This window comes from Limosilactobacillus gastricus DSM 16045 (assembly GCF_001434365.1).
In the GTDB taxonomy this organism is placed as follows: Bacteria; Bacillota; Bacilli; order Lactobacillales; family Lactobacillaceae; genus Limosilactobacillus; species Limosilactobacillus gastricus.
Genome location: NZ_AZFN01000009.1, coordinates 1 through 57423, shown reverse-complemented (window position 1 = coordinate 57423; position 57423 = coordinate 1). Strand labels below are relative to the sequence as shown.

Genomic DNA, 57423 nt, shown 5'->3' with positions numbered 1-57423 from the left:
AGCCAACCCAGCGGCCCATGAAGCAACGACTGGGAAGGAAATTATTGCTGCATTTGGTGAAGATGATTTACCAGACGCCTTTGTTGCCGGGGTTGGGACTGGTGGAACTTTGACAGGAATTGGTCACGACTTAAAGGCGGTTAATGATCACGTCAAGGTTTATGCTTTAGAACCTGCTGAATCACCATTACTAAAGGATGGTCAAGCTGGTAAACACAAGATCCAAGGAATTAGTGCTGGTTTTATTCCAGCTACTTTGGATCAAGATGTTTATGATGGTATCGTTGAAATTTCCAGCGATGAGGCGATTGCGACCGCCCAAGCGGTTTCCCGACAAGAAGGATTTTTACCAGGGATTTCGGCAGGGGCCAATATTGCCGGAGCAATCCAATTAGCTCAAGAGTTAGGAGCAGGTAGGAAGGTCGTTACGGTGGCACCGGATGGTGGTGAACGATACCTCTCAACGGATTTATTCAACTTTGAATAAGTAGACAATAAGCCGGAAAAAACATGAAGGAACTCTATCGAGATAGCTTGAGACTCATGGAGCACTGTTACCAGTATGATTAAAGAAAATGAGGATTGGAGGAACCATCATTAGGTTCTTCCAATCCTCTTCTTTTATGATTGATGATATTTTTCTAAAATATGATTGATCCGGTCCAAATGAGCTTGATTACGGAAATTAAACAATTCCAGATCGTGATTAATTTCTGCAATCACTTGAATTAAATTAGCCAGTTCATTCGTTAAAGTTTGGGCATGGTTACCTAAATCTTGACCGGCCTTTGTGATTGCTGTTAGATGATTCTGATAATCTTTAACTTCCGCTTTTACTTTGGTAAACATGATTAATCCTTGAACTGAGCTGCGATGGATTGGCGAACGGCTTCGTAATCTTCGCTAGCATAATCGTTAGAGTGGTCAGTAAAGTTAATCTTGAAATCATCATCACTGGAATAGCGTGGTAAGAGATGCCAGTGACTGTGGAAGACGCTTTGATAAGCCACTTCACCATTATTATTCATAACGTTCATGCCCTTGATATCAGGATTTGACGCCTTGATGGCCCGGGCAATCTTAGGAATCCGTTTAAAAACTTCGGCCGCTAAATCTTCATCGTATTCAAAAATATCTTTTACATGCTTCTTAGGAATCACTAGCGTGTGACCAGGTGTATTTTGAGAAATGTCCAAGAAAGCCTTGACGACATCATCTTCATACACGGTATAGCTAGGGATCTCGCCAGCAATAATTTTGCAAAAAATACAATCTTCCATCTTCATAACCTCGCTTTCATTTCCATTAGTATACCGCAACTGGGGTGATAATTGCATTTTGATCTTTGGATTACTATGATATAATCAGTGAACTAATAAAAGGAGCGACAAATGTTAACAATTGACCAACTGGTCGGTGGATATTCCCAAGTGCCAGTTTTAAAAAATATTAGCTTTCAAGTTCAACCCGGCGAATTAGTGGGGTTGATTGGCTTAAATGGGGCTGGTAAGTCAACCACGATTAATCATATTATTGGTCTGTTACAACCATTCTCGGGTTCGATTCAAGTTAATGGGGCCACCTTAGCCAATGATCCGCTTACCTACAAAAAAGCCATCGCTTATGTTCCAGAAACACCGGTTTTATATGAAGAACTGACCTTACGGGAACATCTCCAATTGACCATCAATGCCTATCAATTAGATCCAAGTTCAGCTTGGCAACGGGCCAAGGAGCTATTAAAGACTTTTCGGTTAGAAAATAAATTGGACTGGTTTCCAGTTGATTTTTCAAAGGGGATGAAGCAAAAGGTCATGATTTGTATGGCCTTTATGACCGAGGCGAAGTTATTAGTAATTGATGAACCTTTTTATGGCCTGGATCCCTTAGCCGTCCACGATTTGTTGACAATTATTGATCAAAAGAAAGCTCAAGGAGTGGCTATTCTTATGTCAACGCACGTTCTCGATACGGCCCAAAGATATTGTGATCGATTCGTCTTGTTAGCTGACGGGCAGGTGCAAGCTCTAGGTAGTCTACAAGATTTGCAGGCTTTGAGTGGTCATCAGGGAGAATCCTTGGATGAAATCTATTTGCAATTAGCGCAAGGAGATCACCATGCTAACTAAATTATTTTGGCAACGTCAGCAAAGTCGTTGGGTCCATTATCTGCATTACTGGCGACTGGTTTTTAATGATCATTTTATTATTGCTCTTTTCTTTATGGCAGGAGCGATGGCTTACAGTTATGATCAGTTGTTACCGCAGGTTAATACGCAACCATGGTGGCGAATGGTACTAATTGGATGGGTTACGTTAGCTATGCAAGTCGGACGCTGGGCCCTGTTTGTTGAACAACCTGATCCAGTTGTTTTATTGCCCTTAACTAGTCAAATCAAGCAGTATTTAAAACCAGCAAGCTATTATAGTGCGAGCCTAGGTTTAATTATGACTTTGGCCCTAACAGTTATCGCACTGCCCTTGGCTTTAACTATCATGAAAATTTCGCCCCTTACTATGGTTGTGATCGGTTTGACGGTGGTAATTTTAAAATTAAATTGGTTAGTTTGGGAAAAGCAACGCTTCTTGAATTTTACGAAGAACACACGATTAATTAATTTCGTACAGTGGGGCATGACCCTGGTGGTTGCGGCGACCATGTGGATGGGGTGGTCATTGATGGCCTTGGTTCTTAGTTTAATACTTTTGCTAACTGGCCAATATTTAAATTCGCGGGGTAGCTTTGATTGGCCAGCCGCCATTGCTTATGAACAAGCACGTACCGAATCGATCTATCGGTTTTTTAATCTCTTCACGGATGTTCCGCAAGTGCAAGGACGAGTGAAACGTCGGGCTTGGGCGGATGGAATTATCAAATATTTAGCCCACCAAGATGGTCAGTGGGGCTATTTATATGCCCGAGGCTTCGTACGAGGTTCCGATACCAGTGGATTGGTAGTGCGCTTAACATTAATCTTAGCAATCATTACCTTTTTCATTCCTATCAATTGGTTGCAGACGGTCGTATTAGCATTAAGTTTATATGTAATTGTCAGTCAACTAGGACCTGAGTATCATCAATTTGACAATAAGGTCTTCACTTATCTGTATCCCCTGGAAGCCAAGCAACGTCAAAATGCTTATCTAAGCTTGACTCGACGGGTGCTATGGCCGGTCGCAATTATTTTACTATTGGCGACGGTGATGAGTTCAAACCTTGTCTTAAATGTTTTCATTATTGTAATTGAAGGTGAATTATTAGTGCATTGGTATTTGCCAATGCGAGTTTTTAAGGAGAAATAAATGCGTGTAAAACACAAGAAGTGGGCCGACCCTTATTTAGAAAGTCATCCCGAAACCGTGAGTATCAATCCGACAGAATACAAAGGTAAGTGGCAAAATCGCTTTGAAAAGGATCAACCTTTGCATCTAGAAGTAGGAATGGGGAAAGGACAATTCATCATTGGGATGGCTCAAAAATACCCCCAGTTTAACTTCATTGGCTTGGAAATTGAGAGCACGGTGGCGGCGATTGCTGCTAAAAAAGCAGAACCCTTAGCTTTACCTAATTTGACCTTTGTGCGGGCCGATGGGGCAGGATTAGATACCTATTTTGCAGAAGGCGAAATCCAACAGTTATATTTGAATTTCTCCGATCCTTGGCCTAAAACGCGACATGAGAAGCGACGCTTAACTTATAAGAGTTTCTTGACCAACTATCAACGGGTGCTGGTTGACCAAGGATGTATTGAAATGAAAACCGATAACATGGGATTATTTGAATACTCACTCCAGAGTTTAAATAATTATGGGATGCTTTTTGATGGAGTTTGGCTGGATTTACATCATAGTGATGAGCAAGAAGACAATGTTGAAACCGAGTATGAACAAAAATTTGCGGCGAAGGGCCAACCGATTTACAAATTGAGGGCTCATTTTAAGTAACGAAAAGGCAGGTAAACACCTTGATTGCACAACGTGTTTTGCCTGCCTTAATATTCTTATTTGGCTTCTGTCGAGTCCGTTAATTGTAACTCTACGACGGTTCCAGTTCGCCGATCTACAAAAAATTCATAGGATAAGATTTCATATCCAACTTGTTGACGAAATCCTCCATGGTAAACTCGGAGAATCGAATCCTGATAAGGGTACTTTTCGGGGTGTTTGTGGATCCAAGTCCCGATAATTTCACCATTGGCTTCAAAAGTATTAATAACATGTCGCAAAACCTGTTCGGAAGATAAGCCACGATCAGCTAAAAGGTACCCAGCTGAGTAACCGGCAAGACCAGCTAAACCAAGGACTGAAACCACGACTAGGGGATTTAGATGTGATGATTTTTCTGACATATTGAGCCCCCACATATCAATTTAGTAGTTTTATTTTATCATAAATTCGCTTGAGGTGCTGATGAGCGTTTAATTGGCATTTGAAGATTAAATTCAGTAGACTAAACAAAAAGCTTTCTGGAGGTTGGCAATGAAAGATTTACCAAAAACTAATTTAACTGATTTAGAAGCGCAATTACAAAACGGTCGCTACATCCTCTTTTTTACGGCTGATTGGTGTCCAGATTGTCGTTTTATCAAGCCTGCGATGCCGGAAATTGAAGCGGAATTTGCTGATTTCACCTTTATTAAAGTTGATCGCGATGAAAACATTGATTTAGCCGCTGAAATGGGCATTATGGGGATTCCGAGTTTTGTTGCTTATCAAGATGGTCAAGAAATTGGACGATTTGTAAACAAGGATCGGAAAACCAAGCAAGAAGTAGAAACTTTTATTAACGGATTGAATAAGAATTAAACAAGGGATTTGGGATCGATTGATATTTGACCCAAGTCCTTTTTATAAGCAAATGACTATGGTAAACTAGACCCTGATTTGAAAAGAAATGAATGAGGTTAGGAATGTTAATTTCAAGTTACAATCAAGCTGGGATGGGGGACGTCCTAGTCACAATGGTGGCTCCAACAGTTGGTGGGCAAACCGTCCACAAAGCAGGTCAAGTAGTGCAACTAACATCGAGTGAGGATGGTAGTTTGTTAGGGTATAACTTCTTAGCAGCAAGCGAACTTTTACCAGAATTAACCAGTCAAGCTGCTGGACAACTATTCTTAACTGATGACCAGGTTGCTAAGTTGAACCAGGCAGTACAAGCGGCCGGCTTTGATCAATTATTAGTTGCGGATCATGATCCAAAATTTGTGATTGGCTATGTGGCTGAAATGGAAGATCATCCTAAGTCTGATCATTTGCATATTACGAAAGTGGACGTTGGTGATCAACAGTTACAAATTGTTTGTGGTTCACCTAACATCGCCAATCATGTAAAAGTGATCGTCGCCAAACCAGGAGCGATGATGCCAAGTGGTCAGATGATCTGGCCGGGTGAATTAGTTGGGGTACCTAGTTTTGGAATGATTTGTGCCGGGAGGGAATTGAACCTGGCCAATGCACCGCAACAACCAGGCTGTGTGATTCTACCAGATGACTTTGGCCAAGCTGGGGATGCATTTGATTTTGAAAAAGGAAATCAATTATTTGTCTAAGGGAAGTGACAAAAATGAGTACATATTACTTTGTGGGAATTAAGGGAACCGGAATGGCTTCCTTGGCACGATTATTAAAGGATCAGGGACATGAGGTGCTTGGATCTGATATTGAGAAGGAAACGTTCACTCAGGCTCCGCTTGAAGCTGCGGGAATCAAGATTCTACCATTTAATCCTGACAATTTAAAGCCAGGCATGATTGTGGTCCAAGGGAATGCCTTTAATGATGATCATCCTGAAATTGTTCAGGCGCATGCCATGGGCTTAACGGTCCAAAGTTATCCCGCAACAGTGGAAGAACAAGTCCGGAGATATACCAGTATTGGGATTGCCGGAGCCCATGGAAAAACCAGTACGACCGGATTGTTATCGCATGTCTTGGCTAAGCTTGCGCCAACTAATTATTTAATTGGTGATGGGGTCGGGCGTGGTGTTGCCGATGCGCAATTCTTTGTTTTTGAAGCCGATGAATACCGCGATCACTTCTTGGCTTACCATCCCGACTATGCCATTATGACGAATGTTGAATTTGATCACCCCGATTATTTTAAAGATTTAGTCGATGTAGTTGACTCATTTAAAGCCTACAGTCAACAAGTAAAAAAGGCTGTTTTTGCCTGGGGAGAAGACCCACAATTACGGCAAATGACGTTTGATGTGCCGGTTTATTATTATGGAACGAATGATCAAGATGATTTTCGGGCAGTAAATATCCAACGGACAGCATCGGGCTCAGCTTTTGACGCCTACCATCAGGATCAATTAATTGGTCATTTCAATATTCATCTATATGGACAACACAGTGTGTTAAATGCTTTGGCTGTGATTGCCCTAGCCTATACGGAACAATTAGATATGGCGGTCGTTGCTGAAGTTTTGCAAAGCTTTAATGGAGTCAAGCGGCGGTTTAGCGAAACCGATAAAGGTGATATTGCCATTATTGATGATTACGCTCACCACCCATCGGAAATTAAGGCAACACTGGACGCGGCCCGCCAAAAATATCCAGATCGTGAATTGGTAGCGGTTTTCCAGCCACATACCTATTCTCGGCTTAAAGCTTATTTAAATGATTTTGGGGAATCGCTAAAAAAAGCCGATCAAACTTATGTGACCCCGGTCTTTGGATCGATTCGGGAACAAGCTGGGGATATTTCAAATCAAGATCTGATTGATCTGATCCCCAATGGACATGCAATTGATCAGCATACCCTTGATCAGTTACTCCAATATCACCAAGCAGTAGTGGTCTTCATGGGAGCCGGTGATATCGAAAAATATGAAGATCAATATGAGAAATTGCTAGGTTAAATTACTTGCTTGAAATGGTAGCATTTGCTACCATTTTTTTAATCAATCAAGAATAATTTGGGAAAAATTTAGGAGGTAAAATAGTGAACAACTATACACAAGAGCCACAACGGCGTGAAGTCAATGCTTCAGTGGGCTTAAATGCCTTTTTGACACGTATGTATGGGATTATGACCTTAGCCGTTTTAGTTTCGGCGGCGACGGCTTACTTGTCCATGACAGCCTTTCGGACAACTTTAATGCTTTTCGCGGCACAACATACGGGAATGATTTGGTTAATCTTATTATTACCAATTGCATTATCTATGGGAGTGAGCTTTAGTGCTACTCGAAACCCTGCGGGGGCCTTTTTGATGCTCATGTTAACGGCAATTATTTATGGCTTTGAGTTTGCTTTAATCGCGGGGGCCTTTACGACTGCCAATATTGCGGCAGCTTTTGTTTCCTCGTCGGCGGTATTTATCACCATGGCTTTTTACGGAACGGTTACAAAGCGTGATTTAACCCGAGCTGGTAGCCATGCGATGGCAGCATTAATTGCTTTAATTATTGCCACCATTGTTAATATGTTTTTACGTAGTGCGGCAATTACTTACATCTTTTCTTACATTGCGGTGATCATTTTCGTTGTTTTAACCGCTTGGGATGCTCAAAAGATGAAAGCAATTTACGTAAATTATGGTCATGAGGTTTCCATGACAGGTTTAGCAATTCAGGGAGCTTTGCAACTTTACCTTGATTTTGTTAACCTATTTATCCAATTCCTTCAAATTTTTGGGATGAGTAATCGAGACTAATTGAATCATGAACCGGCGATCCAATGAGATCCCGGTTTTTTTATTTATCAGGTAATTAGGCATCAGATTAAAAATTCTGATAAATGTTTGGTACAATTGAACAATGAATACGAACGGTAAATGGGGAGTTAAAATGGCAAAACAATTATTATTGATCGATGGTAATAGTATTATGTTTCGGGCTTTCTTCGCCATGCATAATCAATTAGAGCGATTTACGAATCAAGATGGCTTACATACCGCAGCGATTTATGGATTTAAACTAATGCTTGACCATGTCTTAGCAGAATATCATCCGGATGCAGCGTTGGTGGCTTTTGATGCGGGAAAGGTTACTTTTCGAACTCAGTTGTTTGATGATTACAAGGGGAGTCGTGATAAAACGCCTAGTGAATTAACCGAACAGATTCCCTATGTTCGGCGGCTGGTTCAGGATAGCGGAATTCAAAGTTATGAGTTGTCTAATTATGAAGCCGATGACATTATTGGCACCTTAGCCCAAGAAGCTGATCAAGCGGGATACGAAACTACGATTATTACCGGTGATCGGGATTTAACCCAATTAGTGACTCCGCAAACCACGGTGGCGGTAACGAAAAAAGGGGTAACCCAAACGAAAGATTATACGCCCGAATATATGCAAGAAAAACTGGGCGTGACGCCGGTTCAATACATTGACGTAAAGGCGTTAATGGGGGATAGCTCGGATAATTATCCTGGCGTTACTAAGATTGGTGAAAAAACAGCAGTTAGTTTGATTCAAGAGTATGGCTCTCTCGATGGCTTATACGAGCATGTTCAAGACATGAAACCAAGTAAGCGAAAGGAAAACCTAATCAATGAGGAAAAGATTGCTCGGGAATGCCAAACTTTAGCGACGATCAAACGTGATGCCCCAGTCGAAGTGCAGCTAACAGATTTAACCTATCAAGGACCTGATCAGGAAGCCTTAGCGGAGTTATATCGGGAATTAAACTTCCAATCGTTTTTGTCTCAAATGGGCGTTGAAGCTCCCGTACCGACTGTTAAACCCGTTCAATACGTAGAATTAACGGCGGATAATCTATCCTTACTAGATCAATTTAAGACCAGCTTGGTTTTTCATCTAGAAATGTTAGAAGCAAATTATCATTTGGCTCAACCAGTTGGCTTTGTCTTAGGTAGACCCGATTGTTGGTTAGTGAGTCGGGATATTAACCTTTTGCAAAAACCAGAAATTAAGCAATTATTAGCTAATGATGGAATCAAAAAAGATGTCTTTAATGCGAAGGCACAACTGGTAGCCTTGCATCGATTAGGGGTGTCGCTTCATCACGTAGCATTTGATTTATTATTAGCCTCTTATCTGTTAGATACAAATGAAAATAGTGATGATCTAGGTTTATTAGCCCAAGTTCATGATTATCATGATGTGCAACCTGATGAAGTAGTCTACGGCAAAGGGGCGAAACAGGCTGTGCCAGAGGATAATGAAGTTTTTTACACGCACTTAGCTAATAAGGCTCGCGCCATTTATGAATTGCGGCAGCCACTGTTTGACCAGTTAAAGGCGAATGAACAACTATCCTTATACACTGATATTGAACTGCCACTGTCAGCGGTTCTGGCTCAAATGGAAATTGATGGTGTAATGGTGAAAACTAGCACTTTAACTCAGATGCAAAGCCAACTAACGGAGCGGTTAAGTGAACTAGAGCAAGCAATCTATCAAGCTGCTGGTGAAGAATTCAATATTAATTCAACTAAACAATTAGGGGTAATTCTTTTTGAAAAGTTAAAATTACCAGTAATAAAGAAGACCAAGACTGGTTATTCAACAGCGGTGAGTGTTTTAGAAAAGCTACGTGACCAGGCCCCAGTAGTTGATTTGATTTTACAATATCGGCAGATTGCCAAAATTCAGTCTACCTATGTGACCGGGTTGCTGAAGGTTATTCACCCTGATGACCATAAGATTCACACTCGCTATCTACAAACTTTGACGCAAACAGGACGGCTGTCTTCAGTCGACCCCAATTTACAAAATATTCCGGTTCGTGTCGAAGAAGGTCGACGAATCCGACAGGCCTTTGTACCGAGTGAGGCGGGTTGGGAAATCTTCTCGTCGGATTACTCACAAGTGGAACTGCGGGTGTTAGCCCATGTTAGTGGCGATCAAAATATGCAAGCAGACTTTATCAATGGTGAGGATATTCACGCAGCAACTGCCCGACGGATCTTTCACCTCTTACCTGACGAAGAAGTTACCCCTAACATGCGGCGTCAAGCGAAGGCCGTCAATTTTGGGATTGTATATGGAATTAGTGATTACGGACTAGCCCAAAATATTAATGTCAGTCCTAAACAGGCGAAAACTTTTATTGAGAGTTATTTTGCTGAATTTCCAGGAGTCCATGACTATACCAAGTCGATTGTCGAAACTGCTCGGCAGCAAGGTTATGTTGAAACCATTACCCATCGGCGTCGGTATTTGCCAGATATTCATGCTAAAAACTTTAATTTGCGTTCTTTTGCTGAGCGGACCGCTATGAATACACCTATTCAAGGGAGCGCGGCTGATATTATTAAAATTGCCATGATCAGAATGGGACCAGCGCTTGCTGCACATCATTTGCAAGCTCGGATGCTCCTGCAAATCCATGACGAATTGGTATTTGAAGCACCGAAAGAAGAGTTAGCCACCCTTCGTCAAGTTGTGACGGAGGTGATGGATTCGGCGGTTAAGTTATCCGTTCCGCTAAAAGTTGAAAGTAAAGTTGGACCAACTTGGTATGATTTAAAGAAAATTGAGGATTAACAATGCCTGAATTACCAGAAGTAGAAACAGTTCGTCGAGGATTAATGCGAATTGCTGCCGGGCGGCAAATCAATGGGATTGATGTTTTGTATGGGAAAACCATTACAAATGATGTTGAAGAATTCCGCCAAGCTTTAATCGGACAGACCATTACGGATATTGATCGTCGAGGAAAGTATTTGCTCTTTCGGTTTACGAATCAATTAACGATGGTTTCCCACCTCCGAATGGAAGGGAGTTATTTTAACCAACCTACAGGCGGTGAAGTAGATAAACATACGCACGTCATTTTCCATTTTACGGATCAAACAGATCTCTGTTACCGTGATACCAGGAAATTCGGTCGGATGACTTTGGTTAAAACAGGAACCGAAAATGAAGTGGGAGGCTTAAAAACGATTGGACCGGAACCGACGGAGCAAGATTTTAAGTTAGATTATTTTATCGATATTTTGAAGCACAGTCGCGGCAAGATTAAGCCGTTTTTATTGAACCAATCGCATGTAGCGGGCTTGGGGAATATCTATTGCGACGAAGTCTTATGGATGGCCAAGATCAATCCTGAGCAACCGGCTAACTTCTTGTCAGATACTCAAGCAAGTATATTGCGAAAAAGTATTATCAGTGAGATTAAAAGGGCAACGAAGTTACATGGAACGACCGTCCATACCTTCAAGAACGCTTTTGGTAATGCGGGAGAATTTCAAAATGAACTCCAAGCCTATGGGCATGCTGGCGAGCCTTGTCCCCGGTGTGGAACGACGATGATTAAAATTAAGGTAGCTCAACGTGGCACCACTTACTGCCCGCAGTGCCAGCCTTTACGAGGCCAAGATGACTAAGGTAATCGGCCTGACCGGCGGAATTGCCACTGGTAAATCAACCGTTAGTCAGTATTTAAAGACTAAAGGGTTAAAGATAATTGATGCTGACATAGTAGCTCGCCAGGTTGTTGAACCAGGAACCAAGGGGCTCGCTTTAATTCAAGAAGCCTTTGGTAATGAGGTCATCAATCCTGATGGTAACCTTAATCGAGCACAATTAGGTAAGGTTGTGTTTGCTGATTCACATGCTCGCCAGAAGTTAAACCAGATCCTCCATCCGTTAATTTTTCGGACCATTTTAGGGCGTTTAGAAGATCTAAAGGCCCAGCGATGTCCAGTAGTGGTCCTGGATATTCCCTTATTATTTGAAACGGGCTGGGAGCAAAGATGTGACTTGACCTGGGTGGTCGCTTGTTTTCCTCAGCAACAACTGACCCGTCTAATGGCTCGGGACCATTTGGATCAAGCAGCGGCTCAAGCCCGGATCGCAGCTCAGTATCCCTTGACCGAAAAGATGGCTAGGGCCGATGTGGTTTTGATGAATGATAATGATCAAGCTGGTTTATATCATCAAGTTGATCAAGCCCTGGCTAAATTATCGTAAATGATATTCATGTGATATAATTAATAAAACAAGTTGAGAGGGGATAGAGCAATGATTTGTCCACATTGCCGACAAGAAGGATCACGGGTAATTGATAGTCGACCAGCCGATGATGGCTCGAGCATTCGGCGGCGTCGGGAATGCCCTAACTGTGGTTTCCGATTTACGACCTTTGAACGTTATGAAGAAATTCCTTTGTTAGTGATCAAAAAAGATGGCAGTCGGGAACCCTTTAATCGGCAGAAGTTATTGAACGGCTTGATTCGTTCGGCTGAAAAACGACCAGTTGGGATGCAAACCTTAACTGAAATTGCTGATAAAGTTGAGTCCCAAGCCCGGCGGTTAGGGGAAACTGAGATATCCACGCAAGCGATCGGTGAATTTGTGATGAACGAATTAAAGCCAGTTGATGAAATTGCCTATATTCGCTTTGCTAGTGTTTATCGTGAATTTAAGGATGTTGAAGCTTTTCGTAAGGAAATTGAATCAATGGAGAAGAAGTGAGTGTCATGGGGAACAATCTGGTTCGATTACAGTCTCAAACGGGCTATGTAGTCTCTTTGAGTCCTGATTTTGGCAAATTTGACCAAACGACATTTCTTAGTTTTTATCAACCATTGATGAGTCCCACTGCTATGGGGCTTTTTTATGCTTTACAGTTAAATCCCTCTGTTCACCCAGTGCTAACGGACCGGCAACCGCACCAAAAGCTAATGGTGCAACTTGGGGCCGGGATTCAGGCGATTGATCAAGGAAGACAGCAATTGGAAGCATTAGGCTTGCTAAAAACTTTTCAGCAAATCGATGATTTAGGTGAAGTGCTCGTTTATGAGTTACATCCGACCTTATCGCCAGATGAATTTTTAGCTGATGATTTACTAAGTGTTCTATTACTACAAATGGTAGGTGAACAAGCCTTTAATCAGTTATCTCAAAGGGCAAACCAATATTATTTGAAGTCTAGTGAGCTAGCGGAAGTCACCACACCCTTTTTAGACGTTTATACGATTGGTAAACAAGCATTAAAGCAAGTTGATCCAGTGATCAAAACTGCCCGGCAAACCAATGCACTAGTTAAATCCAAGTCTTCGAAGGTGAGTGATCCAGCTTTTGACTGGGAATTATTAGGCCAACAATTACAATTGCAGGGAATTGATCATCAGGTCATGACTGATTATCATCAAGTGATTATGGCGGAGCATCTCTTATATCAATTGGATGAGTTTCAATTAGCCGAATTAATGATTAAGGCAGTTGATGTCACCAATAATCAATTTGATGTTGACCGCTTTAAGCAATTGGTCCGTCAACAAGGACAAGCGAGCCGTCAGCCTAGCGTCCAAACGTCAAATTCCAATGAAGATCTACATGATTTATCGGAAGTCGAAAAGCAATTAGTTCAACAGGTGCAAGCTTACTCGCCTTTAGATTATTTAACGGGATTAAAAAATGCGACCAATAGTGGCTACGTTAGTAGCAATGAACGATATACCTTAGAACGTTTGGTGGAAGCGCAAACCTTACCGATTAGCGCTATTAATGTTCTTTTACATTATGTTATAGTAGAGCAAGGGAAGGCTTCTCTGAATGCTAATTTAGTGGATGCCATTGCTAATGCCTGGACCCGAAAAGGGGTGCAGTCGGCTAGTGATGCCATTCGAGCTTTAAAAGACTTTCGAAAGCAACGCCAGACTAAATCGCGTCAATCAAGGCGTACTAGTAATGGGAAGCACGTTAAAGAACAGTTGCCAGAATGGGCAAAGAAGGCCGATTACCAACCACGACCAGCGAAAAAAGCGACGGATGAAGGCAATTTATCTAATATTGAAAACCTGAAATCTAAATTACGTCAACAACAAAATAATCAACCCTAGAGAGGAGGTTCAATATGCAATCATTAAGTGTGGCAATGATGAAGCGGATACAAGCCCAAGGTAATAATCAAGAATATCAAAAAACCGTTGAGCGAGTTTTTTCGGATCCACAGATTCAAGCCTTTTTAAATCAGCATCAAGCAGAATTGACCCCCGAAAGTGTGCAACGGGACTACTCCAAGTTGTATGAATTCTTCCACGAAAATCAGTTGATTTTACAAAATCAAACTTCTATTGCGCCTGGTTATCAACCCAAATTATTAATTAATGCTGGTCAAATTGACGTGGCTTATGTCCCAAGCGCCCAATTACGCGCCGAACAACGAGCTAAAGAACTACGCGATCGTGTCACGATAATTAGCATGCCAAAATGGCTACCAGCAGCTAACTTTGACGATTTCTATACGGATGATCAGCAGGGGTCACCGTCGCGGAACTTGGCCCTAGAAGAAGCACTAAAATTCTGTATGAATTATTCAGTTGATCATTTTCAGCCGGGGCTTTATTTGTCAGGAAGTTTTGGAGTTGGTAAGACTTATCTGTTGGGTGCAACAGCCAATGAATTAGCGAAGCGCAATGTTAAAACAACCATTTTGCATTTTCCTTCCTTTGTCGTGAAAATGCGTCAAGCCATCCAAAACCGAACCTTAAACGAGGAACGTGATCAGGTGAGTCAGGCACCGGTCCTAATGATTGATGATATTGGAGCCGACGTTATGACGTCATGGGCGCGGGATGATTTATTAGCGGTGATTTTAGAATACCGGATGCAAGCAGAACTGCCGACCTTCTTTTCATCTAATATGACTATGAATGAGTTGGAAAATCATTTGGCCGAAGACAATAAGGATAATGTTGAACCGTTGAAGGCTAAACGAATTATGCAACGGATCCAGTACTTATCGCGTGAGATTGATGTACAAGGAAATAATTTGCGAATGTCCTAAGGAATGATTGACAAATGGTCGAAAGTTAGTTAAAGTAATAATCGTTGATAAAAAGCAGAAGCACCCGCTTCTCGCCTAGGTTACTAGAGTGACCGGGCAAATCACTTAATTACTGGCATATTTATATGTTTTAAACTAGTAAATTAATGGTGCGGGGTGCAAGATTGCACGTCGCTTTTTTGATGCCAGATCATTAATATTGGAGGTGTATTAACATAGCTCAAGGAATGTTTGTCAACGATGGAATTCGTGCCCGTGAAGTTCGGTTAATCGATCAAAACGGGGAACAATTAGGAGTAAAGACGAAGGCGGAAGCATTGCAATTAGCGGAAGCAGCCGACTTAGATTTAGTCCTAGTTGCACCAAAGGCACGTCCAGCAGTTGCGCGGATTATGGATTATGGTAAGTACCGTTTTGAGATGCAAAAGAAGGAACGGGAAAACCGGAAGAACCAGAAGACCACGGCGGTTAAAGAAATCCGCTTGAGTCCCACAATTGATACGAACGACTTTAATGTGAAATTAAGTCGGGTGCGGAAGTTTATCGAAAAAGGTGATAAAGTCCGTGTCTCACTTCGTTTCCGTGGTCGGGCGATCACACATAAGGATATTGGTCGAGACATGATCGAACGGATGGCAGAAGAAACAAAAGATATTGCCACCGTTGAACAACGGCCAAAGATGGAAGGACGGAGCATGTTCCTAACTCTTGCTCCCTTGTCCGATAAGCAGAAAAAATAAAATTAAGAAGGTAGGATATAGTTATGCCAAAGATGAAGACAAAGAAGTCTGCTGCTAAGCGTTTTAAGCGTACTGCTAATGGTGGATTCAAGAGTGGTAACTCATTTACTAGCCACCGCTTCCACGGTAAGACGAAGAAGCAACGTCGTCAATTACGTGGCTTAAGCATGATGGACAAGAGTAACGTTAGTCGTTACAAGAAGATGGTTCCTGCTAAGTAATTTAGTAGGCGAGATTTAAATAATTAAAATTACTAGGAGGACACCACAATGCGAGTTAAAGGTGGAACTGTTACGCGCGCTCGTCGGAAGCGCATTATGAAATTAGCTAAGGGATACACTGGTTCAAAGCACCGTCTTTTTAAGACGGCCAAGGATCAAGTGATGAAGAGTGGAACTTATGCTTTCCGTGACCGGAAGGTTAATAAGCGAAACTTCCGTCAATTATGGATCACGCGGATCAACGCTGGTGCACGGATGAACGACATTAGCTACAGTAAGTTAATGCACGGTTTGAAGTTAGCTAATATTGATCTTAACCGGAAGATGTTGGCTGATTTAGCTGTTAACGATGCCGATGCGTTTAAGGCATTAGTTGACGAAGCTAAGAAGGCTTTAAACTAAATTAGATCAAGGACTGGCATGGTCAGTCCTTTTTATTTTGGCCCTACCGATAAAGATTGATCCACTTTCTAACAATCGGTATAATGGAAGGATCAAAGAAACGAGGAAACAAGATTGTTAGCACGATTTAAACCAACCTGGATGATTGAACGGTTTAGTGATATTGATCCGGACCAATTAAAACAAATGGGAATTCATGTGGTATTTAGTGATTTGGATAATACCTTAATTGCTTGGAACAATCCGGATGGGACTCCTGAATTACGGGAATGGATGCGTAAATTGGCTGACGCACAAATTCAATTAATTGTGGTTTCTAATAACAGCCATGACCGAATTGGGCGTGCCGTTGAAAAGATTGGATTACCATTTGTTTCACGCGCTTTAAAACCACTTCCGGTTGGTATCAATCGGACCTTAAAAAAGATGCAGTTAGCACCTTCAGAAGTGGTGATGGTAGGTGATCAGATTATGACAGATATTTTAGCGGCGAATAGTGCTGGAATTCGTAGTATCCTAGTTAAACCACTCTTACCTAGCGATAAATGGATTACGAAACCAAATCGTATGATGGAGAAGCAAGTGATGCGATTAATGCAAGGTCAAGATTCCCAAATGCAATGGCAAAAGGAGTTAAAGTAAATGACAACGGTTGATGAAGAATTAAGATGTATAGGGTGTGGGGCAGTAATTCAATCTGATGATCCGGACGAATTAGGCTATACTCCGGCATCAGCAGTTCAAAAAGGGTTAGAAAGTGGTGAACTGTATTGTCAACGGTGTTTTCGCTTACGTCATTATAATGAAATTGCGCCAGTGTCATTAACGGACGACGACTTCTTGCGGCTCTTAAGCCATATCCGTGATACCAAGTCTCTAATCGTTTATGTCGTGGATATTTTTGATGTTAACGGGAGCTTAATTCCAGGCTTACATCGCTTTGTCGGTGATAATCCGGTAATGTTAGTCGGGAATAAAGAAGATTTATTGCCAAGCTCATTACGTCGGAACAAATTACGTGACTGGTTACGCCAACAAGTAAATCAAGCCGGAATTCGACCGATTTCAACGGTCTTGGTTTCAGCCAAAAAGAATCATCAGATTGAAGACCTCTTGAAAGAAATTGATCGCCGGCGGAACGATCGGGATGTCTATGTGGTTGGGGTTACTAATGTCGGGAAATCAACCTTAATTAACCAAATTATTAAATTACGGACGGGAATTAAGGATTTAATTACGACTTCTCGCTTTCCAGGAACCACCCTGGATCAAATTGAAATTCCGCTGGATGATGGCCATCAATTAGTTGATACCCCAGGGATTATTCACCAAGCCCAGATGGCGCATGTTCTGCCAGCCAAAGATCTAAAAGTGGTGACACCACAAAAGGAAATTAAACCACGAACCTACCAATTACAAGATCAACAAACGATCTTTTTAGGTGGGGTAGCACGGTTTGATTACTTAAAGGGACAAAAGGTGGGAATTGTCGGCTATTTTGATAATAATCTGCCAATGCATCGGACTAAGTTAGCCCATGCAGATGATTTTTATCATAAGCATTTAGGCGGTTTATTAACACCACCAAGTACTGACGATCTGGCTGATTTTCCACCATTAGAACGGTTTGAATTTGCTATTAAACAAAAATCTGATTTAGTCTTTGAAGGTTTGGGTTGGATGACAATTCCCGCTGGGACAGTGGTAGCTGGATGGGCACCAAAGGGGGTTGCCGTACTGATTCGTCCAGCCATGATATAAGGAGAACAAAATGCATTTACGAGGGAAACAAAAGCGTTTTTTACGAGCCCAAGCTAATCACTTACAACCCCTGTTTTCGGTGGGGAAAAATGGTTTAACACCAGCTTGGCTTGCTCAACTATCGGGGGCCTTAGATAAACGCGAATTAATCAAAGTCAGCATTTTACAAAATGCGGATGAAACAACTAGTGAAGTCAAAGCATATATTGAATCGCAAAGCGATATTCAAGTGGTCCAAGAAATTGGCCGAGTATTAGTTTTATTTAAGGTTGCTAAAGATCCAGAGTTACGCCAACTCTCGGAACAGGTTGAAAAGATTTAAAGGAAGTGACGGGGATGCCGGTTAAGTCTGCAGTTCGGATGATTCCAAAGGTCGAAGTACAACTATTAACTAGTTTTCGGCATCGACGAATTGGTTTGTATGGCGGGACCTTCAACCCGGTTCACAATGCGCATCTGTTAGTGGCCGATCAAGTTGGTAAAACCTTAGGCTTAGATCGGGTCGATTTTTTGCCAGATCTTATCCCTCCCCATGTTGACCAAAAGTCTGCGGTGGCGGCTGAATATCGGGTTGATATGTTGAAATTAGCGATTGATGACAATCCATATTTAGGTATTGAAATGGCGGAGATTAACCGGGGAGGAATTTCGTATAGCTATGATACGATTAAGGAACTAAAAGAACGCCATCCTGAAAATGATTATTATTTCATCATCGGAGGCGATATGGTTGATTATTTACCAACCTGGTATCGCATTGATGATTTAATGAAGATGGTTAATTTTGTCGGGGTCCGTCGACAAGGAGCCGAGAATAATACCAATTATCCCGTTATTTGGGTCGATGTCCCGACCGTTGATTTTAGTTCGTCGGCCATTCGGGACCGGATCAGGAATCGACAATCAATTAAATATATGGTTCCAGCAGGTGTGGAAAATTATATAAAGGAGCATCAATTATACCTTGACTAATAATGACCAACAATTTAAGTATAGCGGTGAATTTGCTTACTTAAATCGGGATCAATTAGTAACCAAAATTCAAGCCGCTTTGAGTCCGGAACGTTTTAAGCATGTTTTACGCGTTGAAACTACGGCACGACAATTAGCGCGCCAGTACGGAGTTGATGAACAGTTGGCTAGCATTGCCGGGCTTTGTCATGATTATGCCAAGGAACGACCAGCTGAGGATTTTATACAAGTAATTAAGGCAAAAAAATTAGAGCCTGATTTACTATCCGCTGGCAACGCCATTTGGCATGGAGTAGTGGGAGCTGAGATGGTCGCCGATGAATTGTTAGTTCATGACCAACGGATTTTGGATGCTATTCGCCAGCATACGGTTGGGGGGACTGTCATGACTAAATTATCGCAAGTGCTCTACATGGCTGATTATATTGAACCTGGCCGTGACTTTCCAGGGGTTGATCAGGCGCGCCAAATCACACAGCAGTCCTTAGCAAAGGGAGTGGCCTTTCAAACCTGGCACACCTTAAATTACTTAGTTCAAAAGGGTGCCTCGGTATATCCAGCAACCATTGATACCTATAATGCATGGGTCCCGCAATACAGAAAGGAATTTTTACTAGATGAATAGCGAAGAAATTTTAAAAATGGTGGTAACGGAGGCGGATGGTCGCCGAGCAGAAGATATTGTAGCTTTAAAGGTTGATCAAATTAGCCCTATGGCCGATTACTTTGTAGTAATGACGGGAGGATCAAATCGGCAGGTTCAAGCCATCGCTGATGCCATTGTAAAAAAGTCGTATGAACTAAAATTACCAATTGGCAGTGTCGAAGGAAAAAATGCAGCCCAATGGATCTTAGTTGACTTAGGTGAAGTGGTGGTGCACATTTTCCGCGAAGAAACGCGCCAATTCTACAATTTGGAAAAACTTTGGTCGGAAGCACCCTTAGTTAATATTAAAGATTGGATTAATGATTAATGATCTACCAAACTTTTGCGCGTCTGTATGATGAATTATTTGATGATGAGATGTATCAAGCTTGGGCTGATTTTGTTCAAACCATTGTTCCACAACCAACGGCAATCTTAGATGTCGCTGGTGGGGCCGGTCGATTAGCAATTCTACTGGCTCAACGAGGCTACGAAATGACGGATCTTGATTTATCACCAGAGATGTTGAGTTTAGCGGTTGAACATCGGGAAGCGGCGCAAGTTGATCTAATGCTAGTTGAGGGGAATATGTTAGCGCTTGGTGATTTGCCACAGTACCCGGTGATTACTTGTTTTGCCGATTCCTTATGTTATCTCAACAATTTTGCTGAGTTCCAACAGGCATTGAGTGAAATCTATGCCCATCTTGAGGATGGGGGTTATTTCATCTTTGATATGATGTCACCTTATCAAATGGATCAGGTCTATCCAGGATATATGTTCAATTATCAAGATGAGGATCAGCAACGTGCCTTTATGTGGCAAAGTTTTGCAGACGATGATGTTGAACATGGGGTAATCCATGATTTAACTTTCTTTGTACAGTCTAATAATGGACAATATGATCGTATTTCTGAAATGCACTTTCAACGTTCGTATCCCCTCGAATGGGTACTGAAGGCTTTGGAAAAGTTAGGATATCAAAAGATTGAAGTACGAGCTGATTTTGGGAAAGCAGCGGTTGATGAACATACCACTCGCTGGTTCTTTGTTTGTCAAAAATAGGAGAATTGGATGCAAGCACTGGGTTTAGTAGCTGAATACAATCCATTTCATAATGGACATCGCTATCATCTTCAACAAGCACGACTGCTAACAGGTGCTGATGTAGTAGTGGCTGTAATGAGTGGGGATTTTACCCAGCGTGGGGAGCCAACCATTTTAGACAAGTGGCAACGCACCCAAGCCGCTTTGGCTAATGGGGTGGACCTAGTGGTCGAGTTACCAGTTTTTAATGCCGTCCAACCAGCGCATCGTTTTGCGGAGGGGGCGTTAAGACTATTAAATGATCTTCAGGTAGCGACCGTGGTCTTTGGTGCTGAACATCCAGAATGGAACTTTGACTCCTTGGTTGCGGCAGAAACTAAGTTTAAGGCCAGCAATTTTAAGGATTATCATGCAACTTATGCCACCCAATTTAATCAACAATTGAGTGCTCAAACTGGTTATTCGCTGACTGATCCTAATGATATTCTAGCTTTTGCCTATTATAAAGCGCGACAAGAGGGGCACTATACCATGAATTTGTTACCAATTCAGCGACGAGGCAATGATTATCATGATCAAACCATTACTGGCAAGCTCGCTAGCGCAAGTGCGATTCGGGCGGCTTGGTCAGATCTAAAAACTATTAAAAATACAGTTCCTGCAGCTACCATGAATGAATTAGCTCAGTTACAGCGCTTACCATCGTGGGAACTTTTATACCCAATCTTACGAAATCAATTGATTCAAACGCCTGTTGAATGGCTTCAACAGATTTACCAAATGGGTGAAGGAATTGAATATCGTATGAAGGAAGCAGCCCAACGTGCCTTAACCTATGCTGATTTTATTCGCTTAGTGAAAACCAAGCGCTATACTTATGCTTATTTAAGTCGCTTATCTCTATATGTCATTTTGAATATTAGCAAGGCTGAACACGATCGCCATCAACAAGTTCCATATCACCATGTCCTGGGTTTTAATCAAGTTGGTCAAGCTTATTTAAATCAAGTGAAAAAGCAGCTCGACTATCCCTTAATTGTAAAGGTGAATCGGGATGAACGAGATGGGCGCTTTAACCTGGATTATCGAGCGGGGAAATTATACCAAAACTTTACTAAGGTAGAACAAGATATGAAACATGCGCCAATTCGCACTGTCAAGGAAATAACATTGACAAGCGAATAGGGGATGCGTATAATAAAAAATGTTGCATTAGGAGGAAAAGCTATGAAATGGTCTCTGGAAGACTTATCACGTTACCATGATGAACCACTTCATCTGGCAACCACTTTTGATCTCAACGTAATGATGACGAAACGATTTCCAGAACAGATTTTGGCAGTCGCGCCAATTAAAGTTGATGGTTATTGGTCATTTGATAAAGGTGATGCGACGATCGGGATGCATGTTGACACTACGGTGACAACACCATCGAGTCGTTCGCTAGAACCAGTGGAATTACAACTTTCTTTTGACATTACTGAGTCTTATACCAATGAGCACAGTCATTTTGATCGATATGATGACGATGAAGTAGTCTTCTATTTGGAAGATGATGAGTTAATTGATTTAGATCGAATCTTGTCAGAAAATATTGTGGAACAAATTCCATTAAAAGTTTTAACTGCTGCTGAGAAAGCTGGCGAGGCGCTTCCTAAAGGGAAGGATTGGTCAGTGATAACTGAAGATCAGTTAGACCAGCAACAGCATCAACAGGTTGATCCACGTTTCGCTAAGTTAAAAAATTTATTTCCTGATCAGGATAATGGTAAATAGCGAACGGCTAAAAACCACTAGTGGATAAGAAATTTATAAGGAGGTGTTAAGCATGGCTGTTCCAGCACGGAAAACATCAAAAACGCGAAAGCGTAATCGTCGTGGACACATTAAGTTAACTGTACCTGGTTTAACTGCATGTCCAAATTGTGGTGAATTACGGAAGTCACACATGGTTTGCCCAAGTTGTGGATACTACAACGGTAAGCAAGTGGCTGCTAACAATTAAGATATGGTAAAAGCTTCTCTTCGGTGCCGGACCTGGAGAAGCTTTTTCTTTTATCATAAAATCAGAGAATTAATTAGGGTTTTATGATAAAATATTCAGGATTATATTATTTTATCCTTGAAGGAGTAGAAATTTATGAGTCGAGTACTAATTATTGAAGACGAAGAAAATTTAGCACATTTCGTTGAACTAGAATTGAAACATGAGGGTTATGAAACCAAAGTAGCCTTAGATGGTCGTGAGGGGTTAGAAGCGGCGTTAGCAGATGATTATGATGTCATCTTATTGGATTTAATGTTGCCGGAACTGAATGGGTTAGAAGTTGCCCGGCGGGTTCGGGAAGTTAAGAATACGCCTATCATTATCATGACGGCTCGTGATTCAGTGATTGATCGGGTTTCGGGATTAGATCATGGGGCGGATGATTACATTGTTAAGCCGTTTGCAATTGAAGAATTGTTAGCCCGGGTCCGGGCCCTCTTACGACGGATCAGTATTGAAGAAGATAACGCTTCTGACCACCAAACTAAGGTGACCTATAAAGATCTAGTAATTGAAAAAGAAAATCGGATCGTTCGACGGGACGAAGAAGTAATCAACCTAACGAAACGGGAATACGAATTATTGTTAATCCTAATGGAGAACATTAACGTAGTTATGTCTCGGAAGGACTTGCTCAGTAAGGTTTGGGGATACGATACAAATGTTGAGACGAATGTCGTTGATGTTTACATTCGATACCTACGGAACAAGATTGATCGTCCGGGAGAACCAAGTTACATTCAAACAGTCCGGGGAACTGGGTATGTAATTCGTTCCTAAAAGTGGTGAAATGAATGGAAAATCAAGCTTCAACCAAGCGCTTTCTATCATTGAAATTAAAATGGGCCCTCGGTACTGCCGTGGGCTCTTTGCTTATTTCAATCCTATTGATTGTCATTATTTTTAGTTCATTCACGCAAGATCTGCTCCGTCAAGAGCGTCAGACACTTTCGTCGACGATGACTTCGGTTAGTGAGCAGGTTAATAATCATTTGGATACTTTATCCTCACAACAGATTAAGCAAGAGATCAATTCGGAAGTAGGATCTACCTCCAGTAAAGCAGTTTTCTCACGGGATATTGTTCGAGGACTAAGTAATTCTCAAATTGAGATGGCAATTTATAATCAGCAGGGGAAAGTAATTTATCAGCTTGGTAAGATTCAAGTCAAATTTAAAACCAGTAACCAACGTTCGATTTCATTAATGCGGGGTAACGACCATCAAATTTTGGTAGGACGGATGCCAATCCGTTCGAAAGATCATCAAATAATTGGTTATTTACAGATTGAAAATAATCTGAATACTTATCACCAGCGCTACCAGCGCCAACTTTTAGTAGTCGTGATCGCATTATTATTAGTAGTAATCCTAAGTGGTTTGATGGGATATTTCTTATCGTGGTTCTTTTTGCGGCCCCTCAATGATATTGAAGATACGGTGAAGGCGATTAGTGATGATCCAACGAAAGACGTGCGGGTTCCCGAATTAAGGCAAAATGATGAATTAAGTGAACTGTCAACCATGTTTAATCAGATGTTGGATCGCACGCAACGGTATATTGACCAACAGTCACAATTTGTGGGTGATGTTTCTCATGAACTACGAACTCCTGTGGCTATTATCCAGGGACATATGCAATTACTGGATCGATGGGGAAAAGATGATCCCCAAGTTTTAGCTGACTCGATTCAAGCTTCACTAAAAGAAACGGAACGGATGAATAATTTGGTTCAAGAGATGCTGGATCTAAGTCGTGCCGAACAAGTGGAATTAAACTTCCGCGATGCTACTACGCCGGTTAAAGAAGTGGTAATGCAGGTTTATAATAACTTTAAGATGATTCATCCCGATTATACTTTTGTGATGGATGATGATTTACCAGGCGAAGTGATTTCACCAATATATCATGATCATTTGGAACAGATTATGATTATCCTTTGTGATAATGCTGTCAAATATTCTACTAATCGTCCTGAAGTTGATTTTTCCTTATCCCGAAGTGCTAATTTTGTGGAAATTGGGATTCAGGATTATGGAGAAGGAATCGCGGATGAAGATATTGATAAAGTCTTTGATCGCTTTTATCGGGTTGATAAAGCGCGGAGCCGAAAGAAGGGGGGCAATGGGCTGGGATTGGCCATTGCTAAGCGATTGATCGAGGGGTATCATGGTATGATCACCCTAGAAAGTACCTTGGGATCGGGGTCAGTATTTACGGTTAAATTACCAATCATTGAGGAAAAAGATTAGTAGCTAAAAAAGAGACCAGTGGCACCTAAAATGGAATTTTTCCATTTTGGTGACGCTGGCCTTTTTTAGTTAATGCTTCCGCCAAAGGAAATCAACTAAGATTCGATCAACTTTTAAATTGTTGTGGAGCCCGCTATGGTTAGCATGGTATCCCGTGATCTTAATCACCCGGTATGATTTGGCGCGATTATTTAAGAGATATTTTAAAGATAGGGTTGACGCGTTAGCAACGTGTCCATCGGTTCCAGAATGATCATAATCACCATAGATATTTAAAATTTTGATTTGTTTTTTAGGGAAAGTCTGACGTAGCTTTAATAATTGTTGGTAAGCGGGCAACATTTCTTGGGGCTTCATATTTGGGTGATTTTTAATGTGGATGGGCTGATGCTTCTTTCCTAAAATCCCATTATAATTGCCGGCAATATCAGCAATCTTCTGTAATTTTGGGAGCTGATGATCATTTCCATAGACCAAAATAAAGTGATAAATGGTCATATTGGCCATTGAATGCCCAACTAGGTTATAGCGGGTGAAGTGATAATGCTGGCGAACTTTGACAATTACGTTACGTAACCATTTGGCGTCGGTATGGTAGTCGCGCATATGGTTATCATCGAAATTAATCATAACGATGGGGTTTTTGGCTGCAGAATTTAGATTTTTGGAAAGGGTCACTCGTCCTGAACGATGAACCCGAGCCACAATGATATTGGTAGTAACACCTTGTTTTTTAGCATAATTAACCATTTGTTGTTCAGCATGATAGGATGATTTCCAACCATGGAGGAAAAAGGTTGGGACTGATGATTGGATAAAATCAGCGTCAGAACGAGCTGGACGATCTTGGTGAAGGCTCCCGATGAAGAGCCAGATTCCACTAATGCTCACTAGAGCAATCAGACTAGCTAAAAGATACCATTTTAAATTTTTCATGATTAATACTCCTGAATAGCTTATGAGATAGCTTACGGGAGTTTTTTACTTTTCACAAGTAAATTCATAATTTCTCTTTGGAATTCATATTTCATTCCGAAAACGACCAGAAAAAGTAGACTTTTTCATTCATAAATTGGTCGAAACCGTTCGGTAAACTAGCAATCATGATAAATCGAAAGGAGCTGAAGCCATGGCAACCACCAAAAGAAAATATTTATACGAAGTGGATTTGATGCGTTGTATTTTTATTTTTGGAGTTTTAGCTAACCATACAACTTCGACTTTTACGGCGGCAGCTGCAAGTAATAGTTGGGCCTACAATTTTTTGGTTTCTACCCACTTGATCCTTCATTTTACCCGGATGGGTTTCATGTTCGTTACCGGATTGGTTTTATTTCTGGTATATTATTACAAACCAGAAATTAACTACTGGGTCTTTTGGAAGAAACGATACAAGGGATCTGGGATTCCTTATGTTTTCTGGATGGGATTCTTTTTAATAATGACCGCTGTTTTTACGGGAAGTACGATCACTTTTTCATCATGGCTGAGTGAATTGGGCTTGGGATTGCTACATGGAAATTATTTCTATCTTTACTACATCCTGGTCACAATGCAACTTTACCTAATCTTCCCAATTATGGTATGGATTTATCGAAAGACAGAAGGGCATCATGGTTTGCTCTTAGTCATTAGTGGAATCTTACAGTTGGTATTTTTATACTTTGTCAAATATCAATTACCACATTTAGATACTAGCAACTGGCCATATTGGATCCGCAATTATGGGATCAATGTTTTTGCCTACCAGTTTTACTTCATGGCCGGGGCTTATGTAGCGATTCATTATCAAGCCTTTACTAACTGGCTTCAGACTCATCGAAAAAAGATTTATGCGATCACTGCTCTTTTGGCACTCGGAACTTTGGTTCTTTATCAATATAATGTTCAGGTTCTACATCTTAATCGCCATTATGCAAACCTGATTCATCAACCATACTTGATGTTTTATGCAAGTTTCATGATTTTGACAATCATTGCTTTAAGTCAACAATATGCGCGACGTCGTCAATTACCAAAGTGGCAACCCTTTACCAAGGCCGTGGATTTGTCTTCAAAATTATCCTTTGGGGTTTATTTGACCCAAACGGCTTCGCTATCCTTGTTAGCCGGTTTGTTAGAGTTAATCAAAAATAATGTGTCCAGTTGGGAATTAATTATCCTTTTACCATTTGGGTACTTGATTGCCCTTGGAGGAGCATGGCTAATTTCATTCTTCTGTTACAAGGTGCCACCATTCGGTGTGCTTGTCGGTCGACCACAAAAAATAAATTTTCGAAAGAAGGTAAGAAACTATGACCAAGTTAACTCATGATTTAAAAGCACAATTAACTAACAATTGGCGGCGCCCCGTTGTGAAAGACATTCGGTTAGGGCGCTGGTTTACGGGTGAAGATCTGGAAAATGATATTCAAACTTTGCAAGCCGTCTTTCAGACCATAAATTTGTCAGTTGATGATGTAGTCTTTATGGCATTGGCCAATACGGCAGCTTATTTACCAATTAATCAAGCCCTATGGCGTTATGGGATGACGGCCCACCCGGTATCTGCAACCTCCACGGCGGCAGAGTTAGTGGCTGATTATGAAGAACATCAATATCCAGCAATGATTTTTACGGCCGAGATGGCCACAGCTTTCGCGGGACGTGATGATTTGGATTCGGTGTTAGTGAACTTAGAAACCTTTCCAGAAGGATTGGTGATTCTGAGCAAAAAAACGAATCAAAACGATGGCCGTCTACTGGAGCCTAATGAAGAAAGTTTGGGCTGGATTTTAAATACTTCTGGAACCACTGGAAAGCCCAAGCAAGTTGGATTACCACATAAGTTTATGTGGCAAGCGGCCCAAGATGATGCCTATACCCACCGCATGACATCGGATGATACGGTTTTGATTGTAATGCCAATGTTTCATATCAATGCCCAAGAGTTAATCATTAATTCGATGCTCCTAGTTAGTGGCCGGATTGTGATTGCCCCCAAGTTTTCCGCTTCAAAATTCTGGCATTGGATTAATGAAGATGATTGTACTTGGTCGTCGGTTGTTCCAACGATTGTCACGATTCTTTTGAAAAATGAAGCCTCAAAAGCCGAATTTAATCCTAACCATCATTTACGGTTTATCCGTTGTGCATCAGCCATGTTACCAGTGGGGCGGCATGAACAATTTGTAAATGAATTTAAGGTGCCGATTCTAGAAGGCTACGGCATGACAGAATCATGTAGTCAATGTACCTTGAATCCATTAGATGCTATTAAATTGGGATCTGTTGGAATCCCATATGGTTCCGAAGTTAAGATTATTACTGACAATGGTTATACAAGTGATCCCCAAGTTGAAGGAGAAATTGCCATTCGAGGTCCCCATGTTATTACGGAATATTTAAATGGTGACGAACGCGCCCAAAAAGATTTTCATGATGGTTGGTTCCATACCGGTGATTTAGGTTACTTTGATGAAGATGGCTATCTATGGTTAAACGGTCGGAAGAAACATTTAATTAATCACGGGGGCGAAAAAGTTAATCCTACCCTGGTTGAAGATGTGATCGGGGAACTTGATTACGTTAAAAATGTGGCAGTCGTGCCAACCCCTGATGAAATTTATGGGGAAGCCGTGACGGCCGTGGTTATTTTACAAGATGGTCAAAAGAAATCTAATTTCTTAAAACATCAAATTATGGAATATGCTGCCGCTAAATTAGCTAAATATCGGCGGCCAACGGCAGTTTACTTTGTAGATGAATTCCCATTAAATCCAACTGGTAAAATTATGCGACCACAATTGTCACAACAGGTAACACAGTTAATGCAAGCCGAATTAGCCGTATAAGGAGCGTGAGTTAATGAAAGAAAATCGTTCAGTCCGTAAAATTGTTACCTTAGTCCTATTAGTGGCCTGGCTAGTTGTTGCATTTATCGGTTACCGCTTAACCTATGCAGATTCATCTAGTAGTTTAAAAACCATTACGATTGGTTATCAGGCTGGGGATGAGTTTGATATTTCAAAAACCCGTGGTGAGTTTGCTAAGAAGATGAAAGCCAAGGGCTACAAAGTCAAGTTTAAAGAATTCTCCAACGGATCGGCCGAAATGCAAGCACTGGCCTCGGGTAGTATCGATTATGCTCGAACGGGTGATACCCCTGGAGTAACCGCCTTAGCTTCTGGGACTAAATTAACTTATATTGCTGCCGGAGCGGATAAAGCAAATGGCTCGGGAATCTTAGTCAAAAATGATTCCGGCATTGATTCCTTATCTGATTTGAAGGGGAAGACGATTGCCTATACAAAAGGAACCAGTTCGGAATACATGTTACGGATGGCTTTGAAGAAGGCAGGATTATCAACTTCCGATGTTACCTTGAAGAATTTGGATCAATCGGCAGCTAGTGTCGCTTATAATAACGGCGAAGTGGATGCATGGGCAAACTGGGATCCAGCAACTTCACAAGCAGAAGTAACCGGTAATTCAAAATTACTAGTTAACGGTAAGACCTTAGGGGTTAATAACCGTTCATATTTGATGGCTAGCACCAGTTTTGCTGAAGATAATGAAGAAGCTTCCCGCTTGATTATTAAGTATGCTAATCAAGATATGCAATGGGCTAACAAACATAAGTCCAAGGTTATTAAGATGATGGCTAAGAAGCTGAAATTAAGCACCAAAGTAGTTACCAAGATGGTTAACCGGCGGTCCTATAGTTGGGAAGCGATGACGAAAGCTACCGTTAAGGAAGAACAAGAAATCGCAGATCTATTTTATCAAGCTAAAGTGATCACCAAAAAAGTTGACATCAGTGATCATGTGCAATATCTGAAATAAGACGAGGGGTGATGAAGATGGAAATGGTTGAAAGTAAACAAATTCAAGTACAAGAACCTATCTCGCCCAAGGTTAGTCAACGAACCTTGGAGGATCGGTTAATTAAAATTCTACCGTGGGCAATTCCCGTTCTCTTAGTAGTTGCCTGGGAAGTAGTTGTCGATACCAGAATCGTCACTTCGACGTTTTTGCCCTCACCAGTGGAAGTACTGCAACAAGGCTGGAAATTAGCACTCTCGGGTGAATTATTCACTAATATTTGTATCTCACTTTATCGGGCCACTTCTGGTTTACTAATTGGTGGTGGGATTGGTTTTATCTTAGGGTTTGCCAATGGTGTTTCCCGGCTCTCCCGGGCAGCTTTTGATTCCACCATCCAAATGGTCCGGAATATTCCGCACTTAGCTTTAATTCCCGTAGTAATCTTGGTATTAGGGATTAATGAAGGAGCTAAAATTTCATTAGTAGCTGTTGGATGTATGTTCCCGGTCTATGTAAATACCTTTCATGGGATTACTTCAGTCGACCCTAATTTAATTGAAATGGGTAAATCTTATGGGTTAAACAAGCGGCAAATGTTTACTAAGATAATCTTTCCTGGTGCCTTACCAACTATTTTAATGGGGCTTCGGTATGCGCTTGGGGTTATGTGGACTACCTTAATTGTTGCTGAAACGGTTTCTGCTGATTCAGGGATTGGTTACATGTCCACCAACGCCCAACAATTAATGAATATGAAGACAATTTTCCTATGTATTGTGATTTATGCCTTACTCGGAAAATTATCGGATATAATTGCGAAAAACCTTGAAGTGATGTTCTTGAATTGGCGCCAACAAGGCTAGGAGGGAAAATGATGTCTGAATTATTAACGATCAATGATGTGACAAAAGTATATGGACAAAAAACCGCCTTAGGCAATGCTAATTTAACGATTAATCAAAATGATTTTGTCGCCTTAGTTGGGATGAGCGGTGGCGGGAAAACGACCCTATTACGGATGATTGCTGGTTTGGAACAGCCAAGTACTGGTAAGATTGAACAATCTGGTCAAGAAATTAATGGCATTAACCGTCAGTCACGAGTGATGTTCCAAGATGATCGTCTTTTACCATGGATGACGGTGCGGGATAATTTGACCTTTGGTAATCATCAAGAAGATAAAGTTCGACAAGCGGATGAATTGTTAGCAGCGGTTGAATTAGCTGATTATGGTGATTATTACCCGAGTCGCCTTTCAGGAGGACAGAAGCAACGGATTGCTTTAGCGCGAGCATTAATGGATAATCCACCATTATTATTGTTGGATGAACCGCTCGGCGCCTTAGATGCCTTAACGCGACTAAAAATGCAAGATTTAATTATGGATCTAACGCAAAGTCGTCAGTTAACTACGGTCCTCGTTACNGCAAAGTCGTCAGTTAACTACGGTCCTCGTTACTCATGATGTCCATGAAGCAACTCGGATGGCCAATCGAATTGTGGTTGTTAAGAATTCACATATTGCCCAAGTCTTTGAGAATCCTTATCGTGGCTCAGGTGATGATAAAAAAGCTCATCAAGCGGTCTTGGCTGAACGAATTTTAGATGAGATTTATGCCGAAGAAGTAGTTTAAAAAATCCCTTGGATGAATCTGAGTAGGTTCATTCAGGGGATTTTTGCATTAAATGATAATGCCATGGCAATGATCGATCTCGTGTTGCACAATCTGTGCGGCCCAGCCATGGAGGGACAATTTTTGTTGGTGTCCAGTTTGATCTAGATAAACAAGGGTAATTTCTTGATAGCGCCTGGTTGTCCGTTGACCAATCAGGCTGAGACATCCTTCTTGAGTTTGATAAGGATACTCCTTAGCGGTAATCTGTGGATTAAGCATGGCGATATTAATTGGTCCCAGGCTAATCGCAATGATTTGTTTGTTAATCCCAATCATATTTGCGGCTAGCCCGACACATTCTTTTTGGTGAGCAACTAGCGTATCGAGAAGATCTTGGGCGATTGGCCAATCCTGAAGGTTAGCTGGTTGGCTAGGCTGACTTAGGACCTGAGGATCTTTACAAATGGGTTTAATCATAGGTTTTCCTTTCAAAAGAAAAGTCGGGCGAACCCGACCTAGTTTTATGATTGATGATGTTGTTTACCCGCATTCCGCCCTTTATGATGATGTTCGTGATCCGATTTTTGGCGATCATTCCGTAATTGATCAATGGTTGATTGAACATCCGATTGAGAATTAGCGGGCTGGATTGGATCAGGTACCTTAATAGGGTTATCTTTTAATTCTTCTTCAATTTGTTTCCGAATTCTTGGACGATAGAGATTAATTAAAACGGTTTGCAAAATGGCAAAAATTCCGCCAGCAAAGAAGTAGAGTCCTAAACCAGCTGAAGAAGTCCAAGAAATAAACAAGATCATAATCGGACTAATTAACATGGCACTGCGCATTTGAGCTCGTTGTTCTTGAGGAACTCCTTGCAAAGACAAGACCCCTTGGATTGCGTAAGTAACAAAAGCTAACAGAGCCATAATGATGCTTGGTTTACCAAGTGGAATCCCAAAGAAAGGAGAACTTGATAATTCGGGAGAATAACGAATTGCTGCATACAGGGCGGCAAAAATCGGTAGTTGAATCAATAATGGTAAACAACCAATGCCACCCGTTAAAGAGACATTATTATCACGATAAAATGACATCATTTGTTGGCCAACTAGAGCTTGTTCTTCTGGAGTCTTGGCATTTTTTTGCCGTTCCTGTAGTTCCTTTAAATGCGGTTGGAGTTTAGACATCCGCTCTTGCATCATGGTCGACTTTTTCATCTGGTTAAACATGATGGGAAACAAAATCAACCGGATAATTATGGTTAAGGCAATGATAGCTAAGCCGTAGTTCCCACCAAAGATTCCCGCTAACCATTCCATAAAATGTTGCATTGGTTTCGCCAGGTAATCATAGATGATCCCATAAGGCTTTCCGCTTTTAGTGGTCCGAACACAACCACTGAGGACCAAGCCGAGAAGGGTTAGTCCGGATAAGGTAAACAATCGTTTATGTTTCATGCTAGACTTCCTTTAAATAAAATGTACAAATGCTATCTTACCGTAAAAGCGGGTTAAATACCACTCCTAACCTACATGGTAACTTGAAAGTTATGGAAGTCGCCGATGTTCTTTTGGCTAACATAGACGTGGTCAACTTGACAGTATGGATTCGGTCCCTGTTTGAGTTGATTAACAAATGTGGTCATTTGCTCTTTGGGACCTTGAGCAATAATAAAGACTTTACCATTTGGCAGATTACGGACTAGGCCGACTAAGCCCAGTTGATCGGCAAGTTGTTTTGTAGCCCAGCGGAAGCCAACGCCTTGGACAATACCATCAACAAGAATTTCATAATTAATCATTCGATTCATCTCCAGTTTCTAACTTATGGTATGATTGAACAAATTAAACAAATAGGTGACAAATGGTGGAAATAATTACCTCAACCCAAAATCAACGGGTTAAACAATGGAAAAAATTACAAACTAAAAAAGGGCGTCAACAAAGTCAAAGCTATCTATTAGATGGGTGGCATTTAGTTCAAGAAGCCCTGCAAAGCCAAGTTCAAATCACGGCTTTAATCGGAACGAAAGCGGAATTAGCTTTACATAATGATATTGTAGCACGCGTTAATCAAGTCTATCAGGTTACTGGTGGAATTATGCAAGAAATCACGGCTACAGTAACCCCTCAAGGTATTGCAGCAGTTGTTGAGTTGCCCCTTTTACAATTGAAGACAATTCCAAAATCGGGCAAGTGGTTATTACTAGATCGGGTCCAAGATCCAGGAAATGTGGGTACCATGGTCCGAACGGCAGATGCGGCTGGTTTTGATGGAGTAGTTGCTGGAAAGGGAACGGTAGATTTTTTTAGTCCAAAAGTTATGCGTTCAATGCAGGGAAGCCAATTTCATATTAGTTTAGCAACAGCTGAGTTGAGTGATTTAATACCCGCGATGCAAGCAAATGGCATTCCGGTTTATGGGACGGAATTAAATCCCCAAGCCATTAGCTATCACGAGCTACCACAAAGTGATCAAGTGGCTTTCGTAATGGGGAATGAAGGACAAGGAATGGCCGATAACCTGTTACAGTTAACGACTAAAAACGTTTATATTCCCATGCCCGGACAAGCTGAATCACTGAATGTGGCGGTGTCGGCCGGGATTTTAATGTTTTCCGTGAATTAGTTCTTAAGTTTGTAATAATTTAGATGAAATGGCTTACTTTTCGCTAGCCAAACCGGGTAAAATATAATAAAGGACCTGGATTTAGAAAGGACACGACCCATTATGAAGACAGATCAAAGTTGGCGAAAAGATCCAGAATATGTAGCGATTGTAGAAGATCTTTTAGCAAAACCAGAAGTAAAAGCATTAGCAAATTATACTCAACACCATCATTCAAACCGGCTCCAACATTCGATTGCTGTATCATATGATAGTTATCGGGTTGCTAAAAAATTGAACTTAGATTATGAAAGTACGGCGCGGGCCGGGATCTTACATGATTTATTTTATTATGATTGGCGTACGACTAAATTTGATTTAGGAACCCACGCGTTTATTCATCCGCGAGTTGCCTTACGAAATGCAGAAAAGTTGACAGACCTGAATGATAAGGAGCAAGATATAATCCTGAAGCATATGTTTGGTTCGACTTTAGCAGTGCCTAAGTATTGGGAAAGCTTGATTGTTTCTTTGGTGGATGATTATGAAGCCGAACACGAATTTTTCCGTCCTATGCGGAAAAAATTGCGTCATCAAAAGCGAAATCTACAGCGTCGTTACCAAGCTAGTCGACGTCAAACACGTCATCAAATGAGGGGAGAGCGAGTGAATGGAACAGTTATCAACAACCACCAGTGACTTCAGTTTGTGTCCACATTTTGCGAAAACTTTTGAAATTTTAGGCAAGAAGTGGAATGGCCTAATTATTGAAGTGCTCTTAAATGAACATGAAGCGCGATTTAAGGATTTAGCCTGTCAAGTTGAAAAATGTAGTGATCGGGTCCTTTGTGAACGGTTGCGAGAATTAGAAGATGAAGAAATTATTGAACGGGTGGTCGATGGTGGTCATTCATCTCGACCAGCCTATCGATTAACCCAATCGGGGTTAGAATTAGCCCCAATTATGGATGCCGTTCATGATTGGAGTAAGAAATGGCGGTAAAATCTTAGGAGAATTCTTGAAAGATCTTGACCATTGTTAACCAGTTCGATAGAATGGCAATGTTAATAACCAAGATGGAAACTAGTAGTTGATGTCGGGAAACAGGGACAATGGCCATGGACTGAAAGCCATTGAGTACCAAGTCAATGAATTTCACTTCCGGAGTTGATACTTTGTATCCGGTTGATTATCGTTACCAATCACCAAGTGTTTGATATAGTTATATCATGAATTAGGGTGGTACCGCGAAGCCTCGTCCCTTGTGGACGGGGCTTTTTTCGTACCCTAGTAAGGAGAATGAAATGAGTTTAAAAGACCAATTAACTGAACTGCGGGCGCAAGCCTTAGAAGCAATTCAAAATAGTACTGATGATCAGGCCATCAATGAGGCACGTGTTAAGTTCTTAGGAAAAAAGGGACCAATAACCGCCGTTTTACGGGGAATGAAGGATTTATCAAAGGAAGAACGTCCAAAGGTTGGCCAATTTGCAAATGAGATCCGCGATCAAATTCAAGTGGCTTTAGATGAAAAACGTGCTGCAATTGAAGCCGCTCGGTTGAATCAGCAATTAGTTAGCGAAACTTTAGACGTAACTCTACCTGGACGGCCAGTGATTCAAGGACAACCGCACGTTATACAGCAGATTATCGATCAAATTATCGATTTGTTTGTTGGGATGGGATATGAAGTTGCTACCGGGCATGAAGTGGAAGAGGAAGTTTATAATTTTGAAAAATTAAACTTACCAAAGGACCATCCAGCCCGTGACATGCAAGATACTTTTTACATTACCCCTTCCATCTTGATGCGAACTCAGACTTCCCCGATGCAAGCTCGAATGATGGAAAAGCATGATTTTTCACGGGGGCCTTTAAAGATGATCTCGCCCGGGAAAGTTTACCGACGGGATACTGATGATGCTACCCACAGTCATCAATTCCATCAAGTCGAAGGAATCGTGATTGGTGAGCATATTACGATGGCTGACTTAAAGGGAACTTTAGAAGCGGTTGCACAAAATCTATTTGGCGACGAATTATCAGTTCGCTTACGACCAAGCTACTTCCCATTTACAGAACCTTCAGTAGAAGCAGATATCACTTGTTTCAATTGTCATGGTCAGGGTTGCAGTATTTGTAAGCAAACCGGTTGGATTGAAGCTTTAGGGGCCGGGATGGTTCACCCTAACGTTTTAAAAATGTCAGGAGTAGATCCCGAAGTCTACGGTGGGTTTGCCTTTGGATTGGGACCAGACCGTTTTGCAATGCTTAAGTATGGAGTGGAAGACATTCGGAACTTCTACTTAAATGACATGCGCTTCTTAACTCAATTTGATCAGAAAGGATAATTAACATGAATTTATCATATCAATGGCTTAATGAATATTTACCACTGGCAGACCATCAGATTGAACCAGCTGAATTAGCTGAAAAACTGGCGCGCACTTCTGTGGAAATTGATGATGTTTATTCACCAAGTACGGGCTTAAGTAAGCTGGTAGTTGGTTATATTGAATCATGCCAACCACATCCAGAATCAGATCATCTAAAACTTTGTCAGGTTCAAATTAGTTCAGATGAGACGGTGCAAATTGTTTGCGGAGCACCTAATGTAACGGCGGGAAAAAAGGTGATCGTAGCTTTACCGGGAGCACGAGTGGCTGATAATCAAAAAATCCGGAAAGGCAAAATTCGTGGCGAAGTATCTAATGGCATGTTATGTGCCTTACAAGAAATTGGCTTTAGTGAAAAAGTAGCGCCAAAGGACTATGAAGAAGGAATTTGGTTCATGGCTGATGACGCCCAAGTGGGTGACAGTGTTTTCCAATATTTAGGGATGGACGATACCATCATTGCAACGGATGTAACGCCTAATCGGGGTGACATGTTTAGCATGTATGGGAACGTTAATGATATTGCAGCCATGTATAACTTGCCAGTGAACTTTAGTATGCATACAGTTAAAGAAGCCAGTGCAGAAAAGACGACCGACCTATTACAAGTTGAAATTCCTGATCCTGATTTAGCTCCAACCTATAAGGCGCGGGTGATTAAGAATGTGACGATTCAAGATAGCCCTATGTGGCTTCAGATTCGTCTTTGGAATGCTGGGGTTCGGCCGATTAATAATGTTGTCGACGTAACCAATTATATTTTGCTGAAGTATGGACAACCGCTCCACAGTTTTGATTTTGACAAACTCAATCAAAAACATTTAACGGTTCGTCATGCGCAAGCTGATGAACACTTAGTTACTTTAGATGGTGAAGATCGGGAATTGTCTAGTCAGGATCTCGTAGTTGCCGACGGTGATCATCCGGTAGCTTTAGCCGGGACAATGGGTGGTGACGATAGCAAAATTGATAATCAAACAATTAATGTAGTTCTTGAATCGGCCATCTTTGATCCTATCTTAGTACGGAAGCAAGCCCGGCGTTTAGATTTGCATAGTGAATCCTCCATGCGGTTTGAACGAGGCATTAACCCAGCAATGTGTGAGCAAGCATTGAATGAAGCCGCCTACTGGCTGCAAGAATTGGCGGGCGGACAAGCGACCCAAGGAATTGCCACGGGGAGCGAAAAAGTTGCACGCGACGTTAACATTGATTTATCGCTTACCAAGACAAATGATGTTCTTGGAACTGATTTGTCAATGACCGATTTACAACAGATTTTTAAACAACTGCAATTCACGACTCAAGTGATGAATGATGATCATTTGGAAGTAGTAGTTCCACCACGGCGCTGGGATATTGAAATTCAAGCTGATCTATACGAAGAAATTGCTCGAATTTATGGTTATGACAATTTACCGTCAACTTTGCCAGCAACCGGCGATACGGAAGGTGGCCTTACTGCTTGGCAAAAATTAGTTCGAGAGGCTCGGCGCGTCTTAGAGGGCATGGGATTAAATCAAGCAATCAGTTATTCCTTGACTACCGATGAAAAAGCGCGTCAATTTAAGATTAATCCTTCTGAAACTGCCCCAGTGCAATTGGATTATCCAATGAGTTCTGATCACACTGCTGAACGGATGAATATCATTAGCGGCCTATTAAACGATGTGGCTTATAATGTCGCTCGGCAAGTTGAGAATGTAGCTTTGTATGAGGAAGGACGGGTCTTTTTACCCCAAGCAGGGCAAAATCGACCAGACGAACCTGAGCATGTAGCCATTGCCTTAACTGGTTCCTTAACGACTAATTCTTGGTTAGATAATGCCCAACCAGTTGATTTCTATACGGTTAAGGGGATTTTAGAACAACTATTAACTAATTTAGCTATTGCGGGGAAAGTTTCCTACCGAGCAAATGATCAACGCGCTGAAATGCATCCAGGACGGACAGCGGATGTTTATTTAGATGATCAATTAATCGGTTTTCTTGGACAAGTACATCCAATGACTGCCCAAGCCTATAAGATTCCTGAAACTTATGTGATGGAGTTAGATCTGAGTCAGTTAGAAACTGCACCACGCTTAGACCATCACTATGAACCAATCAGTAAATATCCAACCGTTACCCGCGATGTGGCCTTGTTAGTTGATCAGACCGTTACGAATGCTCAAATTGTGGAAGCCATTCAGGCTAAAGGTGGTCAATACTTGGTTGACGTTCAACTCTTTGATTTGTATGAAGGAGCTCATTTACCAGCTGGGAAGAAGTCACTTGCCTACACGCTGACTTACCAAGATCGGCAGAATACTTTAACCGAAGACCAAGTTAATGCGGCCTTTGAAAAAGTAGTTGATCATCTTCAAACAACCTTAGCGGCGGAAATTCGTTAGGAGTAGGTCATGGCAAGAAAACGACCCGTAGTAATTGGGGTAACAGGCGGTTCAGGTAGTGGTAAAACCACGGTTAGTCATGCTATTTATGATCTCATGAATGGTCAATCGATGGAAATTATCACGCAAGATACTTATTATAATGATCAAGCTTCTATGACGATGGAAGAGCGCAAAGCGGTTAATTACGATCATCCGTTAGCCTTTGATAATGATTTGTTATATCAACAATTAGATCAGCTCCGTCATAATCAAGCAATTGAAATGCCGGTTTATAATTATGCTGAATATACCCGTTCAAATGAAACTCGCCATGTAGAACCGCCTGAAATCATAATCCTAGAAGGAATTTTGATCCTTGATGATGAACGGTTACGGAACCTGATGGATATTAAGGTTTATGTTGATACGGATGATGATATTCGGATTATTCGACGAATCCAACGAGATATGGTGGAGCGTGGCCGGTCAATTGAGTCAATCATTGATCAATATTTAACGACCGTCAAACCGATGTATCATGAATTTATTGAACCGACCAAACGCTATGCCGATATTATAGTTCCAGAAGGGGGCAAGAATCAGGTGGCAATCGATCTTTTAGCCACGAAGGTTCGCGATATTTTGGTACAGCGAGGGCATCGGATCTAATAAATTAGTTGAAAAAAATTTCCGTGAGTGGTACAGTTTAAAAACTGTGAATACATATAGTAAGGAGTGCTTTAATGGCAGATGAAAAAACTTATCCCATGACATTAGAGGGAAAAGCAAAGTTAGAAGAAGAACTTGAAAACTTCCGGTTGGTTCGTCGCCCTGAAGTTATTAACCGGATTAAGATTGCGCGGAGTTATGGGGATCTATCAGAAAACTCTGAATATGAATCTGCTAAGGATGAACAATCTTTTGTCGAAGGACGTATCGCGCAAATTGAAAATATGCTTCAATATGCCGAAATCATTGACAACGATAATGTTGCCGCTGATGAGGTAGCATTGGGACGTGAAGTAACTTTTAAGGAGCTTCCAGATGAGGAACCCGAATCGTATGTGATTGTGGGAGAATCAGAGTCAGATCCCATGTCAGGAAAAATTTCCAATGAATCACCAATGGCCAAGAGTTTAATTGGTCACAAAATTGGCGATAAGGTTAATGTTGAATTACCAAATGGCGGTTCCATGGAAGTTGAAGTTTTAGATGTTAAATAATTTTTTTAAAGTCTTGCCATTGGCAGGACTTTTTTAATAGATTATATTGACAGCGCTTACACACGTGTTTTATTATTGGTGTATCGATAAACCAAAAATGAATTCGAGGGATGAAAATGAAATATTATATTGGGGTCGATATTGGAACAACCAGTACTAAAGCAGTTTTGTATGATCAGAATGCGAATGTCATAAATAAGTTTCAACAGGGCTATCGTCTGTATCGAAATCAGGATGGGATGGCGGAACAAGATCCAGAAGAGATTGTTCAAGCGGTTTTACAAATGATTCATGATGCTGCCGGACTAACTCATGAAGACGGTAATCAACTGACTAGCGTGTCTTTTTCCTGTGCTAATCAGAGTTTGATTTTGCTTGATCAGGATCATCAACCAATCAGTCGCGTGATGACTTGGGCTGATACTCGAGCGCGGCGACAAGCGGAAGCGTTAAAGCAAAGTTCAAAGGCTAAAATAATTTATGAAAAGACGGGGACACCAATTCACCCAATGTCACCCCTAATCAAGTTAATGTGGTTGCAAGAAACCAAACCAGATTTAATAAAGCAAGCGGCCTTTTATGCGGATATTAAGTCTTACTTATTTTGGCGCTTATTTGGCCAATTTCGAATTGATATTTCGATAGCTTCTTGTACCGGTTTAATGAACCTTACTACTCAAAATTGGGATTCAGATATTCTGGAGATGTTGGAGGTATCGGTTGATCAATTACCAGAGATTGTTGACTCGATTGATCAAGCTGTGGGTTTGTCGCCTGCAATGGCTGACCTAATGGGGGTGGATGCGGAAGTACCTTTTGTCTATGGCGCTTTTGACGGGGCCTTATCCAATCTTGGGGTGGGTGCTATCCAACAAGATACGGTAGCGATCACGATAGGTACCTCGGCGGCGGTTAGGGTGATTTGTGATCATCCAGTCATCGATCCCCATCAGCGTTTGTTCTGTTATTCAGTTAATCGTCATTTATGGGTGATTGGTGGTCCAATTAACAACGGCGGGGATGTCTTCCAATGGGCGGTTGAAGAGTTAGTTGAAGATCAGATTCAAGCTAAATATGATGTTGCCAATCAACTCATTGATCAAGGGCCGGCGGGGGCGCACGGTTTATTATTCCATCCGTTTTTAGGTGGTGAACGGGCCCCAATTTGGGAGGCAAATGCGCGCGGGAGCTTTGTCGGTTTAAATCCGTTACACACGCGGGCTGATATGTTACGTGCAGTTATGGAAGGCATTTGTTTTAACATTGCTACGGTTTTTGATGCGGTCCAGGCAATGGTGGGCAAACCTAAGCGCATTACCGCAACCGGGGGGTTTGCTAATTCCAAGGTTTGGCGACAAATGTTAGCTGACGTGTTAGATTGTCCGGTAAACGTACCGAAGTCATTTGAATCGGGCTGTTTAGGGGCCGTCGTGATGGCAATGCAAAGTTTGGGGGAACTATCAAATTTGGCAGACGTTACGTCCATGGTGGGAGAAGTAGAAGCCTATTTGCCAGATGAAGCCGTGGCTGATTTGTATCAACGGTATTTACTAGTATTCAAGCAAGTTGAGAAGCAGTTACTACCAACCTATGCGGCCTTAGTTGAATTGCAGGAAGATCAAAAATAGAGGAGAAAAATCATGCCATTATTGATTGTATTAATTGGGGTTTTAATTCTTATTTTCTTAATTATAAAGTTAAAACTGAATACCTTTGTTTCACTAGTCGTTACTTCTTTTATTGTAGCCTTACTTCTACAAATACCAGTTACCAAAATTCCAACCACCATTGAATCAGGAATTGGTTCTCAATTAGGTCACTTAGCCATTATCTTTGGATTCGGTTCTATGCTAGGTTCTCTAGTTTCTGAAGCCGGTGGTGGTTATCGAATTGCCACCACCTTAATCAATAAATTTGGTCGTCGTTGGATCCAAGTAGCGGTTATCTTGGCATCGTTTATCATTGGCTTAGCCTTATTCTTTGAAGTCGGGTTAGTAGTAGTCTTACCAATTATTTTTATCATCGCCCGTGAATTAGATATGCCATTAATGTATTTAGGTGTTCCGATGGCAGCGACTTTAAATGTAACACATGGTTTCTTACCACCCCACCCAGCACCAACCGCGATTACGGAAGTTTTACATGCGCAATTAGGTCATGTTCTATTGCTCGGGATCGTCGTTTCCATCCCAACTATTATCATTGCGGGTCCCTTGTATAACTGGGCCTTGCAGAAACTTTATCCTAAGGTCTATCGGAAAAATATTGATATTTCAGTTTTGGGTGAATATAAGGAATTCAAGTTAGCTGACACACCTGGATTTGGAATCTCGGTATTGACGGCGATGATGCCAGTAATTTTAATTGCTATTGCGACAATTTGTTCCTTTGTTTTACCGAGCAAGAACTTAGTCAACCAAGTAATTCAATTTATCGGGGCGCCAGATTTTGCCATGTTACTTTCCATGCTGATCGCGGTCTTCACTATGGGGATCTTCCGGCAGAAAAATATGAAAGAAATTTCTGATATCATGGTATCGTCGGTTAAATCAATTTCAATGATGCTGTTAATCATTGGTGGTGGGGGAGCCTTTAAACAGGTCCTGGTCGATGGCGGAATTTCCAAATATGTGTCCGCGCTTTTCTCCAGCACTAACTTATCACCAATTTTTGCGGCTTGGTTAATAACCGCTATTTTACGGGTCTCTTTGGGATCATCAACGGTGTCCGGAATCACGGCGGCCGGCTTATTAGCACCGATGGCTGAACAATATGCTCCTGGGTCGGCAATGCCAGCCTTGATGGTCTTAGCAGTTGGTGCTGGATCAATCTTTTGCGACCATGTTAATGATGCTGGCTTCTGGATGATTAAAGAATATTTTGGACTATCTTTGAAAGAAACCCTATTATCGTGGACGACCTTAACGATTGTAATTTCCTTAGCTGGCTTAGCAGCGGTTTATACCTTATCTTTGTTTGTTTAATTGGATGATTGGTAAAAAAACTTGATGTTATAATGATTAACATCAAGTTTTTTTAAAGGGTACGATTATGGGAAAAAGAGCGACTATTTCAGACGTAGCCCGACAAGCACATGTGTCGGCAACTACAGTATCTAGATACTTAAATCAGCATTATCAAAAAATGAGTGATGAAACTAAAGCACGGATTGCCCAAGTAATCGCGGACTTAGACTATTCACCATCTTCTTCAGCCCGCCAAATGCGCCAAAAATCCAGTCATTTGGTGGGAGTCTTGGTTGGTGATATTGCCAATCCATTTTCATCTTTGATGGCAAAGGGAATCTATGATGTTTTACAACCGGCGGGCTACGACATTCAATTAATGAATTCAAACGATTCTAAGGAAGCGGAAAGTCGGCATCTCGATCGTTTAATTGAACAACGGGCCGATGGTATTATTGTTCAACCCAGTGCAGCATCGTTTGCACAATTTGAACGGTGCCGAGCCAACGGAATTCCAATCATTATTGTCGATCGGACGATGAAAAATTTACCTACTGATGTTGCTTATGTCACTAGTGAAAATTTTGATGCCTGTTATCGGTTGGGCCCAATTTTAGTTGATCATGGTTATCAAAATGTCATCTCGGTTAGTTCCCGCTTAGCCGAAGCCTCTGGTCAAATTTTGCGAATTAAGGGATTAATGCAAACGGCCAATGATCATCAGCTTCAATATATTAACTTAGAAATGCGGGATGGCAATGTGGAGTGGCTCAAAGCTGAATTACAGCAAAATCTGCAAGAACTAAGTGGGCGAACCGCTGTTATTTCGCTAATGGGCCCTTTACTATTTAATTTGTTGGATATTTTTAAGAATTTAAGCATAACTTTTCCTCAAGATATTGGCTTAATCTCTTATGACGATTGGGATTGGTCACGGTTTATCGGTGATGGGATTTTCCTATTACGTCAAGATATGGAGTTAATGGGATCTCAAGCAGCCCAATTCTTATTAGAAATGATCCATGATCCGAAAAAAAAGTTAGGAACAGAATACTTACCAGTGACCATGGTGGAGCGACCGTCGATATAAATAATATTTTGGATATTTTAAAAGCGACTGAAGAAGAAATGGGGTTCTTGCTCAGCCGCTTTTTTGATAACATTTTAAGCTTTTCGTTTAGTCATAATTATCGCCCCAGTCAAACTAATGATAGTCATGACCAGGCCAGTAAATAAGAATGGCGGAATAAAGAAGAGGGTAACTCGATGAGTTCTACCTGGACTTAATTTTAGGGCCCAGAAGGTATTAATCACTTTGGTTAATTTAGCGGGGTGACCGTCCACGATTGCGTGCCATCCTTGAGCTGCAGGAATGGTTGTCATCATTACTTTTTGATTCCGGGCTAGTTTAATCGTTCCAGTCAAGTAATTGCTACCCGACTTGATAATCTTAAATGGCGATTGACTTAATTTCTGATAGTCCGATTGAAAACCAGTCTGGTTAAGTTGGTAGAGACTGACGTTTTGTAACCATAAAGAGGCTTTTTTAAGGGTGAAAGAAATTTTAATGGATTGGCCCTTTTGATGATTGGCAACATTCATGATAATGGTATTGCGGAAGCTTGAAACATTGGTGACGGGACGTCCGTTGACTTCAATCGTGGCATTAGCTACGGCAGATTCGCCTAGGGTTAGATAATAGGGATCGTTTGTTTGTGGGGTAAAAGTCAATTCGACCTTACCGACTAGGAGGGGATCATTTTTAACGATCATTGCTCCCGTAATTTGTGTTGTTTCATTTGTGTTAGTATAAGTGACATTACTAAAGTTTTGAACTTTAAAGAGGGACTGATTAGTTGACTTACCAGCTAATGCTTGATAAATCATGGATTGATACTGAGTTGGATCAGTTGATGATGATTTAAGATTTAAGATCTTTTGACTGGCCCCAAAGGCAATTGGCAGGGCAGTTGAATTTTGCTTAATGGTGATCTTGCCATTTTTGGCAATCGTTTTCCCAGTCCAATCAGGTCGAATGGTGTTAACTCCTAGCGCTGAATCATTGGTTGCGGAGGTGGACAGATTGTACTTAAATCCTAAAAGTGAATCTGTAATTTTGGTTCCGTTCGCATATGAGATCACGTCGTCCCCGGCTGGTTGCCCAATTAAGGTCATAAATTTAGAGACACTTGGTTCTAAAGTGGAGCCAAAGTGGTCACCACTGTAAAAGCCTGCTTGAAAGGGGTCATCTTTAGTCCGGGAAAAACTCTTAGCGATCCGATAAAAGCTCTGATCAGCTTGTTTGATTTTTTTGATTGATTGCTGAAGTTGGGTCGTGTAGTTACCGTAGTCACTCTGGCTGACATATGAAATCTGGTTCAGGGATAAGATGGCGCTAACACTAACATCCACGCAAGCTAATAAGATTAAGAAACCATGGTAAAAATAGTCATGCCGGCGGATTGATAATGCGATAAGAGCTAATAATTCGAAACTATAGCCGATCCAAATTTGGGTGGTGTTGATATAACTTAAAATCGAATTGACCTTAGTTAATAGGACAACCGTAATTAAGGAACTGATTGCTAAGATAAATAGTAATTGAGGCCATTTAAGTTGAAAATCGGGTGTTAAGGTTCGAGCGGCCAGCCAGATTACCCAAAAAGAAAATAGGAAAGAAAATCGTGAAGGATACCAAACCGGGAATTGACCTAAATGCCAAAAGAGATCTAGTGGTTGCACAACAAAAGAGGCCACTAAAAATATAGAAATCAGAGCCGCAATGATGCGTGACCATTTTCGATCGCGACGATTAAAGAAATACAAAAGGAAGCCAGTCATCATCAACATGCCCACGTATATGTTAGCTTGACCGCTAGGCATCTGAGAGAAATTAAAGGAACCAGGCACTAACTTACCTAAGAGTTTTAACGGATTGTATTCTAACTTCCAAGTGTAGTCAGTATTATTATAAGTTCCTTTACTTTGGGTCAGGGCATAAATGGTTGGTAATAAGATAACCGCACTGAGTAATCCGGACCAACATGAATAAATTACGTACCGGAGAAAGCGCCGGATCTTTTGTTTCCAAGGGTGACGGCTTAAACTTAAATGCCACCAGGTAAATAAAATCGTGAAGACGCAAACCATCCAGGCCATGTAATAGTTGACAAACATGGTGATGGTTAACCAACTTAAATAAAACCAGGGACGTCCATCGTCCAGCAACTGTATTAGTCCCACAATTACTAAGGGGAGTAACCAGAGGACATCTAACCAGATCATATTTAATTGATTAGCAATCATCCATCCCATTAAGGCATAAGGGGTACTAAACATTAAAAGTCGGCAACCGGACTGTAGGTTTGTACGATCCAATAAATAAGCCATGGATAAACCAGCTAAGCCATATTTAATTAATAGTAAAAATAAAATTCCACTACTCAGGGAGGCACCGGGGAAAAATAAGAGCAATAAATTTAAGGGACTCATTAAATAATAAGCATTAGTACCCCACATTTCACCGCCGAGTCCTTTAGAAAATGAATATAAAAGGCTCGCCGGATGGTGCAAGATGGATGAGCGGAGATAAGCGTAAAAATCAACGTATTGTTGACCCAAATCAACCGTTAGGATACTACTTTTCCCAAATGGTGCCATGCCACGAATGGCAAAATAGCATTCCATAATCAAAACGGGAACTAGGAAACTGAGTGCTAGAATATTGCGACGCTGATTTAATTTCGTTAACATAGATTCATTCTTCTCCCTCAATCTAATCAAATTTCATTATAACTGGTCAGACTTTGCATTTAGATTAAATTTATGTGATTTAAAGTGAAATTTTATTTTCAACCATTGTAAAATAGAGTATTATCAAATGGTTAGGGGAAACTTTTAAAAGGAGCGTCAGTTAATTGAGTTTGCTACATAAAAATTCGAATCAATCAACTCGATCGCGAGAACGGCGCCGTCAACGGCGCAGAGTTAAGTCGCCAACTTTGCCAATCCGATTACACGTTTTATTATGGATTTCCGGAATTTTAATGGTAATGTTAGGGGCCCGTTTATTTTATATGCAAATTTTGCAGGGGTCTTATTATAAATCAGCGGTCCGCAATTCAAATACCTATACTAGGACGACGAATGTTCAGCGGGGCTTAATCTTTGATTCTACAGGTTCCGCCCTTGTGACTAATCAAGCTCATAAAGCCGTTACTTATACCAAGAGTTCGGGGACCAGTAGTTCTGATGTTTATAAATTAGCTAATCGTTTGAGTAAATATTTAACGGTTGATACTGATAATTTATCAACGGCTGATCAGGAAGCTTACTACCTTGCTAATACTAAAAACTACCAAGCTGTTTTAAAGAAAATTAAGACTTCGGATGCTGATAGTTCAACAGAACAATACGAAAAGGCCTTACGTTATCTTGAAAAACACCCTTCGGTATATAAGTTGACCGCATCGCAGAAAAATAGCGCACAATTATATACCACGATGAATAGTTCTTATACTATGTCGACCACCTACCTGAAAAAATCAGGGGTTACATCAAAGGAAATTGCTGAGATTGGTGAACATTTAAGTCAACTGCCGGGGATTAAATTATCGACGGCATGGACGCGAAAGTATGCCGATGATGATATTACTTCACTGACGGGATCGGTTTCGACGAACGGCTTACCGAGCGACCAATTAAAGACCCTATTAGCCCAAGGATATTCACGCAATGATAGCGTGGGAACGAGCCTATTAGAGAAACAGTATCAGTCCGCATTGGCGGGGATTAAAGGCACAACTAAGATCACTACCAATGGTAATAAGGTCACTAAAGAAAAGACGACCTATGCTGGTCAGCGAGGATCAAGTTTAGTCCTTACGATTAACTATAACTTCCAAAAGAAGGTCCAACAGATTCTGTCAGATAATTATTCTTCAGCTGGGAATACGTATTCAACCGGAGTTTACGCAGTTGTAATGAACCCTAATACAGGGGCTGTTTACGCCATGGCTGGTATTGATCGGGATCCATCAACCGGAAAAGAAACTGTAGACGAAACGGGAGCGATTACTCAGGCGATGACGATGGGATCGGTTGTTAAGGGGGCTACTTTAATCGCCGGTTTCCTAGAAGGGGTGATTACGCCGTCGAATAATACATTAACTGATATGCCGATTAAATTAGCGGGAACGAGTGCCAAGACTTCTTGGTTCAATAAGACCGGGAGTGCTAATCAGTCATTAACGGCGGCCCAAGCTCTGCAAGTATCATCTAACTCTTATATGATGCAGATCGCCATGAAAATTGGTGGCTTTACCTACCGAAGTGGCGCTCACTTAGCCTTAAAATCTAATATTTTCTCTAAACTTCGTTATTACTACAACATGGTTGGTTTAGGAACGAAGACGGGAATTGATTTGCCAGGTGAAGTCTCAGGATATGAAGGGTCATCAACGAGTTCCGATCAAGGGAAAGCGCTTGATCTTTCCTATGGTAACTACGATGAATATACTGTAATGCAATTGGCTCAGTACATGTCGACGATCGCTAATGGTGGTAAGAAGATGAAACCGTACCTGGTTAAACAGATTCGGCAAACTACTTCGACCGGATCCTTGGGCAAAGTTGAGTACACAGCTCACCCGACGGTTCAATCGACGCTTCCAGTTACGAAGAGTGAGTTAAATATCATCAAACGTGGATTGTACTTGGTTACTCATGGGACCGATTCCAATACCACGGCCAAATCGTTAGGTTCGGAAACACCATCAATTTCTGGAAAGACGGGGACGGCCGAAACCTATTATAATGGGAATTCAACAACGACCTTAAGTTTTGCTGGATATGCACCAAGTGATAATCCACAGGTAGTGGTAGCGTTAGGGATTAATGGAGCCACGGATGATGATAGCGGGGCCAATATTACCATGGCCAAGGAAATATTCTCAGCTTACTGGTCAATAGTCAAAAATAATAGTTCTAGTAATTAGAAACCTGTCAAGGGAATATCCTTAACATATTCCAAGAAAAAGACTAGTCAAAAGCTGACTTTAATGGTATAGTTATACGAGTTAGGTTACGGATTGTACGAAAACGTATAACCAATTATAAAATAGCAACGGAGGTTAAAATAATGCGTGTTAACATTACTTTAGAATGCACTTCATGCCACGAACGGACTTACTTAACGAGTAAGAACCGGCGTAACAACCCAGACCGTCTTGAATTAAACAAGTACTGCCCACGGGAACGTCAAGTGACATTACACCGTGAAACTAAGTAGTTTTATACTTGGTGAGATAGAGGATAGCGTTTAGCTGATCCTCTTTTTTTGACCAATAATGGAGGCCTTTAATGGATAAACTATCGGTACGTTCACGTCACCTGGAGTTGATGACAATTAGTGCAGCGAATCGCCAAAATGAAGAAGCAGCCTTAGTTGATAAATTAACGGCAACATCAGCTTGGCAGACTGCCCAAGTGATTGCGACTACGATGAGCCAGAGTATGGAATTGCAAACGAAGCCAATTTGTCAAGCTGCTTGGCAAGCCAAGAAAATCGTCGTCGTCCCGAAAACTTTTTCCCATCGTCAGATGAAATTTTATCAATACGATCAGGAAACACGCTTTGAACAAACTAAATTTGGGGTGATGGAACCAGTTAATGGTCGCTTGTATCCTGCAGACCAGATTGATTTAATGATCGTGCCCGGAGTGTCATTTACTCAGCAGGGAAAGCGACTTGGCTTTGGCGGGGGCTTTTATGATCGTTATTTAGCTAATTTTCATGGTCGAACGATCGCTTTAGCAATGCAATGCCAGTTAGCCCAAGAGGATGAATGGGAACGTGATGCCTTTGACATCGATGTCCAGATGGTATTAACTAGCGGAGGAAGTTATGATTGAAGCTTTTAAACGAACCCCAGTAACGATTACCATTATCGTTATTCAGGTACTCGTATTTATTGCCATGGAAGTGAATGGCGGTTCAACCAATACGGTAACTTTACTAAATTTTGGTGCCGAATATGCTCCGCTGTTGGTGGCCGGACAATGGTGGCGATTAATCACATCCGCTTTTGTACATATTGGTATTATGCACCTTTTATTAAATAGTATTGTCCTATACTATATGGGGAATTACATTGAGCAATTATTTGGACACTGGAAATTGATCCTAATCTATTTAATCAGTGTCATCAGCGGTAATTTACTAAGTGCTGCTTTAAGTCCGACAAGTATTGCTGCAGGGTCAAGCACTGGAATTTTTGGTTTGTTTGGTGCTTTTATTTTTTTAGGTGCTGAGCATCGTCAACAACCTTTTTTGCGGATTTTGACCCGACAATATATCATTTTAATGATCATTAATTTAGTGTTTGATTTGATGAGTCCGTCGATCGATATATGGGGCCATTTAGGAGGCTTGTTAGCCGGTTTCTTAGCGGGTGCCTTGTTTGATCCCGAACAATTTGGTAAAATTCGTGTAGTGAAGCGCTTACTAAGTGCGGTGATTTTGATCTTAATTTTGGCCAGCTTAATGCGGATGGTATTGTTAAATGGATAATCAACCTCGACTCAGAACCCTATACGATGTTCAACAATTATTAAAACGATTTAACGTTTTTGTATATGTTGGTAAACGATTGTGGGATATTGAATTAATGGCATTGGAAGTTGATAACCTTTTTCGTGCCGGCGTTATTGATCGAGATCTTTACATGCAAGCTAAATTAGTTTTGCGAAAAGAACATCGAGAAGAAGAGCAAGCCAATCGATCAAATAAATAGAAAGTGAGAAGAAAGATGAGTGATAAGAAGTTAATTGGTGTTGATTTAGGTGGAACGACAATTAAATTTGCCATTCTAACTGATGATGGAAAGATTCAACAGAAGTGGTCAATTCGGACCAATGTTTTGGATGAAGGATCCCACATCGTGCCTGATATCATTGAATCAATCAACCATCACATTGATTTATACAAAATGGATAAATCTCAATTTGTTGGGATTGGGATGGGTACTCCCGGAACGGTTAACCGTCAATTAGGGACGGTTATTGGAGCTTATAATTTAAATTGGAAGACATCCCAACCAGTTAAAGAACAAATTGAAGCGGGAACTGGTCTGAAGTTTGCCATTGATAATGATGCCAACTGTGCTGGTCTTGGTGAAGCCTGGAAAGGCGCCGGTAATGACGGCGATGACGTCGTATTCATTACCCTCGGAACCGGTGTTGGTGGTGGAATCGTGGCCAATGGTGAATTAGTTCATGGGATTAATGGAGCCGCTGGGGAAGTTGGTCATATGTGTGTCGAACCAAATAATGGTTACCAATGTACTTGTGGTAACTATGGTTGTTTAGAACAGTATGCTTCAGCTACGGGAATTGTACACCTAGCCCAAGACGCAACCGAGGAATATGTTGGTAATAGTCCCCTTAAGGAAATGGTCGATAACGGTGAAGAAGTTACTTCTAAGGATGTTTTTGAGATCGCCCAAACCGGTGACTATTTAGCAAATCAAGTAGTTGATAAAGTATGTTTCTATTTGGGATTAGCTTGTGCAAACATTAGTAATACTTTAAATCCTGAATCTTTGGTGATTGGTGGTGGTGTTTCGGCTGCTGGAGCCTACCTACTTGATCGGGTTAAGAATAATTTTGAAAAGTATGCTTTCCCAACGGTTCGGACGTCAACCGTTTTGAAGTTAGCTCAATTAGGTAATGATGCTGGGGTTATTGGGGCCGCTTCATTAGCCAAGCAATTTGATTAATTGTTGGAGGGGCATTAAGCATGAATTCATTTTTATTAGTTTTTGATTTAGTGGTAACGGTTTTACTAGTTTTTTGGCTAGTAACATATGTGATCGGTCGTTATCGGCGGAGTCACTACGCCACAGTCCTTTCGCAGGATGAATTTCAAAAGGGCTCCCATAAGGCGCAAGTGATTGATCTCCGACAAAAAGCCGATTTTGACCGGGGCCACATCTTAGGGGCACGGAATTTACCATACGCATTTATGAAGCAACAATATGGAGAATTGCGGTCGGATTTACCCATTTATATGTATGACCAAGGAATGTCAATGAGCACTAACGCAGCGGCCTTTTTAGGACGACGCGGTTATAAAAAGTTGTATATTCTTGATGGTGGTTACGCTAAGTGGGATGGTAAAACTAAAAAAGCCAAATATTAAATAAAAGGCCTCCTGATCCGTTGTCGGAACCAGGAGGCCTTGTTTTAAACAAGAGGTTTATAGTTGGTGAGCTGACCGATTTTTCCGGTTAGCTTGCCGCCGATTTTGATCAAATCGTTCTTCTTCTTGTTCAATGGGTTCAATAACTGATTTGTGGAAAGCAAAGATGCCACTGGCCAAAGCACCAATAGTAGCTAAACTTCCTAAAAAGAATCCTTTAGTAAACTGTTTCATTTTGAAAACCTCCTCAAACTAATTATCCTTATTATGCAAGATAAAATGTTAAATTACCAGCCTAACGGATATAATGAAAGGATTTTGTGATGGTAAAAGTAGTCGCAATCGTCGGCCCAACAGCCGTGGGGAAAACGGCTCTATCAATTCAACTAGCCCAAAGATTAAATGGTGAAATCATTTCAGGTGATTCCATGCAAGTGTATCGCCACCTTAATATCGGCACCGCTAAGGTTACTCCTACCGAAATGGCAGGGATACCGCACTACCTAATTGATATTAAGGATGTGACAGAACGATTTTCGGTCGCTGAATTTAAAGATTTAGCTCAGACAAAAATTAACGAAATAAGTCAACGGCAACACCTACCGATAATTGTCGGAGGCACTGGTTTTTACTTAAAAGCCCTTATGGAAAATCTCACTTTAGGTGATGATCATTTTGATGACCAATCAATGATCATTCGACAACGGTGGCAAGCTCGTTTACAAAGTGAAGGTTCAGAAGCAATCTGGCAAGCATTAAAGAGGGTGGATCCTCAAGCGGCTCAGCAAATCCCAGTGCAAAATAGCCGTCGGGTAATTCGGGCACTGGAGGTAGTTGAAAGGACCGGTAACTTATTTTCTGCCCAAAAGCCAAAACAAGCAAAAGATGAATTTTTAGTAATTGGTCTAACGACTGAACGCTCAATTTTATATGAACGAATTAATCATCGAGTCGATTTAATGATGGAAGCAGGTTTGCTCGATGAAGTGAAATGGCTGCAAGAGCAAGGTGGAAGTGAACTGCCCGCTGCTAAAGGGATTGGCTATCGTGAATTCTTTTCATATCTAGCTGGTGATGATGATTTAGCGTCTGCCGTTGAACGGGTTAAATTAGACTCACGTCACTATGCCAAACGTCAATTGACCTGGTTTAGAAATCAAGTAGCAACCAATTGGTATGATCTCGTTAGCGGGGAAAATTCTACTAACGAAATTGAAGAAAGTATAGTGGCGTGGTTAAAAAAATAAAGTATCTTTTCGAGATAACTTTAAGTGTTTCGAACTCTGATCATCTAATTGATTTTCCCTAGCAAGATTGTTATAGTTATATGCAATTGAAAGACGACTGTTAGACGTTGTCAGTTGAGGATTTAGCCTAAAAATCCGAACATTGACCTTTTAGCCGCCGTTAAATTTATAACCGCAAATGCGAAAGGATTTAAGTTTATGGCAAAACACGTATACACAAATGATGAAGTTCGTGAACTAATCAAAAAAGAGGACGTTCGGTTCTTACGTTTGATGTTCACTGATTTGTTTGGCACGATGAAGAGCGTGGATCTTCCAATTAGTCAATTAGATAAGTTATTGGCTAATAAGGTGATGTTTGATGGCTCGTCAATCGATGGGTTTGTTCGGATTGAAGAAAGTGATATGTACCTATACCCAGACATGGGTACTTGGTTAATTTCGCCATGGGGCGCTGAACATGGGAAGGTAGCACAAGTAATTTGTTCCGTCCATTTAACTAATGGGGAACCATTTATGGGTGACCCACGGAACAATTTGAAGCGGGTCTTATCTGAAATGAAGGACGCTGGGTTTACTGCCTTTAACATTGGACCAGAACCAGAATTCTTCTTGTTCGAAACGGATGAAAATGGAGAACCAACCTTAAAGGTTAACGACGAAGAGAACTACTTTGATTTAGAAGCAGCCGATAAGGGTGAAGATTGTCGCCGTGACATTGTGTTAGCTCTGGAAAAGCTGGGCTTTGATGTGGAAGCTGCGCACCATGAAGTGGCACCTGGTCAACACGAAGTTGATTTTAAGTATTCGGACGCCCTTGAAGCAGCTGATAACATCCAAATCTTCAAATTGGTTGTGAAGACAATTGCGAAGAAATATGGTTTCCATGCAACCTTTATGCCAAAGCCACTTTCTGGGATCAACGGTTCAGGGATGCACATGAATATGTCAGTCTTTGATCAAGATGGAAATACCTTCTACGATGAAAACGGAAAGTTACAATTATCTGAGACGGCATATAAGTTCTTAGCCGGGGTTATGAAACACGCTCGGGCTGTGACTGCAATTTGTGATCCAACGGTAAACTCTTACAAGCGTTTGGTGCCAGGTTATGAAGCACCGGTTTATGTTGCTTGGTCAGCTCATAATCGGAGCCCAATGGTTCGAGTCCCAAGTGATCGGGGCATGGGAACGCGGTTGGAATTACGGTCAGTTGATCCATCAGCTAACCCATATTTAGCCATTGCTGCTATTCTAGCTGCTGGTTTAGATGGTCTGAAGAATGATCTAAAGCCGGCTGACAGTGTGGATGAAAACATTTATACCATGACCGAAGAAGAACGAGTTAGTCGAGAAATTTTAACCCTTCCGGATACTCTTCACAACGCATTGAAGAGTCTGGCGACGGATGAAGTGGTTAAAGCAGCTTTAGGTGATCACTTGTTCTACAACTTTATGGAAGCGAAGACGATGGAATATGATGCTTATCGGCAATCAGTATCTCGTTGGGAACAAGATCGCTACATGTCTACATACTAAAAATTAAAGTCGGTCTTAGTGATCGACTTTTTATTTATTCTTTAAAGAAGAATTGAAAATCAATAGACTTTTTGTTCATCTGACTGTTATTTATGATAATGATTGTCTAAAATAAAGGTACTAACGTTAAAAGGAGTATGAACGATGGCAAGTCCACAAACACAAAGCGCCACGGGGGATTTCATTCAATCTCAACTTGGTATTAAGGTTAATTATCTTAATGACCTTAGTTCAGCAATTGATCAACATCAAGATCGTAAGGTCTATCAATTATTAAATCAAAGTAGATTTGATCACGAAGTATTAGGAAAAGAGTTAACGCCCAATCATCCTAGTACGGTTGATTTAGTTGATAATTTGCATGATGAATTAAGTAATTTCTTAAGCACCAACTTAATTGATTATTTAGGTAAGGCTTATCCGTTTTTCTATTACCAAGAATATACCAAGGGACACTTTCGAATTTTCTTTGGTAACTGGTGGGATCGCCGTGAATTCGGTGAGTTAGATGTCGTAAATGTTAAATTTGATTTTAACGAAGAAGAATACACTAAGCTGGCTAAAGCGGTTGAGTTAGCTAGAGAAAATAAACGTTACAACAGTGAAAAAATTAATGAATTATCGGAAGAAAATGAGCATTTGCAAGCTCTCTTAGATTCAGAAGAAGAACGGGAGAGTAAGCGTGCTCAATTGGAAGATGATTTACGGGAGGCTAGTTCCCGTTCAGGAATTTTTGAATCTAAGGAAAGTCGCGAAAGCCGTGAAGCAATTGTTCAACAAATTAGTCAATTAGATGAGGAACAACAAGCTACTCATAATGCCTTAGACAACATCAAACGTAACGAAAAAATAATTTTGGATTTATCCAAAGAAAATACGATTTTAAGTTACGAACAAAAGAGTATTAATGACGTTTTCGGGTCCTTTAACGATTTTGAAAAGGCTAACGACCAATTGTATGTAGCATATTTGAATCATCTGGCAAAGACGAAAGTAGGTGAAAACCATGAGTAATCAGACACCGAAAAGCTCGCTAGCCTTAATGAAACAATTAAGTCATTCGATCAAACAAGGATTAGAAACTGGCGAACGCTATGTCGAATTGTTAAACGTTTTGGCCAATGATCAAGATCCAGCGGTATTATTGGATGCAACTAAGGATTTAACCAAACTTAATTTAACCAGTAATTATGTGAAGTTACCAGAACATTATAATTTTGCGGATTACTATTTGATCTTTATTGATCGTCTATTAGGTCTCTTAAAAGCGCAAAATACTCGTTTGCAAGGGGATCATAATGATCTGAGAATGCAAATTGCAGAGTTGGGTGAAGATGTTGCCTTTAAGTTTGAGCGGCGGATTGAAACCAATGAAGTATGTTTTGCTGATCAAGAATATCATTTAGCTCTGTTCTCATTAGATTTAGAACATCGGGTATTGGGATTTAATAGTCAAGCCTTGGTGGATTTCTTTGTCGTTAATCATAGCTATCAAACGGCTAACGATTTGCAAAATGCCGTGGCACCACTAATCAATTTGGCTAAGTTTGTACAAAATGAACTTAATTTTACGATTGATTTGGGAATCCTTGATACCGACAATCAATTTGGCTATTATCTAAATCGGCCTGATCTACATACGACCGTCATCGATAAATTATTTGTGGCAACGGCGGATACAGGTTATTTCTTAATGAACTTACCGAAAAGTAATGGGGCCGAATTGGAATTAGAGGATCAAGTTAAATTACAAATTAAATTTGATCCACAGCTGGAAGAACCGCAATGGTACTTTATGGTCCAAGATCAAGCCAGCCGAGTTTCTTTCTTCGACTTATTGTTAAACTCCGATTTGATTCAAAAATGGTATTTGGATAATCGTGACGATTTAGCGGTTCGACCATCCAATCTAGGTGGTTTAAAGTAAAATGTTAGACATTACTAAATTATTACAGTCGTCAATTAGTATTGATCGTCAAATGACGGAGCAAAAAGATATTTTGCTAGGTCCGGAGGCACGGCAGATTAATGCGATGACAACCTTAGATGTTGAGTTAGCTAAACTCTATCAATTAAGTCATTGGAATGAAGTATGGCACGATCAAGAGGCCGAAAATTTGACTGAACTAACCCGTCAGTTTGTCAAAGTGATTTTCTGGCTATTATTATTTAGTGCGCAAAAACAATGGACCCACTTAGTTGTGATGACTCCAGCCGATTATGAACATATCAAACAACTCCCGTCACAAAGTAAAGTTGCCGACCAAGATAAGCTTTACCTTGCTATTAAAAATTTCCTTTATGGCGCATATTTTGAACACCGTCAAGCTGATTTTAAGCATGCTTGGCATTTACTTTTAAAATTGGGGTTAGTTGATCTAAAATTAGATGATCAGAAGATAATGATAAGCTTTGTCGAGTGGCAAGCAGCTTTGTTAAAAAGGTAATCGAAAAAAATGTTCCTAGGTAATTCTTTGAGTTCCTAGGAACTATTTTTCTTTGGGACGACAAAAAGCGAAAAAATATTTAAAAATTGGCCAAAACAATAAATTTTAGCGTAAGTATATTTGTCAGGTAATTTAAAGTTGAATAATAAAAAAGTCAGCTGATAACAGGCCAATGAAGTGAACCCTTAAAGTTGGACACTTT

At 41.0% G+C, this 57423-nt stretch carries 65 protein-coding genes, 1 pseudogene and 1 other annotated feature (1 of these 67 only partly in view); of the genes and pseudogenes, 56 read left to right on the top strand and 10 right to left on the bottom strand.

What is annotated here, in order from left to right; translation table 11 throughout:
• A protein-coding gene (gene cysK / locus FC60_RS04100; RefSeq protein WP_056937198.1) for a cysteine synthase A crosses the window boundary here: on the top strand, positions 1-487 show its 3' portion. The gene continues 446 nt to the left of window position 1, outside the view; 487 of the gene's 933 nt are visible here — the last part of the coding sequence; its start codon lies off the left edge, out of view; it ends in the stop codon at positions 485-487.
• 134 nt (positions 488-621) lie between these two features.
• On the opposite strand, the gene FC60_RS04095 is transcribed toward cysK, so the two are convergent.
• Both FC60_RS04095 and FC60_RS04090 read right to left on the bottom strand, forming a co-directional pair.
• Complete coding sequence (locus tag FC60_RS04095) at positions 622-849, bottom strand: hypothetical protein (RefSeq protein WP_056937197.1); 228 nt, start codon at positions 847-849, stop codon at positions 622-624.
• A 2-nt stretch (positions 850-851) separates the two neighbouring features.
• A complete protein-coding gene (locus FC60_RS04090; RefSeq protein WP_056937196.1) occupies positions 852-1280 on the bottom strand; it encodes an HIT family protein in 429 nt (142 codons plus the stop codon).
• 111 nt (positions 1281-1391) lie between these two features.
• Here FC60_RS04090 and FC60_RS04085 point away from each other — a divergent pair, with 111 nt between their 5' ends.
• The 3 genes from FC60_RS04085 to trmB are packed head-to-tail and all read left to right on the top strand — an operon-like array spanning position 1392 to position 3945.
• A complete protein-coding gene (locus FC60_RS04085; RefSeq protein ID WP_056937195.1) occupies positions 1392-2129 on the top strand; it encodes an ABC transporter ATP-binding protein in 738 nt (245 codons plus the stop codon).
• Entirely contained in the window at positions 2119-3303 is a 1185-nt protein-coding gene (locus FC60_RS04080; protein WP_056937194.1) for an ABC transporter permease, read from the top strand. Before FC60_RS04085 ends, FC60_RS04080 begins: the two co-directional genes overlap by 11 nt.
• Positions 3304-3945 (top strand): tRNA (guanosine(46)-N7)-methyltransferase TrmB, encoded by a 642-nt coding sequence (trmB, locus tag FC60_RS04075; protein WP_056937193.1) that lies wholly within the window; start codon positions 3304-3306, stop codon positions 3943-3945.
• A gap of 56 nt (positions 3946-4001) precedes the next feature.
• On the opposite strand, the gene FC60_RS04070 is transcribed toward trmB, so the two are convergent.
• On the bottom strand, positions 4002-4349 hold the full coding sequence (locus FC60_RS04070; RefSeq protein WP_056937192.1) for a hypothetical protein: 348 nt from the start codon (positions 4347-4349) through the stop codon (positions 4002-4004).
• A 130-nt stretch (positions 4350-4479) separates the two neighbouring features.
• On the opposite strand from FC60_RS04070, the gene FC60_RS04065 reads away from it, so the two are divergent.
• The 25 genes from FC60_RS04065 (at position 4480) to FC60_RS03945 (ending at position 24796) form a co-directional block, all read left to right on the top strand.
• Entirely contained in the window at positions 4480-4806 is a 327-nt protein-coding gene (locus tag FC60_RS04065) for a thioredoxin family protein (RefSeq protein WP_056937191.1), read from the top strand.
• 104 nt (positions 4807-4910) lie between these two features.
• A complete protein-coding gene (gene ytpR / locus FC60_RS04060) occupies positions 4911-5552 on the top strand; it encodes a YtpR family tRNA-binding protein (RefSeq protein WP_056937190.1) in 642 nt (213 codons plus the stop codon).
• A gap of 14 nt (positions 5553-5566) precedes the next feature.
• Positions 5567-6865 (top strand): UDP-N-acetylmuramate--L-alanine ligase, encoded by a 1299-nt coding sequence (gene murC, locus FC60_RS04055; protein ID WP_056937189.1) that lies wholly within the window; start codon positions 5567-5569, stop codon positions 6863-6865.
• A gap of 83 nt (positions 6866-6948) precedes the next feature.
• Entirely contained in the window at positions 6949-7662 is a 714-nt protein-coding gene (locus FC60_RS04050; protein ID WP_056937188.1) for a Bax inhibitor-1/YccA family protein, read from the top strand.
• A 133-nt stretch (positions 7663-7795) separates the two neighbouring features.
• Positions 7796-10459, top strand: a complete 2664-nt coding sequence (gene polA, locus FC60_RS04045) for a DNA polymerase I (RefSeq protein WP_056937187.1) — start codon at positions 7796-7798, stop codon at positions 10457-10459.
• 2 nt (positions 10460-10461) lie between these two features.
• Complete coding sequence (mutM, locus tag FC60_RS04040; RefSeq protein WP_056937186.1) at positions 10462-11301, top strand: DNA-formamidopyrimidine glycosylase; 840 nt, start codon at positions 10462-10464, stop codon at positions 11299-11301.
• On the top strand, positions 11294-11887 hold the full coding sequence (gene coaE, locus FC60_RS04035) for a dephospho-CoA kinase (protein ID WP_056937185.1): 594 nt from the start codon (positions 11294-11296) through the stop codon (positions 11885-11887). Before mutM ends, coaE begins: the two co-directional genes overlap by 8 nt.
• Before the next feature lie 51 nt (positions 11888-11938).
• Positions 11939-12391 carry a transcriptional regulator NrdR gene (gene nrdR, locus FC60_RS04030; protein WP_056937184.1) on the top strand — a complete coding sequence of 151 codons (453 nt, stop codon included), beginning with the start codon at positions 11939-11941 and terminating at the stop codon, positions 12389-12391.
• 5 nt (positions 12392-12396) lie between these two features.
• On the top strand, positions 12397-13761 hold the full coding sequence (locus tag FC60_RS04025; protein ID WP_056937183.1) for a DnaD domain protein: 1365 nt from the start codon (positions 12397-12399) through the stop codon (positions 13759-13761).
• Between the two features lie 14 nt (positions 13762-13775).
• Entirely contained in the window at positions 13776-14708 is a 933-nt protein-coding gene (gene dnaI / locus FC60_RS04020) for a primosomal protein DnaI (protein WP_056937182.1), read from the top strand.
• A gap of 46 nt (positions 14709-14754) precedes the next feature.
• Positions 14755-14895: a sequence feature (ribosomal protein L20 leader region), on the top strand.
• 22 nt (positions 14896-14917) lie between these two features.
• Positions 14918-15448, top strand: a complete 531-nt coding sequence (gene infC, locus FC60_RS04015; protein WP_176662241.1) for a translation initiation factor IF-3 — start codon at positions 14918-14920, stop codon at positions 15446-15448.
• Positions 15449-15471: 23 nt separating this feature from the next.
• A complete protein-coding gene (gene rpmI / locus FC60_RS04010; RefSeq protein WP_040467848.1) occupies positions 15472-15669 on the top strand; it encodes a 50S ribosomal protein L35 in 198 nt (65 codons plus the stop codon).
• Positions 15670-15717: 48 nt separating this feature from the next.
• Positions 15718-16071: a 50S ribosomal protein L20 gene (rplT, locus tag FC60_RS04005; protein ID WP_007121753.1), complete on the top strand. Its 354-nt coding sequence runs from the start codon at positions 15718-15720 to the stop codon at positions 16069-16071.
• Between the two features lie 114 nt (positions 16072-16185).
• The gene (locus FC60_RS04000) at positions 16186-16713 is read left to right on the top strand and encodes a YqeG family HAD IIIA-type phosphatase (protein WP_056937181.1); all 528 of its coding nucleotides are present in this window, start codon (positions 16186-16188) and stop codon (positions 16711-16713) included.
• Positions 16714-17832: a ribosome biogenesis GTPase YqeH gene (gene yqeH / locus FC60_RS03995; RefSeq protein ID WP_056937180.1), complete on the top strand. Its 1119-nt coding sequence runs from the start codon at positions 16714-16716 to the stop codon at positions 17830-17832.
• Positions 17833-17842: 10 nt separating this feature from the next.
• Positions 17843-18154, top strand: coding sequence for a ribosome assembly RNA-binding protein YhbY (gene yhbY / locus FC60_RS03990; RefSeq protein ID WP_056937179.1), 312 nt, complete (start codon positions 17843-17845; stop codon positions 18152-18154).
• A 14-nt stretch (positions 18155-18168) separates the two neighbouring features.
• Positions 18169-18804 (top strand): nicotinate-nucleotide adenylyltransferase, encoded by a 636-nt coding sequence (locus FC60_RS03985; protein ID WP_056937178.1) that lies wholly within the window; start codon positions 18169-18171, stop codon positions 18802-18804.
• Positions 18797-19429 carry a bis(5'-nucleosyl)-tetraphosphatase (symmetrical) YqeK gene (gene yqeK / locus FC60_RS03980; RefSeq protein WP_056937177.1) on the top strand — a complete coding sequence of 211 codons (633 nt, stop codon included), beginning with the start codon at positions 18797-18799 and terminating at the stop codon, positions 19427-19429. The genes FC60_RS03985 and yqeK overlap by 8 nt, the downstream gene beginning before the upstream one ends.
• Positions 19422-19778 (top strand): ribosome silencing factor, encoded by a 357-nt coding sequence (gene rsfS, locus FC60_RS03975; RefSeq protein WP_056937176.1) that lies wholly within the window; start codon positions 19422-19424, stop codon positions 19776-19778. The genes yqeK and rsfS overlap by 8 nt, the downstream gene beginning before the upstream one ends.
• Complete coding sequence (locus FC60_RS03970) at positions 19778-20515, top strand: class I SAM-dependent DNA methyltransferase (RefSeq protein ID WP_056937175.1); 738 nt, start codon at positions 19778-19780, stop codon at positions 20513-20515. The genes rsfS and FC60_RS03970 overlap by 1 nt, the downstream gene beginning before the upstream one ends.
• A gap of 9 nt (positions 20516-20524) precedes the next feature.
• On the top strand, positions 20525-21682 hold the full coding sequence (locus FC60_RS03965) for a nucleotidyltransferase (RefSeq protein ID WP_056937174.1): 1158 nt from the start codon (positions 20525-20527) through the stop codon (positions 21680-21682).
• A gap of 42 nt (positions 21683-21724) precedes the next feature.
• Complete coding sequence (locus FC60_RS03960; RefSeq protein WP_056937173.1) at positions 21725-22273, top strand: DUF177 domain-containing protein; 549 nt, start codon at positions 21725-21727, stop codon at positions 22271-22273.
• A 52-nt stretch (positions 22274-22325) separates the two neighbouring features.
• Entirely contained in the window at positions 22326-22502 is a 177-nt protein-coding gene (gene rpmF / locus FC60_RS03955) for a 50S ribosomal protein L32 (RefSeq protein WP_040467847.1), read from the top strand.
• 135 nt (positions 22503-22637) lie between these two features.
• Complete coding sequence (locus FC60_RS03950) at positions 22638-23324, top strand: response regulator transcription factor (RefSeq protein ID WP_007121743.1); 687 nt, start codon at positions 22638-22640, stop codon at positions 23322-23324.
• A 14-nt stretch (positions 23325-23338) separates the two neighbouring features.
• On the top strand, positions 23339-24796 hold the full coding sequence (locus FC60_RS03945; RefSeq protein ID WP_056937172.1) for a HAMP domain-containing sensor histidine kinase: 1458 nt from the start codon (positions 23339-23341) through the stop codon (positions 24794-24796).
• A 69-nt stretch (positions 24797-24865) separates the two neighbouring features.
• Here FC60_RS03945 and FC60_RS03940 read toward each other — a convergent pair whose 3' ends face one another.
• Positions 24866-25732, bottom strand: coding sequence for an alpha/beta hydrolase (locus FC60_RS03940; protein WP_056937171.1), 867 nt, complete (start codon positions 25730-25732; stop codon positions 24866-24868).
• A gap of 193 nt (positions 25733-25925) precedes the next feature.
• Between FC60_RS03940 and FC60_RS03935 the strand changes: the two genes are divergently transcribed.
• From FC60_RS03935 to FC60_RS03915, 5 genes and pseudogenes are all read left to right on the top strand, one after another.
• The gene (locus FC60_RS03935) at positions 25926-27110 is read left to right on the top strand and encodes an acyltransferase (protein WP_056937170.1); all 1185 of its coding nucleotides are present in this window, start codon (positions 25926-25928) and stop codon (positions 27108-27110) included.
• Positions 27091-28629 (top strand): AMP-binding protein, encoded by a 1539-nt coding sequence (locus FC60_RS03930; protein ID WP_056937169.1) that lies wholly within the window; start codon positions 27091-27093, stop codon positions 28627-28629. The genes FC60_RS03935 and FC60_RS03930 overlap by 20 nt, the downstream gene beginning before the upstream one ends.
• Positions 28630-28642: 13 nt before the next feature.
• The gene (locus FC60_RS03925) at positions 28643-29620 is read left to right on the top strand and encodes an aliphatic sulfonate ABC transporter substrate-binding protein (RefSeq protein WP_056937168.1); all 978 of its coding nucleotides are present in this window, start codon (positions 28643-28645) and stop codon (positions 29618-29620) included.
• Between the two features lie 17 nt (positions 29621-29637).
• Complete coding sequence (locus tag FC60_RS03920) at positions 29638-30465, top strand: ABC transporter permease subunit (RefSeq protein WP_235806068.1); 828 nt, start codon at positions 29638-29640, stop codon at positions 30463-30465.
• Positions 30466-30473: 8 nt separating this feature from the next.
• Positions 30474-31027: pseudogene (locus FC60_RS03915) on the top strand (ABC transporter ATP-binding protein); the annotation flags it as partial.
• A gap of 257 nt (positions 31028-31284) precedes the next feature.
• On the opposite strand, the gene FC60_RS03910 reads toward FC60_RS03915, so the two are convergent.
• The 3 genes from FC60_RS03910 to FC60_RS03900 all read right to left on the bottom strand — a co-directional run bounded on the left by FC60_RS03910 (position 31285) and on the right by FC60_RS03900 (position 33022).
• Entirely contained in the window at positions 31285-31695 is a 411-nt protein-coding gene (locus FC60_RS03910; protein WP_056937167.1) for a peptide deformylase, read from the bottom strand.
• A 44-nt stretch (positions 31696-31739) separates the two neighbouring features.
• Positions 31740-32678, bottom strand: coding sequence for a membrane protein insertase YidC (gene yidC / locus FC60_RS03905; RefSeq protein ID WP_056937166.1), 939 nt, complete (start codon positions 32676-32678; stop codon positions 31740-31742).
• Positions 32679-32749: 71 nt separating this feature from the next.
• Positions 32750-33022, bottom strand: coding sequence for an acylphosphatase (locus FC60_RS03900; RefSeq protein WP_056937165.1), 273 nt, complete (start codon positions 33020-33022; stop codon positions 32750-32752).
• A 65-nt stretch (positions 33023-33087) separates the two neighbouring features.
• On the opposite strand from FC60_RS03900, the gene FC60_RS03895 reads away from it, so the two are divergent.
• From FC60_RS03895 to FC60_RS03885, 3 genes are all read left to right on the top strand, one after another.
• Positions 33088-33849 (top strand): TrmH family RNA methyltransferase, encoded by a 762-nt coding sequence (locus tag FC60_RS03895; RefSeq protein WP_056937222.1) that lies wholly within the window; start codon positions 33088-33090, stop codon positions 33847-33849.
• Positions 33850-33951: 102 nt separating this feature from the next.
• Positions 33952-34527 (top strand): HD domain-containing protein, encoded by a 576-nt coding sequence (locus FC60_RS03890; protein ID WP_040467841.1) that lies wholly within the window; start codon positions 33952-33954, stop codon positions 34525-34527.
• Positions 34499-34831, top strand: coding sequence for a winged helix-turn-helix transcriptional regulator (locus tag FC60_RS03885; protein ID WP_056937164.1), 333 nt, complete (start codon positions 34499-34501; stop codon positions 34829-34831). The genes FC60_RS03890 and FC60_RS03885 overlap by 29 nt, the downstream gene beginning before the upstream one ends.
• Before the next feature lie 4 nt (positions 34832-34835).
• Here the strand turns inward: FC60_RS03885 and FC60_RS09460 are convergent, their stop codons facing one another.
• Positions 34836-34988, bottom strand: coding sequence for a hypothetical protein (locus FC60_RS09460; protein WP_156399298.1), 153 nt, complete (start codon positions 34986-34988; stop codon positions 34836-34838).
• 145 nt (positions 34989-35133) lie between these two features.
• Here FC60_RS09460 and pheS point away from each other — a divergent pair, with 145 nt between their 5' ends.
• From pheS to FC60_RS03850, 7 genes are all read left to right on the top strand, one after another.
• Positions 35134-36180, top strand: coding sequence for a phenylalanine--tRNA ligase subunit alpha (gene pheS / locus FC60_RS03880; protein WP_056937163.1), 1047 nt, complete (start codon positions 35134-35136; stop codon positions 36178-36180).
• Between the two features lie 5 nt (positions 36181-36185).
• Positions 36186-38618: a phenylalanine--tRNA ligase subunit beta gene (gene pheT / locus FC60_RS03875; protein WP_056937162.1), complete on the top strand. Its 2433-nt coding sequence runs from the start codon at positions 36186-36188 to the stop codon at positions 38616-38618.
• A 9-nt stretch (positions 38619-38627) separates the two neighbouring features.
• Positions 38628-39269, top strand: coding sequence for a uridine kinase (gene udk, locus FC60_RS03870; RefSeq protein WP_007121733.1), 642 nt, complete (start codon positions 38628-38630; stop codon positions 39267-39269).
• 74 nt (positions 39270-39343) lie between these two features.
• Positions 39344-39823 (top strand): transcription elongation factor GreA, encoded by a 480-nt coding sequence (greA, locus tag FC60_RS03865; RefSeq protein ID WP_056937161.1) that lies wholly within the window; start codon positions 39344-39346, stop codon positions 39821-39823.
• Positions 39824-39939: 116 nt separating this feature from the next.
• Entirely contained in the window at positions 39940-41451 is a 1512-nt protein-coding gene (locus FC60_RS03860) for a gluconokinase (RefSeq protein ID WP_056937160.1), read from the top strand.
• Positions 41452-41463: 12 nt separating this feature from the next.
• A complete protein-coding gene (locus FC60_RS03855; RefSeq protein ID WP_056937159.1) occupies positions 41464-42807 on the top strand; it encodes a gluconate:H+ symporter in 1344 nt (447 codons plus the stop codon).
• Between the two features lie 67 nt (positions 42808-42874).
• A complete protein-coding gene (locus FC60_RS03850; RefSeq protein ID WP_056937158.1) occupies positions 42875-43879 on the top strand; it encodes a LacI family DNA-binding transcriptional regulator in 1005 nt (334 codons plus the stop codon).
• A 74-nt stretch (positions 43880-43953) separates the two neighbouring features.
• On the opposite strand, the gene FC60_RS03845 is transcribed toward FC60_RS03850, so the two are convergent.
• The gene (locus tag FC60_RS03845; protein ID WP_056937157.1) at positions 43954-46542 is read right to left on the bottom strand and encodes a YfhO family protein; all 2589 of its coding nucleotides are present in this window, start codon (positions 46540-46542) and stop codon (positions 43954-43956) included.
• Positions 46543-46712: 170 nt separating this feature from the next.
• Here FC60_RS03845 and FC60_RS03840 point away from each other — a divergent pair, with 170 nt between their 5' ends.
• The 7 genes from FC60_RS03840 to FC60_RS03815 all read left to right on the top strand — a co-directional run bounded on the left by FC60_RS03840 (position 46713) and on the right by FC60_RS03815 (position 51988).
• Entirely contained in the window at positions 46713-48785 is a 2073-nt protein-coding gene (locus FC60_RS03840) for a peptidoglycan D,D-transpeptidase FtsI family protein (protein WP_056937221.1), read from the top strand.
• Between the two features lie 143 nt (positions 48786-48928).
• A complete protein-coding gene (gene rpmG / locus FC60_RS09280) occupies positions 48929-49078 on the top strand; it encodes a 50S ribosomal protein L33 (protein WP_081478357.1) in 150 nt (49 codons plus the stop codon).
• A gap of 71 nt (positions 49079-49149) precedes the next feature.
• On the top strand, positions 49150-49701 hold the full coding sequence (locus FC60_RS03835) for a 5-formyltetrahydrofolate cyclo-ligase (RefSeq protein ID WP_056937156.1): 552 nt from the start codon (positions 49150-49152) through the stop codon (positions 49699-49701).
• Entirely contained in the window at positions 49694-50359 is a 666-nt protein-coding gene (locus FC60_RS03830; RefSeq protein WP_056937155.1) for a rhomboid family intramembrane serine protease, read from the top strand. Before FC60_RS03835 ends, FC60_RS03830 begins: the two co-directional genes overlap by 8 nt.
• Positions 50352-50582 (top strand): YqgQ family protein, encoded by a 231-nt coding sequence (locus tag FC60_RS03825; RefSeq protein ID WP_040467839.1) that lies wholly within the window; start codon positions 50352-50354, stop codon positions 50580-50582. Before FC60_RS03830 ends, FC60_RS03825 begins: the two co-directional genes overlap by 8 nt.
• A gap of 15 nt (positions 50583-50597) precedes the next feature.
• The gene (locus FC60_RS03820; protein ID WP_056937154.1) at positions 50598-51566 is read left to right on the top strand and encodes an ROK family glucokinase; all 969 of its coding nucleotides are present in this window, start codon (positions 50598-50600) and stop codon (positions 51564-51566) included.
• A gap of 20 nt (positions 51567-51586) precedes the next feature.
• A complete protein-coding gene (locus FC60_RS03815) occupies positions 51587-51988 on the top strand; it encodes a rhodanese-like domain-containing protein (protein WP_007121724.1) in 402 nt (133 codons plus the stop codon).
• A 57-nt stretch (positions 51989-52045) separates the two neighbouring features.
• On the opposite strand, the gene FC60_RS09275 is transcribed toward FC60_RS03815, so the two are convergent.
• Positions 52046-52222, bottom strand: coding sequence for a DUF3042 family protein (locus FC60_RS09275; RefSeq protein ID WP_082601345.1), 177 nt, complete (start codon positions 52220-52222; stop codon positions 52046-52048).
• Positions 52223-52311: 89 nt separating this feature from the next.
• Between FC60_RS09275 and miaA the strand changes: the two genes are divergently transcribed.
• The 5 genes from miaA to FC60_RS03790 all read left to right on the top strand — a co-directional run bounded on the left by miaA (position 52312) and on the right by FC60_RS03790 (position 57221).
• Entirely contained in the window at positions 52312-53235 is a 924-nt protein-coding gene (gene miaA, locus FC60_RS03810; protein WP_056937153.1) for a tRNA (adenosine(37)-N6)-dimethylallyltransferase MiaA, read from the top strand.
• A 198-nt stretch (positions 53236-53433) separates the two neighbouring features.
• Positions 53434-54774 carry a type I glutamate--ammonia ligase gene (gene glnA, locus FC60_RS03805; RefSeq protein WP_007121722.1) on the top strand — a complete coding sequence of 447 codons (1341 nt, stop codon included), beginning with the start codon at positions 53434-53436 and terminating at the stop codon, positions 54772-54774.
• A 144-nt stretch (positions 54775-54918) separates the two neighbouring features.
• Positions 54919-55788, top strand: coding sequence for a hypothetical protein (locus FC60_RS03800; RefSeq protein ID WP_056937152.1), 870 nt, complete (start codon positions 54919-54921; stop codon positions 55786-55788).
• On the top strand, positions 55781-56701 hold the full coding sequence (locus tag FC60_RS03795; RefSeq protein ID WP_082601344.1) for a hypothetical protein: 921 nt from the start codon (positions 55781-55783) through the stop codon (positions 56699-56701). Before FC60_RS03800 ends, FC60_RS03795 begins: the two co-directional genes overlap by 8 nt.
• Position 56702: 1 nt before the next feature.
• The gene (locus tag FC60_RS03790) at positions 56703-57221 is read left to right on the top strand and encodes a hypothetical protein (RefSeq protein ID WP_056937151.1); all 519 of its coding nucleotides are present in this window, start codon (positions 56703-56705) and stop codon (positions 57219-57221) included.
• Positions 57222-57423 lie beyond the last annotated feature (202 nt).

Bases quoted from the DNA above. Each gene is read 5' to 3' on its own strand.
- FC60_RS04095 (WP_056937197.1), bottom strand. From the start codon at position 849: ATGTTTACCAAAGTAAAAGCGGAAGTTAAAGATTATCAGAATCATCTA.
- FC60_RS04090 (WP_056937196.1), bottom strand. From the start codon at position 1,280: ATGGAAGATTGTATTTTTTGCAAAATTATTGCTGGCGAGATCCCTAGC.
- FC60_RS04085 (WP_056937195.1), top strand. From the start codon at position 1,392: ATGTTAACAATTGACCAACTGGTCGGTGGATATTCCCAAGTGCCAGTT.
- FC60_RS04080 (WP_056937194.1), top strand. From the start codon at position 2,119: ATGCTAACTAAATTATTTTGGCAACGTCAGCAAAGTCGTTGGGTCCAT.
- trmB (WP_056937193.1), top strand. From the start codon at position 3,304: ATGCGTGTAAAACACAAGAAGTGGGCCGACCCTTATTTAGAAAGTCAT.
- FC60_RS04070 (WP_056937192.1), bottom strand. From the start codon at position 4,349: ATGTCAGAAAAATCATCACATCTAAATCCCCTAGTCGTGGTTTCAGTC.
- FC60_RS04065 (WP_056937191.1), top strand. From the start codon at position 4,480: ATGAAAGATTTACCAAAAACTAATTTAACTGATTTAGAAGCGCAATTA.
- ytpR (WP_056937190.1), top strand. From the start codon at position 4,911: ATGTTAATTTCAAGTTACAATCAAGCTGGGATGGGGGACGTCCTAGTC.
- murC (WP_056937189.1), top strand. From the start codon at position 5,567: ATGAGTACATATTACTTTGTGGGAATTAAGGGAACCGGAATGGCTTCC.
- polA (WP_056937187.1), top strand. From the start codon at position 7,796: ATGGCAAAACAATTATTATTGATCGATGGTAATAGTATTATGTTTCGG.
- mutM (WP_056937186.1), top strand. From the start codon at position 10,462: ATGCCTGAATTACCAGAAGTAGAAACAGTTCGTCGAGGATTAATGCGA.
- coaE (WP_056937185.1), top strand. From the start codon at position 11,294: ATGACTAAGGTAATCGGCCTGACCGGCGGAATTGCCACTGGTAAATCA.
- nrdR (WP_056937184.1), top strand. From the start codon at position 11,939: ATGATTTGTCCACATTGCCGACAAGAAGGATCACGGGTAATTGATAGT.
- FC60_RS04025 (WP_056937183.1), top strand. From the start codon at position 12,397: ATGGGGAACAATCTGGTTCGATTACAGTCTCAAACGGGCTATGTAGTC.
- dnaI (WP_056937182.1), top strand. From the start codon at position 13,776: ATGCAATCATTAAGTGTGGCAATGATGAAGCGGATACAAGCCCAAGGT.
- rpmI (WP_040467848.1), top strand. From the start codon at position 15,472: ATGCCAAAGATGAAGACAAAGAAGTCTGCTGCTAAGCGTTTTAAGCGT.
- rplT (WP_007121753.1), top strand. From the start codon at position 15,718: ATGCGAGTTAAAGGTGGAACTGTTACGCGCGCTCGTCGGAAGCGCATT.
- yqeH (WP_056937180.1), top strand. From the start codon at position 16,714: ATGACAACGGTTGATGAAGAATTAAGATGTATAGGGTGTGGGGCAGTA.
- yhbY (WP_056937179.1), top strand. From the start codon at position 17,843: ATGCATTTACGAGGGAAACAAAAGCGTTTTTTACGAGCCCAAGCTAAT.
- FC60_RS03985 (WP_056937178.1), top strand. From the start codon at position 18,169: ATGCCGGTTAAGTCTGCAGTTCGGATGATTCCAAAGGTCGAAGTACAA.
- rsfS (WP_056937176.1), top strand. From the start codon at position 19,422: ATGAATAGCGAAGAAATTTTAAAAATGGTGGTAACGGAGGCGGATGGT.
- FC60_RS03970 (WP_056937175.1), top strand. From the start codon at position 19,778: ATGATCTACCAAACTTTTGCGCGTCTGTATGATGAATTATTTGATGAT.
- FC60_RS03965 (WP_056937174.1), top strand. From the start codon at position 20,525: ATGCAAGCACTGGGTTTAGTAGCTGAATACAATCCATTTCATAATGGA.
- FC60_RS03960 (WP_056937173.1), top strand. From the start codon at position 21,725: ATGAAATGGTCTCTGGAAGACTTATCACGTTACCATGATGAACCACTT.
- rpmF (WP_040467847.1), top strand. From the start codon at position 22,326: ATGGCTGTTCCAGCACGGAAAACATCAAAAACGCGAAAGCGTAATCGT.
- FC60_RS03950 (WP_007121743.1), top strand. From the start codon at position 22,638: ATGAGTCGAGTACTAATTATTGAAGACGAAGAAAATTTAGCACATTTC.
- FC60_RS03945 (WP_056937172.1), top strand. From the start codon at position 23,339: ATGGAAAATCAAGCTTCAACCAAGCGCTTTCTATCATTGAAATTAAAA.
- FC60_RS03940 (WP_056937171.1), bottom strand. From the start codon at position 25,732: ATGAAAAATTTAAAATGGTATCTTTTAGCTAGTCTGATTGCTCTAGTG.
- FC60_RS03935 (WP_056937170.1), top strand. From the start codon at position 25,926: ATGGCAACCACCAAAAGAAAATATTTATACGAAGTGGATTTGATGCGT.
- FC60_RS03930 (WP_056937169.1), top strand. From the start codon at position 27,091: ATGACCAAGTTAACTCATGATTTAAAAGCACAATTAACTAACAATTGG.
- FC60_RS03925 (WP_056937168.1), top strand. From the start codon at position 28,643: ATGAAAGAAAATCGTTCAGTCCGTAAAATTGTTACCTTAGTCCTATTA.
- FC60_RS03920 (WP_235806068.1), top strand. From the start codon at position 29,638: ATGGAAATGGTTGAAAGTAAACAAATTCAAGTACAAGAACCTATCTCG.
- FC60_RS03910 (WP_056937167.1), bottom strand. From the start codon at position 31,695: ATGATTAAACCCATTTGTAAAGATCCTCAGGTCCTAAGTCAGCCTAGC.
- yidC (WP_056937166.1), bottom strand. From the start codon at position 32,678: ATGAAACATAAACGATTGTTTACCTTATCCGGACTAACCCTTCTCGGC.
- FC60_RS03900 (WP_056937165.1), bottom strand. From the start codon at position 33,022: ATGATTAATTATGAAATTCTTGTTGATGGTATTGTCCAAGGCGTTGGC.
- FC60_RS03890 (WP_040467841.1), top strand. From the start codon at position 33,952: ATGAAGACAGATCAAAGTTGGCGAAAAGATCCAGAATATGTAGCGATT.
- FC60_RS03885 (WP_056937164.1), top strand. From the start codon at position 34,499: ATGGAACAGTTATCAACAACCACCAGTGACTTCAGTTTGTGTCCACAT.
- pheS (WP_056937163.1), top strand. From the start codon at position 35,134: ATGAGTTTAAAAGACCAATTAACTGAACTGCGGGCGCAAGCCTTAGAA.
- pheT (WP_056937162.1), top strand. From the start codon at position 36,186: ATGAATTTATCATATCAATGGCTTAATGAATATTTACCACTGGCAGAC.
- udk (WP_007121733.1), top strand. From the start codon at position 38,628: ATGGCAAGAAAACGACCCGTAGTAATTGGGGTAACAGGCGGTTCAGGT.
- greA (WP_056937161.1), top strand. From the start codon at position 39,344: ATGGCAGATGAAAAAACTTATCCCATGACATTAGAGGGAAAAGCAAAG.
- FC60_RS03860 (WP_056937160.1), top strand. From the start codon at position 39,940: ATGAAATATTATATTGGGGTCGATATTGGAACAACCAGTACTAAAGCA.
- FC60_RS03855 (WP_056937159.1), top strand. From the start codon at position 41,464: ATGCCATTATTGATTGTATTAATTGGGGTTTTAATTCTTATTTTCTTA.
- FC60_RS03850 (WP_056937158.1), top strand. From the start codon at position 42,875: ATGGGAAAAAGAGCGACTATTTCAGACGTAGCCCGACAAGCACATGTG.
- FC60_RS03845 (WP_056937157.1), bottom strand. From the start codon at position 46,542: ATGTTAACGAAATTAAATCAGCGTCGCAATATTCTAGCACTCAGTTTC.
- rpmG (WP_081478357.1), top strand. From the start codon at position 48,929: ATGCGTGTTAACATTACTTTAGAATGCACTTCATGCCACGAACGGACT.
- FC60_RS03835 (WP_056937156.1), top strand. From the start codon at position 49,150: ATGGATAAACTATCGGTACGTTCACGTCACCTGGAGTTGATGACAATT.
- FC60_RS03830 (WP_056937155.1), top strand. From the start codon at position 49,694: ATGATTGAAGCTTTTAAACGAACCCCAGTAACGATTACCATTATCGTT.
- FC60_RS03825 (WP_040467839.1), top strand. From the start codon at position 50,352: ATGGATAATCAACCTCGACTCAGAACCCTATACGATGTTCAACAATTA.
- FC60_RS03820 (WP_056937154.1), top strand. From the start codon at position 50,598: ATGAGTGATAAGAAGTTAATTGGTGTTGATTTAGGTGGAACGACAATT.
- FC60_RS03815 (WP_007121724.1), top strand. From the start codon at position 51,587: ATGAATTCATTTTTATTAGTTTTTGATTTAGTGGTAACGGTTTTACTA.
- FC60_RS09275 (WP_082601345.1), bottom strand. From the start codon at position 52,222: ATGAAACAGTTTACTAAAGGATTCTTTTTAGGAAGTTTAGCTACTATT.
- miaA (WP_056937153.1), top strand. From the start codon at position 52,312: ATGGTAAAAGTAGTCGCAATCGTCGGCCCAACAGCCGTGGGGAAAACG.
- glnA (WP_007121722.1), top strand. From the start codon at position 53,434: ATGGCAAAACACGTATACACAAATGATGAAGTTCGTGAACTAATCAAA.
- FC60_RS03800 (WP_056937152.1), top strand. From the start codon at position 54,919: ATGGCAAGTCCACAAACACAAAGCGCCACGGGGGATTTCATTCAATCT.
- FC60_RS03795 (WP_082601344.1), top strand. From the start codon at position 55,781: ATGAGTAATCAGACACCGAAAAGCTCGCTAGCCTTAATGAAACAATTA.
- FC60_RS03790 (WP_056937151.1), top strand. From the start codon at position 56,703: ATGTTAGACATTACTAAATTATTACAGTCGTCAATTAGTATTGATCGT.